Consider the following 57,671-nt stretch of genomic DNA (forward strand, 5'->3'; position numbering starts at 1 on the left):
CGGCGATCTGGTACCTCGGCCAGAAGTCGTGGTTCCACAACCCGGCGAGCGCCCCGACCGCGATCCCGTCGATGGGGCTCGTCGTCACCCCGAAGCCGGGCAAGGCGACCGTGCCGGTGTTCGGGCGGGCGTACCCGGAGCAGGAGGCGTATCCGGCCGGCATCCCGTACCAGGCGGTGACGCCGCTGCAGTACACGTTCTCGGCGGGCGAGAAGTACACCCTGGCCGGGCCGGCCGCCACCGAGTACTACCGGGCGGTCACGTTCAACCTGGAGGACCACACGGTGGTCAAGGGCAAGACGAAGTACCTGGAGATCCAGTTCGGGCACCGCGTGATGTACGTCAAGGCTGACGACGTGCAGGTGACGTTCTCCGGGTGAACTCCTTGACGGCGCGCCTGGTGCTCGCGAGCGCCTCCTGAGAGGAGTCGAACGTGCGCTGGGCGACGCCGACGAACACGCAGTCGACGACGAGGAGCTGGCTGATCCTGCTGGCCAGGGCGCCGGGACGGAACTCCGTCTCGCGCCCGGCCGAGATCAGCACGTGCTCGGCCAGCTCCGCGATCGTCGAGCGCGGGTTGTTGGTGACGGCCACCGTGGTGGCCCCCGCCTCGCCCGCCCGGCGCAGCGGCTCGATCACGTCGGGGGTCTCCCCCGAGGTGCTGATGCCGATCGCCACGTCGCCCGCCTTCAGCAGGACGGCGCTGGTCAGGGCCAGGTGGGCGTCCTGGAAGGCGTGGCTGGACAGGCCGATGCGCAGCAGCTTCTGGGCGACGTCCTCGGCGACTAATCCCGAGGCGCCCACGCCGTAGGCGTCGATGCGCCTGGCCCCCACGATCGCGTCGACGACCAGGCCCAGGCGCTCGCTGGTCAGCTGGGCGACGGTGTCGTTGATGGCCTCCGACTCGGCCCTGGCCACCTTCTGGATGACCTCCGACAGCGGGTCGTCGGGCGCCAGGTCGCCGGGCACGAGCCGGTCGGGCTGCGCGGCCGCCGCCGCCAGAGCCAGCCTGAGCTGGGGATATCCGGCGAAGCCGAGCAGCCGCGCGGTGCGCACGATGGTGGCCTCGCTGGTGCCGGAGGCGGCCGACAGCTCCGTGATGGTGCTGCGCGCGACCGTCGCCGGATCTTCCAGGATGAGCCGGGCGACGGTCTGCGCGGCAGGCGTCAGGGACGGCAGGACACCGCGGACCGTGGCCACCAGATTGTCGGCCCGCAGGCCGTTCCCGCTGTCGTCCACGGTCCTGATTATGCACCGCCCGACCACCGGCCCGACCTCGTCCGGATATATCAGCGCAAGGTACCGTTCGTCATTCCCACCGGCTCCTCAGGGATGGCGATCAGCCCCAATTCCGCCGGAGTGGCAGCGAACGGGTGATGCGGGACGACCCGGACGGTGTATCCGAAAGCCCCCGTACGGTCGAGCGGCACCCGGCCCGTGAAGTGGGCGTGGCCGTCGTCCTCCAGCGACTCCAGGGCCAGCCGCGCGTACCGCGGGCGGACCAGCTCGTCGTGCGGCCCGACCTTGCCGTACGCGGCCTCGACCAGCACGTCTCCCGGCTCCAGGTCGCCGAGCGCGATCGTGGCCCGCAGCTCGACCGCGGCGCCCACCTCGGGGGCGTCGCCCACGCCCGACGCCTCGACGTGCTCGACCCGCACGCCCGGCCAGGCCCGCGTGACGCGCACCCGCCAGGCCGCGAACGCCCTGGCCGCGGCGTAGGAGTCGGCCGACAGCGCGCGGGCCGACTTGGCGGCCGGGGTGTAGAGGTCGACGACGTAGTCGCGGAGCATGCGTCCGGCCAGCACCTTGGGCCCGAGCGAGGCCAGGGTGTGCTTGACCATCTCCATCCACCTGCGCGGCAGCTCGTCGAACGGCCGGTCGTAGAAGCGGTCGGACACCTCGTGCTCGATCAGGTCGTACAGGGCGCCGGCCTCCAGCTCGTCGCGCCGGTCGGGGTCGCTGACGCCGTCGGCGGTGGGGATGGCCCAGCCGTTGGTGCCGTCGTACCACTCGTCCCACCAGCCGTCGCGGATCGACAGGTTGAGCCCGCCGTTCAGCGCCGACTTCATGCCCGAGGTGCCGGACGCCTCCAGCGGCCGCAGCGGGTTGTTCAGCCACACGTCGCAGCCCTGGACCATGAGCTGGCCGAGCGTCATGTCGTAGTCGGGCAGGAAGACGATGCGGTGGCGCACGTTGTGCTGGTCGGCGAACTTGACGATCTGCTGGATCAGCTTCTTGCCGCCCTCGTCGGCCGGATGCGCCTTGCCGGCGATCACGATCTGCACCGGCTTGTCCGGGTCGAGCAGCAGCCGGGTCAGCCGCCTGGGGTCGCGCAGCATGAGCGTGAGCCGCTTGTACGACGGCACCCGCCGGGCGAAGCCGATCGTCAGCACGTCGGGGTCGAGCGCGTCGTCGATCCAGCCCAGCTCGGCGACCGAGGCGCCGCGTTCGCGCCACGACCTGCGCAGCCGCTCGCGCGCGCCCTCGACCAGCCGCCTGCGCAGCTTGCCGCGGATCTCCCAGATCTCCCGGTCGGAGATCTTCTGGATGCCCTCCCAGCCGCGGGCGCGCTCGATCAGCGAGGGCAGCTCGCGGCCCGCCAGCTCCATGAACTCGCGCCCGACCCACGTGGGTGCGTGCACGCCGTTGGTGATCGAGCCGATCGGCACCTCGTCGAGGTCGAAGCCGGGCCACAGGTCCTTGAACATCTCCCGGCTGACCGCGCCGTGCAGCTCGGAGACGCCGTTGACGCGCTGGGCCAGGCGCATGCCCATGACGGCCATGTTGAAGCGGCCGGGCTCGGCCTCGGCGCCCAGGGCCAGGATGCGCTCGACGGGCACGGTCGGCCAGGCGGAGTCGCCGCCGAAGTGGCGTTCGATCAGGTCGCAGGGGAAACGGTCGATGCCGGCGGGCACCGGCGTGTGCGTGGTGAACACCGTCCCCGCGCGGACGGCCTCCAGTGCCTCGTCGAACGACATGCGCGACTCGGTCAGCTCGCGGATGCGCTCCAGGCCGAGGAAGCCGGCGTGGCCCTCGTTGGTGTGGAAGACCTCGGGCTCGGCGTGGCCGGTGATGCGGCAGTAGGCCCTGATCGCGCGGACGCCGCCCACGCCCAGCAGCAGCTCCTGCATGAGCCGGTGGTCGGTGCCGCCGCCGTAGAGGCGGTCGGTGACGTCGCGGGCGGCGGTGTCGTTGTCGGCCACGTCGGAGTCGAGCAGCAGCAGCGGCACCCGGCCCACCTGCGCCACCCAGACCTGGGCGTGCAGGACGCGGCCCTCGGGCAGGCCGAGGCGGATCTTGACGGGTTCGTCGCCGTCCTTCAGCAGGGTCAGCGGCAGCCCGCCGGCGTCGAGCGCCGGGTAGTGCTCCAGCTGCCAGCCCTCCGGCGAAAGCGACTGGGTGAAGTAGCCGTGGCGATAGAGCAGGCCGACCGCGAGGATCGGCACGCCCAGGTCGCTGGCCGCCTTGAGGTGGTCGCCGGCGAGGATGCCGAGACCGCCTGAGTACTGGGGCATCGCGGCGGCGATGCCGTATTCGGGGGAGAAGTAGGCGATGGCGCGGGCGACGTCGGGCAGCGTCTGGTACCAGCGCGGCGACGTCATGTATTCGCGCAGGTCGTCAGCTGCGTCGGCGAGACGGCGGAGGAAACGGCGGTCGGCGGCCAGCTCGTTGAGCCGGGCCGGTGTGACGGCGCCGAGCAGGGCCACGGGATCGTGACCGACCTGTTCCCACAGGGCCGCGTCGACCTCGGCGAAGAGGTCCAGCGTCTCCGGATGCCAGGACCAGCGGAGATTGTGCACGAGCTCGCCCAGGGCGGCCATCTCCGCGGGCAGGACGGTGCGGACGGTAAACCGGCGGATAGCTCTCACGTTTCTGCACCCTACGGGCTAGGAGGGACCTCTCAGTCCTTCACCCCCAAGAAGCCCCTTCAAACCCCAGCCCGGAACAAGCATGAAGCCGGACGATTGGGGCAACTTTCCTCTTTGTTGGCTCTCCCGGGAACACACTCGGGAGGTCTATCCGCTGCTGTCCACTATTTACGTGCAAGGATCGTTACTGCCGGGGTAGGCCGTATCCAGCGGTCCCACGCGGTTGCGAAATCTTGCACATACGGAAAGCCTCCGGCGGCGCCGAGCGCGCCGTCGCAAACCCTGCGAATGCGATGATCGGACGAATTCCCATCACGGACATCTCCCCCGTCGTCGACTGCGGGCAGTGGCCCGCCAAGGCGGTCGCCGGCGAGACCTTCCAGGTCTCGGCGACCGTCTTCCGAGAGGGCCATGACGCCGTGGCCGCGGGCGTGGTGCTCACCTCGCCCGACGGACAGCGTGGCCGCCTGAAACCCATGCGCGAGCTCGCCCCCGGCACCGACCGCTGGGGCGTTGACGTGTGCCTGCCGGCCGAAGGCGACTGGATGTTCCGCGTGGAGGCGTGGAGCGATCCGATCAGGACGTGGCTGCACGACGCCGAGATCAAGATCCCGCGCGGCCTCGACACCGACCTGATGTGCGAGGAGGGGGCCCGCCTGTTCGAGCGGGCCGCCAAGGCCGTCCGTACGGCCGAGTGCCCCGCGCCCGGCGGCCAGGCGGGTCCCGGCAACGGGCACTCCAGGAACGGCATGGGCAACAGCAAGGGCAACGGCAACGGCGACAGCGCGTGCGGGCACCGGGCCGCGCTGCTGTCGGTGGCGGCCACGCTGCGGGACGAGGAGCTCGACCCGCGCGCCCGGCTGTCCATCGCCCAGCTCCCCGAGACGGCCGCGCTGCTGGCGGCGCATCCGTTCCGCGAGCTGGTGACCAGGGCGAAGCCGTACAAGGTCAGGGTCGACCGGCGCAGGGCGCTCTACGGCTCCTGGTACGAGTTCTTCCCCAGGTCCGAGGGCGCGGTCGTCACCGAGTCCGGCGTCTCGAGGTCGGGCACCTTCCAGACCGCGGCCAAGCGGCTGCCCGCCATCGCCAAGATGGGCTTCGACGTCGTCTACCTGCCGCCGATCCATCCCATCGGCCAGACCTTCCGCAAGGGCCGCAACAACACGCTCAGCCCCGAGCCCGACGAGCCCGGCTCGCCGTGGGCGATCGGCTCGGAGGACGGCGGCCACGACGCCGTCCATCCCGACCTGGGCACCCTTGAGGACTTCGACGAGTTCGTCAGCCGCACCCGCGCCCTGGGCATGGAGGTCGCGCTCGACTTCGCCCTGCAGTGCGCCCCTGATCACCCGTGGGTCAAGGAGCACCCGGAGTGGTTCACCATCCGGGCGGACGGGACGATCGCCTACGCCGAGAACCCGCCGAAGAAGTACCAGGACATCTACCCGATCAACTTCGACAGGGACCCCGAGGGCATCTTCGCCGAGGTCCGGCGGGTGCTGCGGCACTGGATGGACCACGGCGTGCGGATCTTCCGGGTGGACAACCCGCACACCAAGCCGGTGGCGTTCTGGGAGCGCCTGCTGGCCGACATCCACGCGACCGACCCGGACGTGGTGTTCCTGGCCGAGGCGTTCACCCGGCCCGCGATGCTCCAGACGCTCGCCAAGACCGGGTTCCACCAGTCGTACACGTATTACACGTGGAAGAACTCCAAGTTCGACGTGGAGACGTACCTCTCCGAGCTCTCGCACGAGACGTCCGCGTTCCTGCGGCCGAACCTGTTCGTCAACACCCCGGACATCCTGCACGAATACCTGCAGCACGGCGGCGTGCCGGCGTTCAGGATCAGGGCCGTGCTGGCCGCTCTCACGTCGCCGACCTGGGGGGTCTACTCCGGGTACGAGCTGGCCGAGAACGTTCCGGTGCGCCCGGGGAGTGAGGAATACCTAGATAGTGAGAAATATCAGTACAAGCCACGCGACTGGGCGGCCGCCGAACGCGACGGAAGGACCCTCGCCCCGCTCATCACCCATCTGAATTTGTTCCGAAGAGCGCATCCGGCGCTGCAGGAATTGCGTAACCTACGGTTCCACAGGGTCGACCATCCGGACATCGTCTGCTTCTCCAAACGGCTTCCGGGCGCCTATGACACGGCCACACGAAGGCACGGGCTGGGCGACGTCGTTCTGGCGGTTGTCAATCTGGATCCTCACCACACCCACGAGGCGACGGTAGATCTCGACCTGCCCGCCATCGGTCTCGACTGGAACGCCGAGTTCGTCGTGGACGACGAGCTGTCGGGCGAGTCCTACCGCTGGAGGCAGAGCAACTATGTGCGTCTCGACCCTCACATCCAGCCTGCCCACATTCTCACCGTACGAGCCGCGCCACGGTAGAACAGAATTCAGCGGGGAGTCTTCAACGTGTGTGAAAGCGCCCTCCTCATGAGCCCCCTCTGGGGGAGCCCATGAGCTCCACACCCATTCCCAACACCTTTGACGAGGAAAAGCCGCGCGATCCTTACTGGTACAAGCGCGCCGTCTTCTACGAGGTTCTGATCAGGGGATTCGCCGACTCCAACGGCGACGGGACCGGGGACATCAGAGGTCTGATCAGCAAGCTCGACTACCTGCAGTGGCTGGGCGTCGACTGCCTCTGGCTGCTGCCCCTGTACGAGTCGCCGCTGCGTGACGGCGGCTACGACATCGCCGACTTCATGAAGATCCTGCCCGAGTTCGGGGATCTGGGAGACTTCGTGAAGCTGGTCGACGAGGCGCACAAACGCGGCATGCGGGTGATCGCCGACCTCGTCATGAACCACACCAGCGACGCGCATCCCTGGTTCCAGGCCTCCAGGCACGACCCGGAAGGCCCGTTCGGCGACTTCTACGTCTGGTCGGACACCGATGAGAAGTACCAGGACGCCCGGATCATCTTCATCGACACCGAGACGTCCAACTGGACCTACGACCCGGTGCGCGGCCAGTACTACTGGCACCGCTTCTTCCACCACCAGCCCGACCTCAACTACGAGAACCCGGACGTGCAGGAGGCCATGCTGGAGGTGCTGCGGTTCTGGCTGGACCTCGGCATCGACGGCTTCCGCCTGGACGCGGTGCCCTACCTCTTCGAGGAGGAGGGGACCAACTGCGAGAACCTGCCCAGGACGCACGAATACCTCAAGAGCATCAGGCGTGAGGTCGACCGGCTCTTCCCGGACCGGGTGCTGCTCGCCGAGGCGAATCAGTGGCCTTCGGACGTGGTGGAATATTTCGGCGATCCGGTAGGCGGCGGGGACGAATGCCACATGGCCTTCCATTTCCCGCTCATGCCCCGCATTTTCATGGCGGTCCGCCGGGAGTCCCGTTACCCCATTTCCGAAATTTTGGCACAAACGCCGAAAATTCCGGAACATTGCCAGTGGGGGATTTTCCTGCGGAACCATGATGAGCTGACGCTCGAAATGGTGACCGACGAAGAACGCGACTACATGTACACGGAGTACGCCAAAGATCCGCGTATGCGGGCGAATGTCGGCATCCGCCGGCGGCTGGCTCCCCTGCTGGAGAACGACCGCAACCAGATCGAGCTGTTCACCGCGCTGCTCCTGTCGCTGCCGGGCTCTCCCGTGCTCTACTACGGCGACGAGATCGGCATGGGCGACAACATCTGGCTCGGCGACCGCGACGGCGTCCGTACCCCGATGCAGTGGGATCCCGACCGCAACGCCGGGTTCTCCGACTGCGACCCCGGACGGCTCTACCTGCCCGTGATCATGGACCCGATCTACGGCTACCAGGCGATCAACGTCGAGGCCCACCAGAAGAACGCGGGCTCGCTGCTCCACTGGACCAAGCGGATGATCGAGATCCGCAAACGTCACCCCGTCTTCGGGCTCGGCGAGTTCGCCGAACTCAACTCCTCCAACCCCAGCGTGCTCGCGTTCGTCCGTGAGCTGGGCGACGACCGGATGTTGTGCGTCAACAACCTGTCGCGCTTCCCGCAGCCGGTCGAGCTTGACCTGCGCAGATTCGTCGGCGTCTCCCCCGTGGAAACCATGGGAGGGGTCCCATTCCCGGCAATTGGCGAACTACCGTATCTTTTGACGCTTCCCGGGCATGGGTTCTATTGGTTCACACTCCCACCGGCACACACCCAGGAGGAGTAGGGCGTGAAAGAGGAGCTCCTTGCCGCATGGATCGGCCGCCAACGATGGTTCGGCGGCAAGGGGCGCCCGATCGACGATCTGTCGATCGAGTCGGACGTCGAGCTGACGCCAGGGCTCCGGCACCTGATCGTGGCCGTCTGGCAGGACGGCGCTCGTGACCGGTACCAGATCTTCCTGGGCGAGCGGCACGACCTGCCCGACCGGCTCAACCACGCCCTCATCGGCAGCCTCGGCGAGACCTACTTCTACGACGCCGTCCATGACGCCGACAGCATGAGCTGGCTGCTGGAGGGCATGGCGGGCGACGAGACCCGCAGCGGGCTGCGCATGCGGCACGCGCCCGGCGTCGTCATCGACACCTCCCAGCGCAGCCTGGTGCTGGGGGCCGAGCAGTCGAACACCTCGCTCGTGTACGGCGACTCCTACATCTGCAAGCTGTTCCGCCGGCTCATTCCGGGCGTCAATCCGGAGCTGGAGATCATCAGCGCCCTGGCCGCCCGGAGCGCGCCGAACATCGCCCAGCCGTACGGGTGGATCGAGGCCGACGTGGACGGCACGGACACCACGCTCGCCTTCATGCAGGAGTACCTGTCCAACGCCAACGACGGCTGGGACCTCGCGCTGGCCAGCGTCCGCGACCTGTACGCCTCGCTGCCGGGGGTCACCGCCGCCGAGGCGGGCGGCGACTTCGCCGCCGAGTCCGTACGGCTGGGCATCGCCACCGCCCGCGTCCACCACGAGCTGGCCGCGGCGTTCCCCACCGAGCTGGTCGAGATTCCCGAGGTCAAACGCATGGCCGAGGGCTTCCGGCGGCAGCTCGGGCGGGCCATGGCCGAGGTGCCCGAGCTGCGGCGGCACGTGACGGCCCTGGAGGACGCCTACCACCAGGTGGAACTGCTCACCAGGGAGGTGCCCGTGCAGCGCGTTCACGGGGATTATCATCTGGGCCAGGTGATGCGCACGCCCACCGACTGGGTGGTGCTCGACTTCGAGGGCGAGCCGGGGCAGCCGCTGGCCGAGCGCCGGGCGCTGTCGTCGCCGCTGCGGGACGTGGCCGGCATGCTGCGCTCGTTCGACTACGCGGCCAGGCACCTGCTGGCCGACCATCCGCAGGCCGCCGAACTCCAGCCCCGGGCCGAGGCCTGGGCCGACCGCAACCGCACCGCCTTCCTGGACGGCTACCGCGAGGGCGGCGGCATGATCACGGTCGGGGACGCGGCGCTCCTGCGGGCGTTCGAGCTGTCCAAGGCGGTGTACGAGGTGGTCTACGAGGCCCGCAACCGGCCGTCGTGGGTCTCCATCCCGTTGGCCGCCTTCCACCCCCGCCCCGCCTGACCGGCGGGGCGCCCCGAGGCGGCCCGGGGGTCAGCGCAGCTCTTCGACCAGGCCGGGCAGCCCCTCGGCGCCGTGGCCGCGGGCGGTGCGCTGGTCGACGATCGCCTTCAGCGGCAGCAGGAGGTCGGGCTTGACCTGCTGCTCCCTGAAGGCGCGCACCAGGTTCTCCAGGCCGGACCTGTTGATCTCCAGGTTCGACACCAGGGTCGTGTAGTCGCGCGACTCGACGGACTTGACCCACTCCGGTTGCGCGGCGGCCATCGCGTTGAGCCACGGGACCAGGAGGGTGCTGGTGAATTCGGTCAACGGATAGCCGGCCGAGTCGACGAGCGCGACCGCCTCCAGGAAGCCGGCGATCTGGCCGTACATGCCGGTGAGCATGGCCAGGTCGAGGAGCGGGGCCAGGCCGGGGTCCGTGCCGACGAAGCGCGGCTCGGCCATCGCGCGGAACGCCTCCTCGAAGCGGTCGAACGCCGCCTGGGAACCGCTGTAGAGCACGAGCGCGCCGGGCCGGCCGATCATCTGGGGCACGGCCATGATGCCGCCGTCCACGTAGTCGCCGCCGCGTGCGGCCACCCATTCGGCCGCCTGGCGGGCCTCGACGGGCCGGCCGGTGGTCAGGTTCGCCACGACCCGGCCCGTCAGCGGGGTGTCGGCCAGCAGCTCGTACACGGCCGGGTAGTCGAGCACGCAGACGATCACCAGCGGGCTCGCCGCGACCGCCTCCGCCACCGTCGCGGCGCGGGTGGCGCCCCTGGCGACCAGGGGCTCGGCCTTGTCCGCCGAACGGTTCCACACGGTGACGCGGTGTCCGGCGTCCAGCAGGCTGCCGGCGAGCGCCGCGCCCATGAGGCCGAGACCGATGATGGAAATTTCTTCTGACATTTCGGGATTCCTTAGGTTCTGACTGATGCGTTCACCCTGCCCGCAGGGGGTTATGGTCTGATTCGGAGTTGGTTATGGGGGGCAGAGTGCGGTTCGGGGTGCTGGGGGCGCTCGCCGTTTGGGGGCCCGGCGGCGAGCCTGTCCAGGTGCTGGAGGTCAAGGTCCGGGCGCTGCTGGCCGACCTGCTGATCCATGCCGGGCGGCCGGTCTCCGCCGACCGGCTGATCGAGGACCTGTGGGGCGGCAGGCCGCCGGCGAACGCCCTGGCCGCGCTCCGGGTGAAGGTGTCGCAGCTGCGCCGGGTGCTGGGCGACCGGGAGCTGGTGGCGTACCGGGCGCCGGGGTACGTGCTGCGGGTCGAGCCCGAGGACGTGGACGCCGGACGGTTCGCCGACCTCGTCGGGCAGGCGCAGCGCAGCGCCGACCCGCGGACCCGCGCCGGGCTGCTGCGGCAGGCCCTCGACCTGTGGCGGGGAGCCGCCTTCGCGGAGTTCGCCGACGAGGAGTTCGCCAGGGCCGCCGTGGCCCGGCTGGACGAGCAGCGGCTGGTGGCGCTGGAGGAGCTGGCCGAGGCACGGCTCGGGCTGGGCGAGCACGGGCTGCTGGCGGCCGAGCTGGCCGACCTGGTGGCCGAGCACCCGTTCCGCGAGCGGCTGCGGGCCGCGCACGTACGGGCCCTGTACCGGGCGGGACGGCAGGGCGAGGCGCTGGCCAGCTACGCCGACCTGCGGGCGCGGCTGGCCGACGAGCTCGGGCTCGACCCCGGTCCCGAGCTGGTCGCGCTGCACCAGGCGATCCTCGAGCAGGACCCGGCGCTCGACGGGCCGGGGCGGCGACGGACGAACCTGCCCGCGCCGCTCACCGGCCTCGTGGGCCGGGAGGAGGCGGTGGCGGAGGTGCGCGCCCTGCTGCGCGCGAACCGGCTGGTCACGCTGACGGGCCCCGGCGGGGTCGGCAAGACCCGCCTCGCGCTCGCCGCGGCGGACTCCCCCGGGCCGCCCGGCTTCGGCGGCGGGGTATGGCTGGTGGAGCTGGCGGGGCTGCGCGCCGGGGCGCCGGCGGTCGAGGTGACCGAGGCGGTCGCGGGGGTGCTCGGCCTGCGGGACGACGTGGGCGGCGCGGCGAAGGACCTGACCGCCCGGCTGGCCGGCGTGCTGGAGAGCACCCGGACGCTGCTCGTCCTGGACAACTGCGAACACGTCGTCGAGCAGGTCGCCGCGCTGGCCGGACGGCTGCTGCGGGCCGCTCCCGGGCTGCGCGTCCTGGCCACCAGCCAGGAGTCGCTGCGCATCGAGGGCGAGGCCCTGTGGAGCGTGCCGCCGCTGGGACGGGAGGCGGCGGCGGAGCTGTTCGCCGCGCGCGCGGGCATCGAGCCGGACGCCGACGTCGCCGAGATCTGCGCCCGGCTGGACGGCATCCCGCTGGCCCTGGAGCTGGCCGCGACCCGGATGCGCACGCTCACCCCGCGCCAGCTCGCCGAACGGCTGGACGACCGGTTCAGGATGCTCTCCTCCGGCCGGCGCGGCGCGCCCGCGCGGCAGCAGACGTTGCGCGCGATGATCGACTGGAGCTGGGAGCTGCTGGGCGAGGACGAGCGCGTCGTGCTGCGGCGGCTGGCCGTGCACGCCGACGGGTGCACGCTGGAGGCGGCCGAGGAGGTCTGCGCCGAGCCGGGCGTGGACGTCCTGGAGGCGGTGGCCAGGCTGGTGGACCGCTCGCTGGTGGTGCGGGCGTGGGGCGACGGGGAGCCGCGGTTCCGGCTGCTGGAGTCGGTGGCGGCGTACTGCCTGGAGCGGCTGGAGGCGGCCGGTGAGCCGGCGGAGATACGGCTCCGGCACGTGCGCCACTACACGGGCCTGGCCGAGCGGGTGGAGCCGTACCTGCGGGGGCACGGGCAGCGGCGCGCGCTCGCCCAGCTCGACGCCGAGGGCGGCAACCTGCGCGCGGCGCTGGAGACGGCGGTGCGGCTCGGCGCGGCGGCCGAGGCGCTGCGGCTGGTGAACGCCCTGGCCTGGTACTGGGTGCTGCGCGGCCGGCTGGGCGAGGGCGAGCGGGCGCTGGAGGCGGCGCTCGCGATCGCCGCGGACGACGATCCGGGCGCCCCGCAGGCCAGGGCATGGCTGGCGGGCATGCGGCTGCTGGTCGGGCAGCCGCCCGGCCCGGACGTGACGGAACTGTTCGCGGCCGTCCAGGACGCCCGGGAACGGGCAAGGGCGCGGTGGTTCGTCGGCTTCGCCCTGTTCGGGTACGACGATCTGTCGATCAGCGGCGGAATGATCGAGACGGCTTTGTCGGAGTTCGGCGAACTGGACGACGAGTGGGGCATGGCCGCCACCCTGACCGTCCGGGCCAGATGGGCCGGGATGCGCGGCGACCTGGAGGGCATGCGGCGCGACGGCGAGCGGGGCCTCGCGCTGTTCAGGCGGACCGGGGATCGCTGGGGCGAGCTGCGGGCGGCGGAATGCCTGGGCAGCCACGCCGAGATCATCGGCGACTACGACCGCGCCGCCGGACTGCGCGCGGAGGGCCTGCGCATGGCCGAGGAGCTGGGCCTGTGGAGCTCGGTCTCCGACGCGCTGTCCCGTCTGGGCCGGATCGCCATGCTGCGGGGCGACCACGCGGCGGCCGACGACCACCACGAGCGGGCCAGGCGGCTGGCGGTGTCGCAGTCGAACCGTCCGGCCGAGGAGTTCGCCGAGATCGGGCTGGCGCTCGGCGCGCGCCGCCAGGGACGGCTCGACGAGGCCGAACGGCTGCTGCTGTCCTGGCTGGACTGGGTGCTGGACGTCTCCGGCGAGCCGGGCGCGGCGCTGATCCTGGCGGAGCTGGGGTTCGTGGCCGAGCTGCGGGGGGACGCGGCGGGCGCGCTGGAGTTCCAGCTTCGCGGGCTGGCCGCCGCCCGCAACGTGGGCGACCCGCGCGCGACCGCACTCGGGCTGGAGGGGCTGGCGGGGGCGCGGGCCCTCGACGGCCGGTACGCGGAGGCGGCGCGGCTGCTCGGGAAGGCCGCCGCGCTCAGGGCGTCCGTCGGCGCGCCGCTGCCGGCGGGCGAGCGGGGGGACGTGGACCGGATCACGGCGGTCGTGACGGCGGGCCTGGGGGCGGCGGCGCTGGCGACCTGCCTGACCGAAGGGGCCGGGATGCCGGTGGACGACCTCCTGGAGGACACCTCGGGCGCCTGATCGCCTCACATGGGGCGTGTCCGGCCACGACACGGCCAAGGATCATCCATGACGATCCCGCATACTTCTGCGATCATCCCGGGATTTTGCACATTCGGTGATTGTCGCCGTGAAAGCGGGCAGTGCCTGAGATGGACGGTCATCATAAGGCAGGGTTGGGAGCATGCCCATGAGGACAGAGCTCGACCGCCTCGCTGGCGGGGCGCACCACGATCCGCACTCCGTGCTCGGAGCACACCCGGTCGCGGGCGGCGTGGTGTTCCGCGCGCTGCGCCCGCTGGCCGAGCGGGTGCAGGTGGTGCTCGACGACGGCACGGCCCACGACATGAGACACCAGGCCCACGGCGTGTTCGAGGCCACGGTCACCGGGCTGGACAAGGTGCCCGACTACACCCTGCGGGTCCGGTACGCCGGTGGCGAGCCGTACGAGGTCAGGGACCCGTACCGGCATTGGCCCACGCTGGGCGAGGTGGACCTGCACCTCATCGGCGAGGGGCGGCACGAGCGGCTGTGGGAGGTCCTGGGCGCCCGGGTGATGGAGCACCAGGACGTGCAGGGCACCGCGTTCGCCGTCTGGGCGCCGAACGCGCGCGGCATCAGGGTCGTCGGCGACTTCAACCACTGGGACGGCACCGCCTACCCGATGCGCTCGCTCGGCCGGTCGGGCGTGTGGGAGCTGTTCGTCCCCGGGCTGGCGGCCGGTGAGCGGTACAAGTTCCAGATCCTCGGCGCCGACGGGCTCTGGCGCGACAAGGCCGACCCCATGGCCCGGCGCACCGAGGTGCCCCCGATGACCGCCTCCGTGATCGACGAGTCCTCCTACACCTGGGCCGACGACGACTGGACGGCCGCGCGGCGCGACCGGCCGGCGCAGCTCGGGCCGATGAGCGTCTACGAGGTGCACCTCGGCTCGTGGCGGCCGGGGCTGTCCTACCTGGAGCTGGCCGACCAGCTCTCCGACTACGTGGCCGACATGGGGTTCACGCACGTCGAGCTGCTGCCGGTGGCCGAGCACCCGTTCGGCGGCTCGTGGGGCTACCAGGTGACGTCCTACTACGCGCCGACGGCCAGGTTCGGCACGCCCGACGAGTTCCGGCACTTCGTGGACCGCATGCACCAGCGCGGCATCGGCGTGCTGCTGGACTGGGTGCCGGCCCACTTCCCCATGGACGACTGGGCCCTGGCCCGCTTCGACGGCACCCCGCTGTACGAGCACGCCGACCCGGCCAGGGGCGAGCACCCCGACTGGGGCACCTACGTCTTCGACTTCGGCCGCAGGGAGGTCAAGAACTTCCTGGTCGCGAACGCGCTCTACTGGCTGAAGGAGTTCCACGTGGACGGCCTGCGGGTGGACGCGGTCGCCTCGATGCTCTACCTCGACTACTCGCGCCGCGAGGGCGAGTGGACCCCCAACGTCTACGGCGGCCGGGAGAACCTCGACGCGGTCGAGTTCCTCAAGGAGATGAACTCGGTCTGCTACCGGGAGGCTCCGGGCATCTCGACCGTCGCCGAGGAGTCGACGGCCTGGCCCGGCGTCTCGCGGCCGGTGCACCTGGGCGGGCTCGGCTTCGGGTTCAAGTGGAACATGGGCTGGATGCACGACACGCTCGAATACCTGCGCCGCGAGCCGATCTTCCGCCAGTACCACCACCACCAGATGACGTTCTCCCTCATCTACGCCTATTCCGAGAACTACGTGCTGCCGCTGTCCCATGACGAGGTGGTGCACGGCAAGGGCTCGCTGCTCGGCAAGATGCCGGGGGACGAATGGCAGCGTTTCGCCCAGCTCAGGGCGTTGCTGGCGTTCATGTGGGCGCATCCGGGCAAGCAGTTGTTGTTCATGGGCGGCGAGTTCGGCCAGGGCTCGGAGTGGTCGGAGGAGCGCGGGCTCGACTGGTGGGTGCTGGAGTTCGACGGGCACAAGGGCGTGCAGCGGCTCGTCCGCGACCTCAACAGGCTCTACAAGGAGACCCCGGCGCTGTGGGAGCAGGACGCCAGACCGGAGGGGTTCCGCTGGATCGACGCCGACGACGCGTCCGGGAACACGTTCTCGTTCGTCCGGTACGCGGCCGACGGGTCGGCGGCGGCCTGCGTGGTCAACTTCAGCGGCGGTGCGCACGAGAGCTACCGGCTCGGCCTCCCCTACGGCGGTCACTGGGCGGAGGTCGTCAACACCGACGCCTACGACTACTGGGGCAGCGGCGTGGGCAACATGGGAGGGGTCGAGGCCGAGGCCGAGCCGTGGCACGGGCTGCCGTTCTCCACGACGTTGCGGGTGCCGCCGCTGGGCGCGGTGTGGCTGACCAAGGAGGCGCCGCCGGAGCCGTCGGGGTCGGCGGAGTCCTCAGGGTCGGCGGGGTCGTTGAACGTTTGAGGTGCGTGCGCTGAAAGTTCGGTGAGAAACGGGGCCGGACTCTGTGCTGGCGGGATAAATCGCCCTAAACTCCGAGATCATCCCCTTCGGAGGACGCGTGCGATTTCGCCCCCTGATCGTGTGCTCGATCGTGCTGGCCCTGTTATCGGCCCCCGTCCCGGCGTTCGCCGACGACCCCGCGGCGACGCCGACGCCGGCGCCCTCCCAGAGCAAGCTGGAGGAGGGCCTCGCGCTCGACGGCGACACCACCCGCGCCATCGTGGAGCTGACCGACGCCGCGCAGCACGAGCCGGTGGCCGGCGCGGCGGCGGCCCAGAGCGTCGACGTGCTGCTGCAGCCGCCGAGTCAGTCGTTCATGGTGGTGGAGGGCACCGCCGAGGAGCTGGCGAAGCTGGCCGAGGACCCGCGCGTCACCTCCATCCACCGCGACCGGACGTACGCGCCGGCCGAGGTGGGGTCCAACATCACCCAGATCGGCGCGGACAAGGCCCACGAGAAGAACCTCACCGGCGCGGGCCAGAACATCGTCGTCCTGGACACCGGGATCGACCGCGACCACCCGTACTTCGGGGGCAGGCTCGCGGGTGAGGCGTGCTTCTCGGCCGTGGAGAGCGACGTGGAGTCGCTGTGCCCGAACGGGCAGCCCCAGCAGACCGGCGAGGGCGCGGCCGACGCCACCACCGCCAAGTGCCTGTCCGGCGGCGTGAACCTGTGCGAGCACGGCACGCACGTCGCCGGCATCGCGGCGGGCAGCGGCGGCGTGGCGCCGGGCGCCGGGATCATCGCGGTGCAGGTGTTCAGCCGGGTGAACGACGAGGACACCTGCATGGGCGAGTCGTCGTGCCTGCTGGCCTTCGAGTCGTCGCTGCGGCTGGCCATGGACTACGTGGCCACGCTCACCCAGCCGGTCGCGGCGGTGAACCTGAGCCTGGGCGGCGCGTTGTCGGAGACCGACTGCGACGCCACCGAGGAGGGCGCGGTCTTCAAGCCGAAGATCGACGCTCTGCTGGCCAAGGGCATCGCGACCGTGGTCGCCGCCGGGAACGAGTTCTTCGAGGGCGCCTCCTACCCCGCCTGCGTCTCCTCGGCGGTCGCGGTCGGCGCGAACGACGGCTCCGACGCCATCGCCGACTTCTCCAACCGGGGCTCGCTGGTCGACTTCTTCGCCCCGGGCGTGGACATCCAGTCCTCGGTGCCGGACAACCAGATGGCCACGCACAGCGGCACCTCGATGGCGACGCCGCACGTCGCCGGCGCGCTGGCGCTGATGAAGGCCGCCTCGCCGCAGACGCCCGTCGCCGACCTGATCAACACGCTGAAGACCACGGGCCGGCCCTACCAGTACGAGGCCAACGGCGCCCAGGTCACCACCCCCCGCCTGGACGTGGGCGCCGCCCTGGCCGGCACCGGCACCCAGCCGCCGATCACGCAGACGCCGACGACCGCCCCCACGGACGACCCCGAGCCCGACCCGACGGACGGCAGCGGCCCGACGCCCGAGCCCGACCCCACGGACGACGGGCAGCCGGCGCCGGCCCCGACGTCCTCGGTCACGCCGGTCCCGCTGCCCACCGTCACGGTGACGGTGACCGTCACGCCGACCCCCGCCCCGTCGGCCGCCGCCGTCTGCACCCGCGGCACGGCCGGCGCCAGGATGACGGCCGGCAAGTGGGCCGTGGAGATCCACCGCAGCAGCGGGACGATCCCCGACAACGCGCTGAACTGCTACCTGAAGCTGATCGGCAAGGCCAGCAAGGTGTTCCCCGAGCTGACCAAGGCGTCGTCGCTGGGCAAGGCGTATCGGGTGCTGAAGGGCACGAAGACGACCCGCGACAAGCTGGACAGCGCGCTGCTGACGGCCTGGCTCAACTGGGCGCACGGCAGGAACGGCACCACGGTGCTGACGGCCGCCGAGAAGGTGCGGCTGAGCGGCGCGGCGTCGAAGGCGGCGCTGAAGAAGGCGACGAAGAACGTGCTCAAGTCGCTCTGAGGCAGCTTCCTCAACGGAAGGGCCGACCGGCCCTTCCGTCTTCCCCGCCGCATGGCAAAAACCCGCTCAGCTTTCACTGCTTTCACTTACGTCACCGACATCACACATGTCACACCAGGGGATGGACACCTCACACCGGACGGTCTGACCCTCGGAGGACTAAGTGAGGCTACGGTCCCTGCTCGCCGGCGCTGCCGCGCTGGCCACGACATCCGCCGTGCTCTGCGCGGCGCCACCGCTGAGCGCCGACGCGCGCGACACCGGCGACCCGGTCATCAGCCCCGCCCTGGTCGCGGAGGTCAAGGCCAAGAGCAAGGTCCGGTCGATCATCCAGCTCAAGCCGGGGCAGAACGTGCAGGCCGTGGCCAAGGATCTCGAACAGGCCTCCGAGGGCAGCCGGGTGCTGGAGGCGGCCCAGTCGCCCCATTTCTTCGTCGCCGAGCTGGACGGCAAGACGCTGGCCCAGCTCAGGAAGGACGACCGCGTCCAGGCGGTCTACAAGGACGAGCTGCGCCCGGCCGTCCTGGACACGAGCACCCGGATCATCGGCTCCGACCGGGCCAACGCGGCCGGCTGGACGGGCAGGGGCTTCACGGTGGCCGTCCTCGACACGGGCATCGACCGCGACCACCCGTTCTTCGCCGGCCGGATCGTGGACGAGGCGTGCTTCTCCTCCTCCGACGCCAGTGACGGCTCGGTCTCGCTCTGCCCGAACAGCCAGCCGAGCCAGACCGGCCCGGGGTCCGCGGACGCCGAGACCGCCCAGTGCGTCGTGAACGGCGTCAACGCCTGCTCGCACGGCACGCACGTCGCGGGCATCGCCGCGGGCCGGATGACGACCGGCGCCCCCTCCAACGGCGTCGCGCCCGCCGCGGGCATCCTGCCGATCCAGGTGTTCAGCCGCATCGACAGCGCGATGACGTGCGCGGTCATCGGCACCCAGGCGCCCTGCTTCCTCAGCTACACCTCCGACCAGAAGCTGGCGCTGGAGTACGTCGCGCGGGTGGCCGCGGCCCAGCACGTCGCCGCGGCGAACCTGAGCCTGGGCGGCGGCGGGCCGTACCGCGAGAACTGCGACTCCGACCCGAGCGCGGCGGGCCTCAAGCCGGACTTCGACACGCTGATCTCCCTCGGGGTCGCGCCCGTGGTCGCGGCCGGCAACAACGGCTTCCCCGACGGCGTCTCGGCGCCGGCCTGCATCTCCTCCGCCGTCGCGGTGGGCGCCACCGACGACCGGGACGCGGTGGCCGACTTCTCCAACCGGGGCCCGCTGCTCGACCTGCTCGCGCCGGGCGTGGGCATCAGGTCGTCGGTGCCCGACGACACCTACGCCGACAAGAGCGGCACGTCGATGGCCACGCCGCACGTGGCGGGGGCGTTCGCGCTGATGCGGCAGGCGTACCCGAACTTCACGGTGGCGCAGAGCCTGCAGCGGTTGCAGGCCACGGGCCGGAGCATCGGCTACCCCGCCGGCGGCGCCCAGGCGCGCACCGCTCGGATCGACGTGTTCAGCGCCACGGCCCCGAGTGCTCCCAAAGCCTGAGACCAGCACGTACGAGAGGGCCGGACGGGACGATCCGGCCCTTTCGCGTACCAGAACAAGAAGCGGTAACAGAACACAAGTGCCTCTCTGACATCTCTTGTCCAATATCTACACTTCTTTACACAAACGCCCCCCGACCCCCGGAGGATCAGTTGAGACTCATGTCTCTGCTGGCCGGTGCGATCACCCTCGCCGCCACCGCTGCGACGATGGTCGCCACCCCCGCCCTGGCCGACCCCGAGTCCAAGATCGACCCGGCCGTGACCGCGGCCGGCGAGCACCGCGTCATCGTCCGCGTCCGCCAGCCCGCCCAGGTGCAGTCGGCCCTGGCCGGTGCGGAAGGGGTCAGGCAGGACAGGCGGAACGTCGTGGCCACGCCGCCCGCCGAGCTGGCCGGCAAGCTCGACTTCTTCGTCTACCGCGGCACCCGCGCCGAGCTGGAGAAGGTCGCCGAGCAGGCGGACGTCGTCTCGATCCGCAAGGACCGGCTCAACGAGCCCTCGCTGGCGCAGAGCGTCCCGCTGATCGGCGCCGACCGGGCACACCGGCAGGGCTTCACCGGCAAGGGCACCGCCGTCGCGATCATCGACTCCGGCATCGACAACGACCACCCGGCCTTCGGCCGCCGCATCGCGGCCCAGGCGTGCTTCTCCGCCACCGACCCGGCCGACGGCTCGACGCCGCTGTGCCCCAACGGCAGCCAGTTCCAGATCGGCGACGGCGCGGCCAGCTCCGAGACCGAGGCGTGCCTGCGCAACGCCCCCCGGCCCGAGTACGGCCTGTGCTACCACGGCACCCACGTCGCGGGCATCACCGCGGGCCAGGCGACCAAGGAGTTCCCCAACCCCGGCGTCGCCCCCAAGGCCAAGATCATCGCGATCCAGGTCTTCAGCCGCTTCGACAACTCCCCCTACTGCGGCGCCGCGGCGGCCTGCGTGCTCGCCTACGACTCCTCGGTCCTGACCGGCATGGCGTACGCGAACGTGCTGGCCGACCAGTACGACGTCGCCGCGGTCAACCTGAGCCTGGGCGGCGGCAAGTACGACACCTACTGCGACGAGGGCGACGGCGCCGACTTCAAGGCCGAGGTGGACCGTCTCCAGGCCAAGGGCGTCGCCACCGTCGTGGCCTCGGGCAACAACGGCTTCGACGCCTCCGTCTCCTGGCCCGCCTGCGTCTCCAACGTCGTGACCGTGGGGGCCACCGACAAGCAGGACGCCGTGGCCTCCTTCTCCAACCGGGGCACCATGCTCGACCTGTTCGCGCCCGGCGTCTCGATCACCGGCGCCATCAGCGGCAACGCCTACGCCACGCTGAACGGCACCTCGATGGCCGCCCCGCACGTCGCCGGCTCGTTCGCGCTGCTGCGGCAGAAGCGCGCGCACGCCACCTCCGACCAGCTCCTCGACGCGTTGAAGCGCACCGGCAAGCCCATCGCGTACGCCAGCGCGGGCACCCAGCTCACCACCCCCCGCATCAACGTCTACGCCGCCCTGCACAACCGCCACTGACCCGGCATCGGCGCAGGTTCCAGGCGGCCGCCCGCACCCGGGCGGCCGCCTGGACCTCTTCCGGGCCCGATGCAAAATGTGTCGCTTAGGGTGGCTATATGGACGCAGGCAGGGCGATCTTCGAAACCGTCGACAAGCTTCGCCAGCGGCGCACCGGCCCGCTGGTCCTGGAGCTCGATCTCACCGAGGGCCTCACGGAAGGACCGCCGTCCGACCCGGTCGCCGCGGTGTTGTCCATGCGCAAGACCCGTCTGTCGGACGTGCTGTCCGGCCTCCGGCGGGCCGGCCGGGACTCCAGGGTCAAGGCGCTGGTGGTCAAGCTCGGCGGCAACCCCATGGGCCTGGCCATGGTCCAGGAGCTGCGCGAGGCCGTCACCCGCTTCCGCGCCTCCGGCAAGCTGACCGTGGCCTACGCCGAGACGTTCGGGGAGTTCAGCGGCGGCACGGTGCCCTACTACCTGGCCACCGCGTTCGAGCGGGTCTACCTCCAGCCCAGCGGCGACGTCGGGCTCACGGGCGTGGCGATCGAGCAGCGTTTCCTTAAGGGCGCGCTGACCAAGCTGGGCGTGGAGGTCGAGGCCGGGCAGCGGCACGAGTACAAGACCGCGGTCAACACCTTCACCCAGGACCACATGACCGAGCCCCACCGCGAGTCGATGACCCGCATCGTGGAGTCGGTCGCCGAGCAGCTCGTCCGCGGCATCGCCGAGGGCCGCAGGCTCGACCCGGCCAAGGTGCGCGAGCTGGTCGACCGCGGCCCCTTCACCGCCTCCGAGGCTCGGGAGACCGGCCTGGTGGACGCCCTCGCCTACCGCGACGAGGTGTACGACGAGGTCAGGCGGGCCACGGGCGGCGAGGCCCACCTGCTGTTCGTCTCCCGGTACGCCAGGAGCGCGGCGGTGCGGAAGCTGCCGCACCCCATGGCCGACGGCATCGCGCTCGTGCACGGCAGCGGGCAGATCAGGAGCGGCCGCAGCGGACGCAGCCCGCTCGGCGGAGGCGGCGCGATGGGCTCCGACACGATCAGCGCGGCGCTGCGCGCGGCCCGCCGGGACGAGCACGTCAAGGCCGTGGTCTTCCGCGTGGACAGCCCCGGCGGCTCGTACGTGGCCTCCGACACGGTGTGGCGGGAGGTGACGCTGACCCGCCGGGTGAAGCCGGTGATCGTCTCCATGGGCGACCTGGCCGCGTCCGGCGGTTACTTCGTCTCCATGGGCGCCGACGTGATCGTGGCCCAGCCCGGCACCCTGACCGGCTCGATCGGCGTATATGGCGGCAAGCCCGTCATGACCGACTTGCTCCAAAAAATCGGGATAAATACTGAACTGGTCGCCGACGGGGTCAACGCCGGCATGTTCTCCACCGCCCGCGGCTTCTCCCCCGACCAGTGGGACCGGGTGAACGGCTGGCTCGACCGCATCTACGACGACTTCGTGGGCAAGGTCGCCCAGAGCCGCGACCTCACCCGCGAACGCGTCCACGAGCTGGCCAGAGGCCGGGTCTGGACCGGCGCGGACGCCCACGCCAACGGCCTGGTCGACGAGCTGGGCGGCCTTGAGCACGCCCTCGGCCTGGCCCGCGAGCGCGCCGGGCTCGCCGACGACGCCCCCGTGCGCGTCTACCCCAGGCTCAACCCGCTGGAGCGCCTGCGGGGCCCGGAGTCCAGCGAGGACAAGTCCGCCGCCCTGGCCAGGATGCGGCTCGACGCCTGGGGGCCGCTGGCCCGCCTGTCGGCCGAGCTGGGCCTGCCCGCCGCCGGTCCGCTCTCTTTGCCCGGTTGGTACGTCATCAGGTAATTCGATCTTGTATGCTCCCTGATCCACGGGGATCGGAGGAGCACACGTGATCGTCAACCTCGCCGTCGCGCTGGCCCTGGCCGCCGCGCCCGCGCCCGCGCAGCCGCCGGTCGGCGCGCTGCCGGGCAGCGGCGCGAGCGTGGTGGCCAAGCTGTCCGGCCGGCCGGTCCAGCTCAGCTCCTACGGCACGGCCGCCCCCGGCGGCCAGTGGGCGTGGAACCCGGCCAAGCGCGCCTGGACGCGGGTGGACGGCGCGGTCGGCGTCTCCCCGGACGAGCGCCGGCAGGTGAGGCTGGCCGACCGTGCGGGCGGCGCGCCGAAGGTGACCTTCCTGGACCGCCGGTCGGGCAAGGAGAGCGAGGTCGAGCTGCCCGTGCCGGAGGACCCCGAGCGGGAGGGCCAGTACCTGCGAACGCTCTGGCCCACCTGGTCGCCGGACGGCCGCCGCCTGCTGCTCAACGTGTTCGAGCCGGGCGGCGAGCCGCGTTCCGCGGGCATCGTGCTGATCGACGTGCCCTCGCTGGAGGCCCGGTTCGTCCGGATCGAGAAGGCGCTCATCACCGTGGGCGGCTTCCAGTGGACGCACGACGGCAAGGGCGTGGTCGTGCGCTGGGGCAAGAACGGCTCCTCCGCGGTCCGCCGCTACGACCTCACCGGCGCGGTCACCCGGACCTGGCACGTACGGGGACGCCCGGCCGCCTCCGGGCTCGGCGCGTTCAGCCCGTCGGGCCGCCGCTTCGTCACCGCCTGCACCTCGCTGGAGAAGGCCGCCTGCGTCTGGGACACCCGTACCGGCAAGGCCGTCACCCAGGTCAAGCTGGCCTTCAGCCCGGTGTGGGGCCCGACGCTCGGCTGGTACGACGAGCGGCACCTGCTCGCCCCGGTCAAGGACGGCGTGGGCGTCGTCGACCTCACGGGCCGGGTCGTCGAGACGCTGGTCAAGGCCGGTAAGAAGACGACCCTGTATCCGCACTTCGAGCGCCGGGGCTGAAGAAGGCCGCGGCCCGCTCCAGGGCGCCGGTGTCGCGCAGGATGTCGCCGGGGCGGTTGGCGTAGCCGATGAGCGCGCCGCCCCATGACCCGAAGTACTCGGCCGACAGGCGCAGCGTGCCGATCAGCGGATCGGCCACCGACTCGTCCTCCTCGCTGATCGTGGTGACCGCCCATACGGTCTTGCCCGCCATGCGCGCCTTGAAGTCGTAGCCCGGGACGCGCATCCAGGCCGACCAATAGTCCAGGTAGAGCTTGGTGGTGGCGGAGACGCTGTACCAGTAGAGCGGCGAGACGATCACCAGGTCGGTGGCGTCGAGCGTGGCCTCGACGAGCAGCTTCTCCGCGCCCTCGGGGACGGGGTAGACGCCGTCGCCGGAGTGGCGGATGTCCTGGAAGGGCGGCAGCGGGTGGTCGTCGAGGCGCAGCCAGCGTTGGCCGACGTCCGGCGGGAGCGCTGCGGCGGCATGCCTGGCCAGGGTCTCGGTGTTGCCGTCACGGCGGTTGCCGCCCAGGAGGAAGAGAAAACTGCGCATTCAGCATCCCATCGGCCGGTAGCGGGCGCGCAGCCGTACCAGCGGCTGGAGCGCGGGGGTGACATAGGGGACGGCGAGCACCTGGGCGACGAAGAGCGTGTGGTCGCCGGCCGGGACGACCTGGGTCGTCTCGGCCTCCAGGGCCGCCACACCGCCCTCGACCACCAGCGCCTCGGTGTGCGCCCCCCGATGGTGGGGGGTGCCCGCCAGCAGGAGGCGGGCGCTGGGACGGCCGGCGGTGGCGAAGCGGCTGGCGATCGCGGCCTGGCCGGAGGACAGCAGCGAGGCCGCCCACCGGTCCTGCCGGAGCAGCACCTCGCAGAGGTAGCCGCGGGAGGCCAGGCTGATCAGCACGAGCGGCGGCTCGGCCGAGACGGACATCAGCGCCGACACGGTCACGCCCAGGTCGTCACGCCCGTCCCGGACGGTGATCACCGCGACGCCCGCGGCCAGTTGGGCCATCGCCTCCGTGAACTCGCTCACAGCGGAGACCTCCGGCCGGAGGCCCCCGCCGCGGGCGTCAGGCGAGGCCGTTGGAGGTCAGCCATTCCTTGGCCACCGTGGCGGGCTCGTCCTTGTTGACGGAGATCTTCTGCATCATGTCGAGCAGGGACTGGGTGCTCAGCTTGGCCGAGATGCCGTTGAGCGTGGTGCGGATCGTGTCGTTCGCGCCGGACTTGAACAGCAGCGGCGTGACGTTCTGGGCGGGGAAGATGTTCTTGGTGTCCTGGAGCGGCACCAGGTTGTTGGCCAGCATCTTGGGGTCCGTGGTGAACACGTTGCCGACCTGGATCGAGCCGTCCTTCAGGGCGTCGGCCGTGGCCGGGCCCTTCGGCTCCCACTGCTTGAACTCCAGCCCGTAGACCTCCTTGAAGCGCGCCTCCCACCGCTTCTTGAACTCGGGCGGGCCGCCGACGACCATGTTCTTGGAGACCTTGGCCAGGTCCTCGATGGTGTTCAGCGACTGCTTGGTCTGGGTGTCCTTGGTGACCGAGAGGCTGTCCTTGTCCTCGGCCGGGGAGGAGTCGAGCACTTCGAGCTCGGCCGGGAGCTTCTCCTTCAGCGCCGCGTTGACCTCGTCGGTCGTCGAGGCGGTGTTCTTCAGGTCGACGAAGGCCAGCAGGTTGCCGTTGTACTCCGGAACGATGGTCAGGCCGCCGTTCTTGACCTGGTCGTAGACCGCCTCGCGGCTGCCGATGCGCGGCTTCTCCTCGACCTGCACGCCCTTGGCCTCAAGCGCCTGGGCGTAGATCGACGCGAGCAGCACGCTCTCGTCGAAGTCGAAGGAGCCGATGACGGCCTTGCCCCCGGCCGCCGCGGCCGACCCGCTGGGCGCCGCGCTCGTGGTGTCGAGCGGGTTGCCCCCACCGCCGCTCCCGCCACCGCAGGCGGCCAGCGCCAGCGTCGCCGACACGAGCACCGCCGCGGTGCCGATCATGCGTCTCATCTTGAATTTCCCTTCTAAAGCGGCAGGTAATACCGGAGACTATCGAACCTTCAGTCTCTGGCTCACCCCCGGCGAAACGGTCACCCTCTGGATGAGGGCGAACACGATCTGCACGACGAGCGCGAACAGCACAATCAGTACTGAACCCCCCACAACGCTCGCATAATCCTTGGTCGCGAAACCGTCGATCACGAACCGGCCGAGCCCGCCGAGCCCCGTGTACGCCGCGACCGTCGTGGTGGAGACCACCTGGATCGCCGACAGCCTGAGCCCGAGCAGGATCAGGGGAAGCGCCACCGGGACCAGCACCCGGCCGAGCACCTGCCCGCCGCGCAGCCCCATCCCGTACGCCGCGTCGCGCAGCTCCGGGTCGACGCCCTTGATCCCCTCGTAGGTGTTGACCAGGATCGGCGGCACCGACAGCAGCACCAGCGGGATGATCACCGGCCAGATCGAGGACGTGCCGAGCAGCAGCACGAACAGCACCAACAGGCCGAGCGTCGGCAGCGCCCTGGCCAGGTTCGCCGAGATGACGACCACGACCTCGCCCCGGCCGGTGTGGCCGATGGCCAGCCCCAGCGGCACCGCGATCAGCATCGCCAGCACCAGCGCCAGGGCCGAGAACTCCAGGTGCTCCAGCAGCCGCGCCGGGATGCCGTCGGGGCCGGCCCAGTTCGCCCCGGTGCCGAAGAAGTCGGCCAGCCAGCCGAAGAACGAGCCCAACCAGCTCACGACGTCCCCTTCCGCGCGCGCACCCAGGGGGTGAGCAGGCGCTGGGCCAGGACCAGCAGGCCGTCGGCGACCAGCGCCAGCGCGACGATCAGCACGATGCCGGTGACCACCGGCGGCATGAACGGGTTCTGGTAGGCCCGGGTGAACAGCCCGCCGAGCCCGCCCTGGCCGATCAGCGCGCCCACGCTGACCAGGCTGATGCTGGAGACAGCGACCACGCGCAGCCCGGCCAGCACCACCGGCGTGGCGATGGGCAGCTCGACCTGCAGCAGGCGGCGCATGGGCGTGAACCCCATCGCGACGGCCGACTGGCGCACGTGGTCGGGCACCGAGTTCAGCCCGTCGACCACGGCCGGGATGAGCACGGCCATGCCGTAGAAGGTCAGCGGGATGATCACGGTGGTCTGCGACAGCCCGGTCACCGAGATCAGCAACATGAACACCGGCAGCGACGGCAGCGCGTAGACGACGTTCATCAGGCCCGAGGTGGGCTGGTAGAGCCAGCGCCAGCGCACGCAGGCCAGCCCGAGCGGCAACGCCAGCACCAGCGCGGCCAGGATCGGCACCACGGACATGGTCAGGTGGTCGGTCAGCAGGTTCCTGATGCTGTCGGCGCGGCCGGTGTCCCAGTTGCGCGCGATCCACTCCCAGATGCTGGGCGGACCCTCACGCATCGGCGGCCTCCGCCAGCGCCTCGTCCAGGGCCTCCCTGGTGGCCACGCCGACGACCCTGCCGTCCTCGTCCACGGCTACCGAGCAGCCGGAGGGCGACAGCAGCGCCGCGTCCAGGGCCGAGCGCATCGAGTCGCGGCCGAGCACGAACGTCCCGTACGGCTCCAGCTCCTCGGGCCGCGACCCGGCGAACCAGCCCACGGGCCGGTCGTCGGGGGTCACGACCAGCAGCCACGGCTCGCCGCTCGCCGCCCGTTCGCGCACGGTCAGGTCGGTACGCAGCCGCAGCCCCTTCGTGGAGATGAACTGCAGCCGCCTGATCCCCCGGTCGTGGCCCAGGAACTCGCGGACGAAGTCGTCGGCCGGCTCCGACAGCAGCGTCTTGGGGTCGGCGAGCTGGGCCAGCCGCCCGCCCACGCGCAGCACGGCCACGCGGTCGCCAAGCTTGATCGCCTCGTCGATGTCGTGGGTGACGAACACGATGGTCTTGTTCAGCTCCGCCTGCAGCCGCAGCAGCTCGTCCTGGAGGCTGGTGCGGACGATCGGGTCGACCGCGCTGAACGGCTCGTCCATGAGCAGCACGGGCGGGTCGGCGGCCAGCGCCCTGGCCACGCCCACGCGCTGCTGCTGCCCGCCGGAGAGCTGGAAGGGATAGCGGCCGGCGAAGGCCGGGTCGAGGCCGACGCGTTCGAGCAGCTCCATGGCCCGCGCTCGGGCCTTCTTCTTGTCCCAGCCCAGCAGGTACGGGACCGTCGCGATGTTGTCGACGATCTTCCGGTGCGGGAAGAGGCCGGCCTGCTGGATGACGTACCCGATGCCGCGGCGCAGCGTGGGCGGGTCGATGCCGCTCACGGGCACCCCGTCGAGGAGGATCTGTCCCTCGGAAGCGTCGATCATGCGATTGATCATCCGGAGGGACGTCGTCTTCCCGCAGCCCGAAGGGCCCACCAGCACGGTGATCTCGCCGGTGGGCGCCTCAAGGGAAAGGGCGTCCACGGCGGTGGTGCCGTCTGGATAGCGTTTGGTGACAGCGTCGAATGTGATCACGCGTGACCTCTCGCTCGATGGCAGGGCCGTGGCCCCCCTGCCACGACCGCCGCATGATCTCGGTGGCCCACAAGACTACGGCGACCCGCATCCCTGTGTCCCCACGGGGGACGGCTTAAACGTTTCACTGACCAGGGAGATTTACCGGAATTTCCGATCAAGTGGTGCGCCGGGCCTGGGTGAGTTGGCATGATTACCTCCACAAACTCCAGACGCGTACCCCTCACCTCAGCGTCCGCACATTTAGCAAGAGGATCGGCCCCGTGTCCCAGCCGCTCACCGGTCAGCGCCCCCGCACAGAACTGATCGCAGAGCTCTACGACCGCCATGCCGCCGGGCTGTTCGCGTACTGCGCCGACCAGCTCGGCGATCCGGGCGCCGCGTCCGACGTCCTGGCGTCCGTGCTCGCCGGCGTCCCCGACGTCGCCCCGCCCCGTGCCGCCCTGTACGCCTACGCCCGTCGCCAGATCCACCGGCGGGACGTCGTCTACGCCCCGCCCGTCGTGGACCCGCTCATCGACCCGGCCTCGGCGCTGGTCGAGCGCGTGCTGCGCGAGCTTCGCCCGCAGCAGCGCGAGGTGCTGGTGCTGTGCGCGGTGTGCGGGCTGAGCCGGGCCGAGCTGGCCTGGGTGCTCGACGTCGCCCCCGACACCGCCGACGAGCTCGCCTTCGGGGCGGGCCACCGGTTCCGCGAGGTCCTGGACATGGCCCTGACCGCGCTGGCCGGCGGACGGATGCCGAAGCCGGTCGCCGACGTCTACGGCGCGCTCGCGGTCGCGCCGCTGCGCGACGTCCTGGGACGTCTGCCCTGGCCGGAGCCGCCCGCGATCCTGCGGGTGCACTTCGCGGGATCGGTGCCGGCCGAGCCGGGGCCGCTGTTCGTCAAGCCGCTTTGGCCCGCGCCGCCGCAGTGGCCGCTGCCGCTCGCCGAGGCCGACCCGGCCACCAGCACCGGGATCTTCCCGGCGGACCTGCTCGCGCCGCCGCCCGCCGGACGGCCGTCCGTGCACGAGGCGACGACCGCGCCGATGCCCAAGCTGCGCGACCCGCTCGGGGCGCTGGACTCGATGGGGCCGCTGCGGGACCCGGCCGCGCGGGCGGCGGCCGTACGGCCGTTCCTGACCAAGCCCCCGCAGCCCGCGCAGCCCCTGCCTGAGGTCGCGGCCCCGTCCGCCGGGCCGTTCAGCACGGGGGACTTCACCGCGCCACCCGCCGCTCCGGCCGAGGGCCGGGTGGCGGGCGCCGTCGTCCCCCCGCCCGGGGAGCGGCCCTTCTTCCTGGCCGCGCCCATACCCGCGGACGTGCTGGACGACGAGCCCATCACCCAGGAGATGCCCGCGATCAGGGACGTTCCGGCGGGTCAGGACCCGGCCCCCGCTCCCCGGCGTCCCCTGGCGGCGGAGCAGCCGGGCAAGGAGGCGGCGCCGCTGTTCACCCCGAGGTCCAGGGCCGCCGCCGAACCGGTCTACCGCATGCCCGCCCCCGAGTCACCCCACGCCCCGGCCCCATCCGCCCCGGCGCCGTCCCACCCGGCCCTGTCCGCCCCGGCCCTGTCCGACCCGGCCCTGTCCGAGGATGCGGCGCCGTCCGGGCGCAGCCGCGCGGCGGACTTCGCCTTCGAGCTCGCCCGCGAGCTCGAGGCCGACCGCGCGCGCTACCCGGACCCCGCGCGCGACCTCCAGAACCCGTCCCGCCGGAAACCCGGCGCCGAGCCGGCCCGCTCGCCGGGGAGAGGCGGCGCCAAGCCCGGCGCCCGCAAGCAGCCGGCAGGCAAGAAGAAGGCCGCGGCCAGGAAGAAGGCGCTCAAGCGGCGCAGGGAACGGCACTACGACTGGGCCTGGGAGTTGATCGGGTTCCTGATCTGCGTGGCCATCGCGATGATCGTGTTCTTCTCCGTGCCGATGTTCATGGGCCCGTGAGCGCCTACATGGTGTTGACGATCAGCCCGATGTGGGTGAAGTAGTTCAGCGCGCCGAACAGCAGGAACGCCGCCCCGGCGATCCCCCAGCACACCCCGGTGACGGTCGTCACCGGGCCGCCCCTGGCCCGCAGCGCGAACGGGAACAGCACCGCACCCACCCCGACCAGCACGTACAGGCCGGAGATGAAGGTGGCCTCCAGCAGCGGCAGGTCGGCGAAGGCCCCCGAGATCGGCTCCTGCGGGGGCGCGGCGAACAGCGTGTACGTCCACCCCGCCGCCGCGATGCCGAAGCAGGCCAGCCCCATGCCGAAGACGAACAGCGAGATCGGCCCGGCCGTGCGCGCCACCAGCTTGCGCCGGTCGGGCGCCACGGTGCTCAGGCCCCAGCGTTTCCACAAGTAGAGCGCGGCGGCCAGCAGCAGCACGCCGAACGCCAGCGAGGGCTCCCCGAAGATGATGTTGTCGAACGGGAAGCCCTGCCCGGCCAGCGGCCAGGTGAGCGTCATGTGCAGCCCGGTGACCGCCAGGACGGCCCCGACCGCGCCGAACGCCAGCGCCCAGCCGTCCACGTGCTCCAGCGGGTCGCCCCTGAGCAGCCGGCGGCCGAAGGAGACCACGAGCAGCAACCCGACGCCGGCGGCGACCGCCATGATCGTGTTGTAGGTGGGCATCCTGGCCCAGTCGATCTTCAACTCCGGCTGAGCCAGGACCTCCCAGAATCCACCCATACAGGGATGATTACCCTATGCGCCTTTCTCTTAACTGACCGTCACGACGCTGACAGGATCAGGCCGCTCGTCGGAACCCCGGTCCCCGCCGTGACCAGGACGTTCCGCGCCCCGGCCACCTGGTTGGCGGCCGTCCCCCTGATCTGCCGGACCGCCTCGGCGATGCCGTTCATGCCGTGGATGTACGCCTCGCCCAGCTGGCCGCCGTGCGGGTTGACGGGCAGGCGGCCGTCCAGCTCGATGCCGCCGTCCCGCAGGTAGTCGGGGGCCTCGCCGCGTCCGCAGAAGCCCAGCTCCTCCAGCTGGGCCAGGACGAACGGGGTGAAGTGGTCGTACAGGATGGCCGTCTGGATGTCCGCCGGGGACAGCCCGGACATCTTCCACAGTTGCCGGCCGACGACCGACATCTCCGGAAGGCCGCTCATGTCGTCCCGGTAGTAGCTCGTCATCATCATCTGGCCCGCGCCCGCGCCCTGCGCCGCCGCCGTGATCACCGCGGGCGACCTGCGCAGGTCGTGGGCGCGTTCGGCGGACGTCACGACCAGGGCCACCGCGCCGTCGCTCTCCTGGCAGCAGTCGAGCAGGTGCAGCGGCTCCACGATCCACCGGGACGCCTGGTGCTCCGCCAGCGTGATCGGCCGCCCGTGGAACCAGGCGGCCGGGTTGGTCGCGGCGTGCCGGCGCATGGCCACCGCCACCCGCCCGAAGTCCTCCGACGTCGCCCCGAACTCGTGCATGTACCGCCGCGCGAACATGGCGACCCACGCGGCCGGGGTCATCAGCCCGTACGGCACGTGCCAGCTCATCTCCAGGCCCTGGGAGGTGGGCTCCCCGGTCAGCCGGGCGTTCGGCTGGCCGAAGCGGCGGCCCGAGCGCTCGTTGAAGGCCCGGTAGCAGACCACTGTCCTGGCCATGCCGGTGGCCACGGCCATCGCCGCGTGCGCGACCGTGCCGCAGGCCGCGCCGCCGCCGTACTCGACGCGGGAGAAGAAGGTGAGGTCGCCGACGCCGGTCTCCCGGGCGACGGCGATCTCCTGGTTGGCATCCTGGGTGTAGGTCACCATGCCGTCCACGTCGGACGGCGGCACCCCGGCGTCGTCCAGGGCGGCGAGCACGGCCTCGGCCGCCAGCCGCAGCTCCGACCGGCCGGAGTCCTTGCTGAACTCGGTGGCCCCGATGCCCGCGATCGCGGCCCGTCCGCCCGGCATCACGCGCTCCCGGGCAGGACGAAGGTGACGGTGCCGGTGGCGTGGTCGCCCAGGCTCACCCTGCCGCGCACCTGCGCGGTGTACCGGTCGCCGTCGCGCTCGACGATCATGCCGCTGAAGCTCAGCCGGTCCCCCGCGTACGCCGGGACGCCCAGTTTGACGTTGATGCTGGTGATGACCGCCTCCGGGCCCGTCCAGTCGGTGACGTAGCGTTCCACCAGGCCCATGGTGGTGAGGATGTTGAGGAAGATGTCCTTCGAGCCCTGGGCGCGGGCCTTGGCGGTGTCGTGGTGCACGGGGGTGAAGTCCCTGGTGGCCAGGGCGGTGGCGATCACCGTCGTGGGGGTCAGGTCCACGGCCAGCTCGGGCAGGGCCGTTCCGGCGGCGGGGGTCACGGCTCCTCCGGCGTCCACATCGGCAGGACGAGCTCGTCGTCCATCGACCGGTACGTCACCCGCAGGGCCATCCCGACCTCCACCTTCTCGACCGGGCAGTCCACGACGTTGCCCACGATCCGTACTCCTTCCGGCAGTTCCACCACGCCCACCACGAACGGGACCTCGCGCCCCGGCACCGGCGGATGGTGGTGGACGACGTAGCTGTAGAGGGTGCCGCGGCCGCTCACGACGGCGTGCGACCGGTTCCCCGAGCGGCAGTTCGGGCACATCGGGCCGGGCGGATGGCGCAGCTCCCCGCAGTCCGCGCAGCTCTGGACGCGCAGCTCGCCGTGCCGCGCCCCCTCCCAGAAGAACGCGGTGTCCGCGTTGACCGCCGGCCGCAGCGGGTACGGCTCCCGCGCGCGCGGGGCGGGCGCCTTCGGGCGGAACTTCAGCACCCGGAAGAGCATCTCGGCGACCGGCTGGTCGCCGTCGCCGTACCAGGTGACGTTCCAGGTGGCGAAGTAGCCCTCGCCCAGGGCGGTGCGCTTCGGCCCGGCCAGCGACGTGAAGCGGGTGCCGGGGGTCAGCAGCTCGCCGATCCTGGCGTACCGGTGATAGGTCTGCTCGCAGTTGGTCGCCACGACCCCGGTGAAGCCCGCGGCGTCGAGCGCGGCCAGCAGGTCGTCCACCGGCGAGCGGTCGTTGGCCGGCGACCCCGGCCCCTGCATGGTCCACACCTGGGCCATCGCGGGCGGGGCCACGCCCTCCTCCAGGTAACGCGGGTTGGCGTCGCCCATGGCCGCCAGCCAGTGGCGGATCATGGGCGCGTTCACCGGGTCGGCGGCCGGGGTGCCGCGCAGCTCCCCCATCGCCATCTGCTTGCCGGCCAGCTCGTGCAGCTCCGCGTCGGTCATCGGGCCGGTCATCGGGCCGGTCGTCGCGGCGGTCGTCGGGTCGGTCATCGCGGCGGCCTCGGCAGGCTCAGGCCGAGCATCGCGATCAGCTCGCGCTGCACCTCGTTGACCCCGCCGCCGAACGTCAGCACCACCGCGCCCTTGACGGCGTGGTCCATGCGCTCGGCCAGCTCGGCCGTCTCCGGGTCCGACGGGTCGCCGTGTCTGGACACGACGTCGCAGACCAGGCGGCCGATCTCCTGCATGCGCTCGGAGCCGTAGATCTTGGTGGCCGAGGCGTCGGGCGCGCCCAGCCAGCCGAGGTCCATGTTCGCCGCGACCTGCCAGTTGAGCAGCTCGTTCGTACGGAAGGCGGCCCACACCCGGGCGAGGGCACGGCGTACGTCCGGATTGTCGGTCAGTCCGGCGTGCCTGGCCCAGGCGAGGAAGCGGTCGTAGGTCTGGCCGAGGTTGCCGGCCGGGCCGAGGGTGACCCGTTCGTGGTTGAGCTGGTTGACGATCAGGTCCCAGCCGCGGTCCACCTCGCCCACCACCATGTCCACCGGGACGCGCACGTCGGAGTAGTAGGTGGAGTTCGTGTGGTGGCGGCCGTCCATGGTGACGATCGGCGTCCAGGAGTAGCCGGGGTCGTCGGTGGCGGCGATCATCATCGTGATGCCCTTGTGCTTCTTCGCCTCGGGGTTCGTCCGGGCGGCCAGCCAGATGTACTGGGCGTAGTGCGCACCGCTGGTGAAGATCTTCTGGCCGTTGACGACGTAGTGGTCGCCGTCCAGCACCGCCGTGGTCCGCAGGGAGGCCAGGTCGGTGCCGGCCTCGGGCTCGCTGTAGCCGATCGCGAAGTGGCACTCGCCGGCCAGGATGCGCGGCAGGAACCGGTCCTTCTGCTCCCGGGTGCCGTACTGCATCAGCGTCGGCCCCACCGTCTGCACGGTGATGATCGGGTACGGCACCCCGGCGCGGGCGATCTCGTTGGCGAAGATCTGCTGCTCCAGGGGGCCGTACCCGCCCCCGCCGTACTCCTTGGGCCAGCCCAGCCCGAGCTTGCCGTCGCGGCCGAGCCGGCGGCAGTGCTCCATGTACGCCTCGCCGAACGGGTCATCGGCGATCTTCGCGCGGTCTTCGGCGGTCAGGCAGCCGCGGAAGTACTCGCGCAGCTCGTCGCGGAGCGCGCGCTGCTCCCGGGTCAGGTCGATCAGCATCAGACGAGGGCTCCGATCAGGTCGAGCTGGGCGTCGGCGCCGCCGAGCAGGTGGGACAGGTGCTTGGCCTGCGCGAAGTGGCGGTGCAGCGGGTAGGTGACGTCGAGCCCGAGGCCGCCGTGCAGGTGCTGGCAGGTGTAGAGCGCCTTGACGGCCTCGCAGACGTGGAACGCGGCCAGCGCCACGTCCTCGTCGGCGGGCAGGCCCTCGGCCAGCCGCCACGCCGCCGACCACATGGCCACGTCGAGGGCCCGTCCGGCGATGTAGACGTCGGCGATCTGCATGGTCACGGCCTGGAACTCGGCCAGTGCCCGGCCGAACTGCCGTCTCGTCCTGATGTAGGAGGTGGTCAGGTCGAGCGCCCCGGCCAGGACGCCGCTCGCCTGCGCGGCGACGGCCACGGTGAACAGGCGTCCGGCGTCGGCGGCGGCCTCGGGCCCGGCCACCGCCTCGGCGGGCGTGCCGTCCAGCAGGACCGTGGCGGCCGGTTCGCCGGTCGAGGTGAACTCGGGGCTCGCGGGCGGCGACGCCACCAGGAACAGCCCCTCGTCCGCGGTGACCAGGACGTCGTCCGCCGGGTACGGCACCGCGACCTTGCGCCCGGTCAGCGACCAGCCGTCGCCCTCGCGGCGGGCCGCCGTGGCGGGCGGATCGGCCGGGGCCCGGCCGGGCTCGCGCCGGGCCAGGGTGCCGCGCGTGACCCGCCCTCGCTGCTCAGGGCTGCCGTGCCGGGCCAGGGCCAGCGTGCTCACCAGGACGGGCAACGCCGGCACGGCCGCCGCCCGCGCACCCACCTCGCGCAGCACCACGGCCATCTCGACCGGGCCGAGCCCGGCGCCGCCCGCCTCCTCGGCCGCGCACACGCCCAGGAGCCCGGCCTGCCACAGCGCGTCCTCGGCCGCCGGACCGCCCTCCCCCTGCTTGGCCGCCGGGCCGCCCTCTCCTTGCTTGGCCAGCACTTCGGCGGTCAGCTTCTTCAGGTCCTGCTGGGTCTCGTCCAGGTTGAAATCCATCAGCTCTCCAAGAGGTGGTGCCTGCCGTGCTCGACGAACTCGTCCTCGATCGCCTTGACGTCCACGCCGGTCAGGGGGCGCAATCCGGCCGGGGAGCGCCACCAGACGGGGTCGCCGGTCCGCCACGCCTCCTTGGCCAGGATCCGCTTGATGACCTTGTGGGAGGGGGTCTGCGGAAGTTCACTACAAATCCGGATATAGCGGGGTAAGGACTTGGGGCCCAGGTCGGTGCGCCCGGCCAGGAACGCGGCGAACGCCTCGGCGTCGAAGGGGCCGTCCAGGACCAGCGCCGCCATCACCTGGTCGCCGGCCGCCGCGTCCGGCACCGGATAGACGGCCGCCTCCACCACGCCGCCGAACTCGCGCAGGGTTGCCTCCACGGGGGCGACGGCCAGGTTCTCGCCGTCCACGCGCAGGCGTTCGGTGCCGCGTCCGGCGAAGAAGACGTGGCCGGCGGGGTCGGCGTAGGCCAGGTCGCCGGACCAGAAGGCGCCGTTCCTGACGCGTTCGGCGTCCGCGTCCGGGTCGTTGTAGTAGCCCTCGAACAGGCCGGGGCCGGCGGTGTTGACCAGCTCGCCGACGGCCTCGTCCGGGTTGAGCAGGCGGCCGCCCTCGATGCGGGCCGGCGGGCACGGGCGTCCGGTGGCGGGGTCGAGGATCTCCACGCCCGCGCCCAGCCTGCCCAGGCTGCCGGGCGGGGCGCCGGGGTCGGGGGTGAAGGAGATGGCCGTCTCGGTGGAGCCGAAGGCGTCGATCACCCGGCAGCCGAACCGCTCGCCGAACCGCCTGGTCGCCACCGCGCTGCCCTCGTTGCCGAAGGCGATCCTGAGGGGGTTGTCGGCGTCGTCCTGGCGTTCGGGGGTGGCCAGGACGTAGGAGAGCGCCTTGCCGACGTAGTGCAGGTAGGTGCAGCCGTGCCGCCGTACGTCCGGCAGCAGGCCGGAGGCCGAGAACCGCCTGCGCACGGCCAGCGCCGCCCCCGAGGCCACGGCCGGGGCGTAGGCGGCCATCAGCGCTCCGGAGTGGAACAGCGGCATCGAGCAGTAGACGACGTCCTCGGGCGTGAGCAGCGCGGCCAGGCTCAGCCCCGGCAGTGCCAGCTTGCGCTGCGTGATCCGGACGGCCCTGGGCCGGCCGGAGGTCCCCGACGTGAAGATCAGCATCACCAGGTCGCCGGGAGCGGCCTCACCGGGCCGCCCGCCGCCCTCCCCCAGGGACGACACCAGGGACAGCGGCATGCTCTCCACGCCCAGCGCCTCGGCGACCGACGCGGCCGGGCCCGCGAAGGGGGCGTCCCAGAGCAGGAGGTCCACGTCGGTGGCACGGGCGTCGCGGACCAGTTCCTCGGCCGGGCGCGTCGGGTTCAGCGCGACCAGCACGTGCCCGTCGAGCGCCGCCCCGCCGAGCAGGAGGAGCAGCTCCGGGACGTTCTCCGCCAGCACGCCCACGTGCAGACCCGCGCCGCGCCCGCTCAGCCAGGCTCCCGCCGCCCGGCAGCGGGCGACGTGCTCGCGCCACGACCACACCGCGCCCTCGAACATCAGCCCAGGTCGGTCGTCTCGCGCCCGGTCGAGGAGCAGGGTCGCCAGCGTCTGCGCGATCATCGAGCCTCCAGCAAGCGCTAGGTAAGCCGAATGGCAAACTAGAACAGATTCTAATATCTGTCCAGTACCGGCCCTCTGCACAATGTTCCGACATAGTCCTGTAACGCCGTAGACATGGGCCAATACGGCCTGTTTGTGACTCGCGAGTAACAAGCCGCGTTGCCGAGAAATCAGATAACGTGTTCTTATGCGTACCTCGCCCGGGACATTCTCCGCGCCCCCCAGCGACACCGAGGGGGCCACCGAGGGCCGCGCCACGGCGGGCGGTCGCAGCGTCCGTACCCGCAGCCAGCACCAACGCCGCAAGCGCATCGTCCAGGCCGCCGCCGCGCTGGCCTCGCGCGGCGGCGTCGAGGCGATGCAGATGCGCACGGTCGCCGAGCGCGCCGGCGTGGCGCTGGGCACGCTCTACCGCTACTTCCCGTCCAAGATGGACCTGGTCGTGGCGGTCGTGGGCGAGGAGATCGACCTGCTGGAGAGCAGCATCGAGCGCCGCCCGCCCGGGGCCTCCACGCCCGCCAGCCGGGCCGTCGACGTGCTCATGCGGGCCACGCGGGGGCTGATGCGCGAGCCGGAGCTGGCCGACGCGCTGATCCGGTCGTTGATCATGGCCGAGGTCCAGACACCGTTCGGCGACCGCATGACGGGGCTGCTGCTGCGGGTGTCCGCCGACGGGCTGACGATCGACCAGGCCGGCGAGGAGCAGCTCGACCTCGCGGGCTCGCTGGCCAGCGTGTGGGTGCAGGAGCTGCTGGAGATGTTGCGGGGGCGGCGCACGTACGACCAGATCCAGCGGCGCATCGAGACCGCCGCGAACCGCCTGCTGGCCGGCATCTAACCCCTTCCGGACATCTCCGTCATGCCCTAATCGGCTTTTTGTCGGTGGCGGAAGCTATACAGGGGGCATGAGCGACAAGCCGACGAGCGAAGACTTCCTCCGGCTGGCCGATCCGATGCGGCGCGAGCTGTTCGCACACTGCTACCGCATGCTGGGGTCGGTGCACGACGCCGAGGATCTCGTACAGGAGACCTATCTGCGGGCCTGGCGGGGCTACGACGGGTTCGAGGGGCGGTCGTCGCTGCGCACGTGGCTCTATCGCATCGCCACCACCGCCTGCCTGACCGCGCTCGACAGCCGCGGCCGGCGGCCCCTGCCGACCGGCCTCGGCGCCCCGAGCACCGAGGCGGCCGCGCCGCTGGTCCAGGACGGCGAGGTGCCCTGGCTGGAGCCGGTGCCCGACACGCTGGCCGGGATCGAGGCGGCCGGCGACCCCGCCTCGATCGTGACCTCGCGCGAGAGCATCCGGCTCGCGCTCGTCGCCGCGCTCCAGCACCTGCCGCCCCGCCAGCGCGCCGTGCTGATCCTGCGCGACGTGCTCAGATGGCGGGCGGCCGAGGTCGCCGAGGCGGTCGGCCTGTCCACGGCGGCCGTCAACAGCATCCTGCAGCGGGCCCGCGCGCAGCTCAGCGAGGTCTCGCCGAGCCTCGACGACCAGGTCGAGCCGCTCTCCGCCGAGCAGCGCCACCTGCTCGACCGCTACGTCGCCGCCTTCGAGAACTACGACGTCGACGAGCTGGTCTCGCTGTTCACCAAAGACGCGATCTGGGAGATGCCCCCCTACGTGGGCTGGTACGAAGGCCCCGACGCGATCGGCGAGCTCGTCTCCACCCAGTGCCCCGCCAGCCGGCCGCACGACCTCAAACTGCTCCCCGTGGCCGCCAACGGCCAGCCCGCGTTCGCCGTCTACTTCCGCGAGGGCGACGTCTACCGCCGCTTCGCCATCATGGTGCTGGCGTTGCGCGAAGAAGGCATCAACCACGTCGCCATGTTCTTCGACCTGCGGCTTTTCGATACTTTCGGGCTGCGTGCCGAGCTCCCCGCCGGAAGCGAGGCTTCCACCGGAAAGTAGAACGCGTTACAGTCGCGGCCAGAGCAACGTTCTGGAGGCGACTGTGGGCACACCTGTGATCGTCGAGGCCGTTCGCACGCCCATCGGCAAGCGGGCGGGATGGTTGTCGGAGCTCAAGCCGCAGCAGGTGCTGGCCGCGGTGCTGAACGGCCTGGTCCAGCGCGCCGGCATCGATCCGGCCACGGTCGGCCAGATGTTCGCCGGCTGCGTCACGCAGGCCGGCGAGCAGGGCGGCCACGTCGGCCGCCACTCGTGGCTCTACGCCGGGCTCCCCTACCAGACGGGGGTCACCACGCTCGACGCCCAGTGCGGCTCCTCGCAGCAGGCCGTGCACCTGGCGGCGGCGATGATCAGGGCGGGCGTCATCGAGGCCGGCGTCGGATGCGGGGTCGAGATGATGAGCAGGGCGCCGCTCGGCAGCAACGTGCGCCCCGCGCGGCCGCGCCCCGACGACTGGAGCATCGACCTGCCCGACCAGTTCACCGCGGCCGAACGCATCGCCCGGCGGCGGGGGTTGACCAGGGAGCGGCTCGACTGGTTCGGCGCGCGGTCGCAGCGCCTGGCGGCCAAGGCGTGGGCCGACGGGCGGTTCGAGCGGGAGATCGTGCCCGTCGGATCCGTCCGCAGGGACCAGGGGTTACGCGAGACCACGGTCGAGAGCCTGGCCGGGCTCAAGCCGGTCGCCGAGGGCGCCCTGCACACCGCGGGCACGTCCTCGCAGATCTCCGACGGCGCGGCCGCCGTGCTGGTGACGAGCGAGCAGGAGGCCCGCCGGCAGGGGTTGCGGCCCAGGGCGCGCATCCTGGCGCAGGCGCTCGTCGGCGCCGAGCCCTACTATCATCTCGACGGTCCCGTGGAGGCGACCGCGAAGGTGCTGACGGCGGCCGGGATGACCATGGGCGACATCGACAGGTTCGAGGTGAACGAGGCGTTCGCGTCCGTGGTGCTCTCGTGGGCCGCGGTGCACGAGCCCGACCTCGACCGGGTCAACGTCAACGGCGGGGCCATCGCGCTCGGCCATCCCGTCGGGGCCACCGGCGCCCGGCTCATCACCACCGCCCTGCACGAGCTCGAACGCTCCGACACCACCACCGCGCTGGTCACGATGTGCGCGGGCGGTGCGCTGGCCACGGCGACGATCCTCGAACGCCTGGCCTGATCCGCCATTCAACGCACGTGCTCGATCGGGGGAACCGGTGGGGAAGACCAGGCGCAGGCCGTACTCGGAACAGCGGCCGCAGGAGCTCGGCGGCGGGGTCTGGAGCGTGCCGGTGCCCATCCCGGGCAACCCGCTCGGCTACACGCTCGTCTACGCCGTCGAGTCGCCGCGCGGGCCAGTGCTGGTGGACGCCGGATGGAACCATCCCGACGCCTGGGAGGCGCTCAGCGGCGGCCTGGCCGCGCTCGGGCTCGACGTCGCCGCCGTGAGCGGCGTGGTCGTCACCCACTTCCACCCCGACCACGCCGGGCTGGCCGGGCAGGTCAAGGAGGCGTCCGGGGCCTGGATCGCCATGCACGAGGAGGACGCCGCGCTGGTCCGGCTCATGCACCGGTTCGCCGCGGAGGAGCACGCGAGCTTCCAGTCCGACATGCTCAGGCGGGCCGGCGCCGACCCCGGCGAGGTGCGCGAGGCGATGGGCACCCGGCCGACGCCGCCCGCGCTGCCCGACCGCGAGCTGCGCGACGGCGACCTGGTGGAGCTGCCGGGCCGCAAGCTGCGCGCCGTGCACACCCCCGGCCACACGCCGGGCCACATCTGCCTGCATCTGGAGGACGCCGACCGGCTGTTCACCGGCGACCACGTCCTTCCCGACATCACCCCGCACATCGGGATCTATCCCTACGACCGGGACGACATCGATCCCCTGGGCGACTTCCTGGACTCGCTCGACCGGGTCGGCGAGCTGGGCCCCCTCGACGCCCTGCCAGCGCACGAGTGGATATTTCCCGATGTTGCCGCGCGCGCCGCCGAGATCCGTCACCATCACGAGGAGAAGCTGATCCGGTTGCGCACCCTCATGGCCGAGCGGTCGCGACCGCTGACCATCTGGGAGGTCGCCTCGATGATGACCTGGAATCGGCCCTGGGACGACCTGGCCCCCGTGCTGCGCAGCATGGCGGCCGGCGAGGCCGCGGCCCATCTGCGCACCCTGGAGACCCGGGGCCTGATCCGCCGCGTCCCGGACGTCGATCCCGTACGCTTCCAGGCTCTAGACTCCTAGACATCCGATGTCTAGGGAGAAGAGTGTGGCGGTCACCGACGCGGCCATCGACAAGATCAAGCAGATGATCCTCTCCGGGGAGCTGACCCCGGGCGACCGTCTGCCGAAGGAGGCCGACCTCGCCGAGCGGCTCGGCCTGTCGCGCAACTCGCTGCGCGAAGCCGTGCGCGCGCTCGCCCTGATCAACGTGCTCGACGTGCGCCAGGGCGACGGCACGTACGTCACCAGCCTGGAGCCGCACCTGCTGCTCGACACCATGTCGTTCGTGCTCGACCTGCACCGCGACGACACGGTGATCCAGTTCTTCGAGGTGCGGCGCATCCTCGAGCCGGCCGCGACGGCCCTCGCCACCGAGCTGATGCGCGACGAGGACATCGAGGAGCTGCGGCGCATCCTCGACTCGCTGCCCGCGCAGCCGACGGTCGAGGAGCTGGTCGCCAACGACCTGGAGTTCCATCAGCGCATCGCGCGCGGGTCGGGCAACAGCGTGCTCTGCTCGTTCATCGAGAGCCTGTCAGGTCCGACCACTCGGGCCCGGGTGTGGCGCGGCCTGACCCAGGAGGGCGCGATGGAGAAGACCCGCGAGCAGCACACCGCGATCTACGAGGCCATCGCCGCCCGTCAGCCGGACGTGGCGCGGTCGTGGGCCACCGTGCACGTGGCGGGCGTGGAGGCGTGGCTGCGCAAGGCCCTCGACTGATCGGCACCCGTTCCCCGGGTAGTAACCGTGTCGTGGCCGACAAACTGGAGCGATACCGCAGCAAACGCGACCCCAGCCGGACCCCCGAGCCCGTACCCGCCACCCCTCCCGAGGACGGTGGCGGCGCCGCGTTCGTCATCCAGGAGCACCACGCCCGGTCCCTGCACTGGGACCTGCGGCTGGAACGCGACGGAGTGCTGGCCTCCTGGGCGGTCCCCAAGGGCCTGCCCGCCGACCCCGGCACCAACCACCTGGCGGTGCACACCGAGGACCATCCGATGGAGTACCTCACCTTCCACGGCGAGATCCCCAAGGGCGAGTACGGCGGCGGCACCATGACCGTCTGGGACACCGGCACGTACGAGACCGAGAAGTGGTCTGAGCGCGAGGTCAAGTTCGTCCTGCACGGCCGGCGGGCCTCCGGGCGGTTCGTGCTGTTCCGGACGCGGGGCAAGAACTGGATGATCCACCGCATGGACGCCCCCGTCCGCGATCCGTTCCCCGACGTGGAGCCCATGCTGCCCACCGAGCGCGCCCGGCCGCCCAGGGACGCCGCCGCCTACGCCTTCGAGTTCGCCTGGGGCGGACGCCGGCTCCTGGTGCCCGTCGACGGCGGACGCACGACGGCCGCCCGCGAGCATCCCTGGCTGCGCCCGCTGGCCGCGTCGTTCGGCAGCCGGACGGCGGTGCTGGACGGCGAGGTGGTCACGCTGGCCGGAACCGAGATCCTGGTCGTGCACGACCTGCTGTACGACGAGGGCCGCTCCCTGGTGGACGAGCCGTTCGCCGCCCGGCGGGCCGCCCTGGAGTCGCTGGGGCTGGCCGGCCCCCGCTGGCAGACCGCGCCCTCGTGGCCCGGCGAGGCGGGCGCGGTCCGGCAGGCGGCGCGCGAGCAGGGCCTGCCCGGCGTGGTGGCCAAACGCCTGGACTCCCGCTACGAGCCCGGCACGTCCACGTCCTGGCTGTTCATCCCCTCCTGAGGCCCGCAAGCCCGCAGAGCACAGCGCGGAGCGGTACTTGGACGCGGAAGGCGTGCCGGATCGCCTGCTGTGATGGCCCCTCATCCAGACATGGGGGGATCCATGCAGAACATCCGCTTGCGCCGGACGGTGCTGATCTTGGCGTGCGCCGTCGTGCCCTTCCTGGGCACCGGAGCCGCCTCGGCGGTCACCGCCTCCGGCCCCGACCTCACCCGGCAGTCCGCCGACACCGGGGCCAAGCCGCCGGCCAGGGACTCGACCGGCCCGCGCGGCCAGGTCCCCGGCGGCTTCGCGAGCTGGGACGCGCTCTTCACCGAGCAGACCCGGCTGAACGCCGTCGCCGACCGCGTCACGGCCGTGGCCGAGACCTCCGACGGGTACGGCGGGGTGGTCGTCGCGCCCGAGAACCACGAGGTCCGCCTGTACTGGAAGGGCCAGGTGCCCGCGCCGGTGCGGGCCGTGGTCGACGAGGGCCGGCTGACCGCCCCGGTCTCCGTGCTCCCGTCCGCCTTCTCCTACGCCGACCTCCTCGCCGAGGCCGACAGGTGGAGCGAGTCCGGGCAGGTGACGGGCGCCGCCCCGGCGGCCGACGGGAGCGGCGTGCGGCTGTCGGTCCCGGACGAGGACACCGCCCCCGACCAGCTCCAGCGGCCCGGCGGCGCCACCGCGCCGATCACGCTGGAGCGCGGCGAGCGCTTCGACCCGGCCTACAGCAGGCAGGACGACGTCCCGAGCTACTACGCGGGCGGCCGGACCTGGAACGCCAGGACCGGCTCCGGCTGCACCTCGGGGTTCGCCGTCTACGACAAGAACGGCAATCCCGGCTTCCTGACCGCCGCCCACTGCGGGGAGTTCTGGGACTCCTTCTACGACGGCGGCGGCTCGGGCAGCCCGGCGAACCGCATGGGCGACCTGCAGTGGCGGCTGCCCAAGCGGGACGCCGCGATCGTCCTGGCCGACGCCACGGCCGACGTCTTCGACGGCGGTCCCGCCGCCTCCACCAGCAACCGGGTGGTCGCGTTGTGGAAGGCGTACGTCGGCAACTTCGTGTGCAACTCGGGGGCGTCGCTGGGCGAGTACTGCCTGATCAAGGTGACCGAGACCGGGTGGAGCGGCACGTACACGAACGGGCAGTACGTCAAGCACATGGTCAGGGCCAAGAGCGTCGTCGGCGGCTGCGCCGTGGCCCACGGCGACAGCGGCGGCCCGGTCTACTCCTACACCAACTGGTTCGACGACGTCGCGGCGCAGGGCATCACGTCGGCCATCAGCAAGCCGGTCGCCTGCGGCGGGCTGGACGGCGGCCGGGTGATCGTCTTCTCCCGGGTGTGGGACGTGGCGCTGGCCTTCGGCGCGTACGTACAGGTGCACTGAACGAGGACGGCGGCCGGGCGGGGGCCCGGCCGCGGTCAGCTCAGCAGGCCCTCGCCGGCCAGCTCCAGCCACAGGTCCTCGGGGACCGGGCGGGACCACAGCGCGGCGTTGGCCAGGACCTCCTCGGGCGCGCGGGCGCCCAGCACGATCGAGGCGACCGCCGGATGGCGCAGCGGGAAGGCCATGGCCGCCTGCGGCAGGGAGACGCCGTGGCGCTCGCAGACGGCGGCGATCCGGGCGGCCCGGTCCAGCAGCGGCGCCGGCGCGGGTGCGTAGTCGAAGGTGCCCGACGGGGCCGGCGTGGCCAGGAGGCCGCTGTTGAAGACCCCGGCGGCCAGCACCCGGACGCCGCGTTCGGCGCATTCGTCCAGCAGCGGCAGCCCCGACTGGTCGAGCAGCGTGTAGCGGCCGGCGAGCATGACGACGTCGACGCCGGTCTCCCGGACGAAGCGCAGCGGCGCCTGCCACTGGTTCATCCCGACGCCGATCGCCTTGACCACGCCCTGCTCCCGCAGCTCGGCCAGCGCCGGGTACGCCTCGGCCAGCGCCTGCTCCAGGTGGTCGTCGGGGTCGTGGATGAGCGCGATGTCGATCTCCGGCAGGCCGAGCCGGGCCAGGGAGTCCTCCAGGGAGTCGCGCACGCCGTCGGCCGAGAAGTCCCATTCGCGGCCCAGCCCGACCGGGACGTCGAACATCTCGTCGTCGTCGCGCACCCGCGAGGGCACCACCAGCCGGCCCACCTTCGTGGACAGGACGTAGCCCGACCGCTCCGCGAGCGCGGCGCCCAGGCGCCGCTCGGACAGCCCCAGCCCGTAGTGGGGCGCGGTGTCGAAGAGGCGCACGCCGCGGTCCCAGGCCGCGTCGACCGTGGCCCGCGCCTGCTCGCCGGAGACCGCCTGGTACAGGTTGCCGAGCGGGGCGCCGCCGAGGCCGACGCGGGGCAGGTCGATCACGTCAGCTCCCACACCTGTCGCAGGCCGCCCGCCGACTTGTCGAAGTCGCCGTCGAGCAGGCGGTTCATCTGGCTCTGCCAGGCCCGGTCGGCGGGGTCGTCCTTGAGCGCGGCCTGCAGCGCGGCGTAGTCCTCGACCTCCACGAAGTGGAACAGGTCCAGGCCGTCGCGCCAGATGCGCCACGAGATCACGCCGTTGGCGCGCATGACGGACTCCAGAGCGGCCGGGATCTCGGCGTGCTCCCGGTCGTAGGTCTCCTCGCACCCGGGCCGGAGCCTGGTGCGCAGGGCGAGGCGTTCCATCAGTCCTGCGCCTTTCCGCCGGCGATCCTGCTGATGATCAGTGCGATGAGAATGATGCCACCGTAGATGACCGGTTGCCAGAAACCGGAGACCCCGATGAGGGTGAGGATGTTCTGGACCAGGCCGATCACCAGCACGCCGGTCAGCGCGCCGAGGACGGTGCCCTTGCCGCCGTCCATGCTGACGCCGCCGATGACGGCCGCGGCGAAGACCATGAAGATCCAGCCGTCGCCCATCTCGTTGCCGATCGCGCCGAGGCGCCCGGTCTCCAGGATGCCGGCCGTGGCGGCCAGGATCCCGCCGAGGACGAACACGCCGAACAGCACGCGGTCCACCCTGACGCCGGCGGCGCGGGCGGCGTCGGCGTTGCCGCCGATGGCGTACAGGGAGCGGCCGAGCCTGAGGTAGGTCAGGCCGAAGACGCCGGCGGCGAACAGCAGTGCGGCGATCCAGATGGCGGCGGGCAGACCGAGCCAGGTGGCGCTGCCGAGGTAGAGCATCGAGTCAGGGAGCTGGAACAGCGTCTTGCCCTGGGTGAGCCCCTGCTGGAGGCCGTCCACGATGATCAGCATGGCCAGCGTGACGATGAACGCCGAGAGCTGGAACCTGATGATCAGGAACCCGTTGAACGCGCCGATGGCCGCGCCCACGAGCAGGGCCAGCGGGATCACCAGCCAGCCCGGCAGCCCGAGGCCGAACCCGCCCGCCGAGGCCGGGACGACCAGCATCACGGCGATGCCGGGCGCGGTGCCGACCGTCGACTCCAGCGACAGGTCGAACTTCCCGGCGATCAGGATCATCGCCTCGGCCAGCACGAGCAGCGAGATCGCCGCCTGCTGCTGCAGGACGTTCGTCAGGTTGCCCGCCGTCAGGAAGGTCGGGTCGAGGAACGCGCCCACGACGAGCAGGAGCAGGATCACCGGCACCAGGGTCAGGTCGCGGAACCTGGCCAGCCTCAGCCGGGGGGCCGGAGCAGTCAAAGTGGTCACTCTTGTATGCCTTCCATCACGGCCACGAGCTCGTGGTCGGTCCAGCCACGCGGCACGTCCTTGACGACCCTGCCGTGGAACATCACCAGCACCCGGTCGCAGATGCGCAGGTCGTCGAGCTCGTCGGAGACCACGACGGCCCCCGCGCCCCGGCCGACCGCGTCCTCGACCGCGCCGAGCAGGGCCTGCTTGGCCTTGACGTCGACGCCCGCGGTCGGGTTGATCACGACCAGCGCCCTCGGGTCGTCCACGAGCGCCCGCGCGAACACGACCTTCTGCGCGTTACCGCCGGACAGGTCGCCGACGGGCTGGTCGGGCCCCTCGGTCTTGATGTCCAGGCTCTCGATCATCTGGACGGCCCTGGCCCGGCGCCGCGCGGGCGAGACCATGCCGTAGGCGCCCAGCTTGTGGGCGATCGGCAGGGTCGCGTTCTCCCCCACCGACAACATCGGCACGAAACCCTCGTGGTGCCGGTCCTCGGGCACGAACCCGAGCCCGGCGCGCATGGCGGCGGGCACGTCGCCCGGCCTGACCCGGGTGCCGTCGATCGTGACCGCGCCCGTGTCCGGCTTGCGCAGCCCGACCAGGGTCTCGGCCAGGCCGACCTTGCCGCTGCTCGCCGAGCCTGCCAGGCCCACGACCTCGCCGGACCTGACCGAGATGTCCACGTCCTGGTAGCGGCCGGTCAGCGACAGGCCCGCGCCCGACAACACGACCGCCTCGCCCGGCACGCGCTGCCGGGCCTCGTAGGCGGCCGTGGCCTCGCCGGTCATCGCGTCCACCAGCTCGTCCTGGGGGAACCCGGCGACCGGCCGGGTCACGATGTGCCGGGCGTCGCGGAAGACCGTGACGCTCTGGCAGATCTCGTACACCTCGTCCAGGTGGTGGGAGATATACATCATCGTGACGCCCTGCTCGCGCAGCGAGCGCATGCGGGTGAACAGCCGCTCGATGGCCGGGCCGTCGAGCCTGGCGGTGGGCTCGTCGAGGATGATGAACCGGGCCCCGAACGACAGCGCCCGCGCGATCTCCACGAGCTGCCGCTGCTCGACGCCCAGCTCGCCGGCCAGCGCCTGCGGGTCGACGTCGACCTCGTAGGTGTCCAGCAGCTCGCGCGCCTTGGCCCGCAGCGCCCGCCAGTTGATCACCCGGCCGCGGGCGGTCTGGCGGTTGACGAACAGGTTCTCCGCGACCGTCAGCGCCGGGATGATCGTGGACTTCTGGTACACGCAGGCGACGCGCTGCCGCCAGGCGTCGCGGTCGGCCAGGGCGGGCGCCGCCTCTCCCGAGAACAGCACCTCGCCCTCGTCCGGCCGCTGGAGCCCGGTGAGGATCGACACGAGGGTGGACTTCCCCGCGCCGTTCCGGCCGACGAGAGCGTGGGTCTGGCCCTCGGCGATGGCGATCTCCGCGCCGTTCAGCGCGGTGGTCGGGCCGAAACGCTTGACGACATTTCGGGCTTCAACGTGATATTTCATCACTTGACCTGATTACCCCAGAGGTTCTGGTCGTCCACGTTGTCCTTCGTCACCAGCGGCGCCGGGAGCTGGTCCTCGAAGCCGTTGGGCAGCTGGATGATGTTGCTGCCGTGGTCGGTCGGGCCCGGCTGGAACGTCTTGCCGTCGACCGCCGCCTTGGCGTAGAAGATCGCGTACCGGGCGTAGAGGTCGGCCGGCTGCGACACCGTGGCGTCGATGTTGCCCTTGCGGATCTCCTCGAACTCCTGCGGGATGCCGTCGTTGGAGACCACGAAGACGTGCTTGGGGTCGGTCGGCGGGACCAGCAGGTTCTTCTGCTTGAGCACCTGCAACGTGGGGGCCAGGTGCACACCGCCGGCGTGCATGTATATGCCCTTGATGTCCGGGTTCTGCTCCAGGCGGGTCTGGAGCATGGACGCCGCCTTGCTGCCCTCCCACTCGGTCGGCTCGCTGAACACCGTGATGCCGGGGAACTTGCTCTTCATGCACTCGTTGAACGCCTCGGACCTGTCGCGGCCGTTGATCGAGCTGAGCGCGCCCTCGAGCTGCACGACCTTGCCCTTGCCGCCGAGCTTCTCGCCGAGGAACTCGCACGCCTTGGTGCCGTACGCGCGGTTGTCGGCGCGTACGACCATGTAGACCTTGCCCTTGTCGGGCCGGGTGTCCACGGTCACCACGGGGATCTTCTTGTTCTCCAGCTGCTGGAGCGTGTTGGCGATGGCGCCGGTGTCCTGGGGGGCCATGACGATCGCCTTGGCGCCCTGGCCGACCAGCGCCTGCACGTTGTTGACCAGCTTGGAGACGTCGTTCTGGGAGTTCGTGGCGGGCATCAGGTCGGCCTTGAGCTCGGTCGCCATCTGCGGGACGTACTTCATGTAGGAGTTCCAGAAGTCGGAGTCGGCGCGCGGGTGGTCGATGCCCACCTTGCCGCCGCCTCCCCCTTCCGCCGTGGAGCCGCTGGTGCCGTTCGTGCCGCTGGAGCCACAGGCGGCGACGACCGCCAGCAGGGCCGCGCCCGCGACAACCGGACCGATCTTCATGGGGGGGTTACCTTCCTTGGTTGGTTGGCCGGAGCCGCAGCCCCTGCATGCCGCCGTCGACCGCGAGCGCGGTGCCGGTGGTCGCGGCGGCCTCGGGACCTGCCAGATAGGCGATCGCGGCGGCGACCTCCTCGGCGCTGACCAGACGGCCCATGGGCTGCCTGGCGTTCAGCGCCGCTCGTTCGGCCTGCGGATCGTCGGCCGAGTCGAGCAGCCGCCCCACCCACGGGGTGTCGGCGGTGCCCGGGTTGACGCAGTTGACGCGGATGCCCTCGCGGACGTGGTCGGCGGCCATGGCGAGGGTCAGCGACAACACCGCGCCCTTGGTCGCGCTGTAGAGCGCCCGGTCCGGCAGCCCCGCGGTGGCCGCGATCGAGCAGGTGTTGACGATGGCCGGGTGCTCCGACCTGCGCAGGTACGGCAGCGCCGCCCGGCTCACCCGGACGATGCCGAACACGTTGACCTCGAAGACCTTCCGCCACTCCTCGTCCGGGTTGTCCTCGACCGTGCCCTGGGCGCCGACGCCCGCGTTGTTGATCACGATGTCGATGCCGCCGAGCCGTTCCGCGGCCTCGGCCACCGCCACCCGCACGGACGCGTCGTCGGCCACGTCCGCCTTGATCCCCACGAAGGGGTCGCCGGGCGGGGCGAGGTCGAGGCAGGCGACCTTCATGCCGCGCGCCGCGAGCAGGGTGGCGGTGGCCAGGCCGATGCCTGAACCGCCGCCGGTCACGATGGCCTTGAGCGTCATGACGTGGCCCTCCATACCTGGCCGTCGGGGAAGGAGTGGGCGGCGATCGACGCCGCGTGCATCTCGGCGCTGAAGCCGGGGGCCATGGGGGCGGTGTAGCGGCCGTTGTCGATGACGACCGGATCCACGAAGTGCTCGTGGAGGTGGTCGACGTACTCGATCACGCGGCCGTCCATCGTGCCGGTGATCGCCACGTAGTCGAACATCGACAGGTGCTGCACCAGCTCGCACAGCCCGACGCCGCCCGCGTGCGGGCAGACCGGCACGCCGAACTTGGCCGCGAGCAGCAGGATCGCCAGGTTCTCGTTGACCCCGCCGACCCGGGCCGCGTCGATCTGCAGGTAGGAGATCGCGCCGGCCTGGAGAAGCTGCTTGAAGACGATGCGGTTCTGGACGTGCTCGCCGGTGGCGACCGGGACCGGACTGATGCCCTCGGCGATGGCGGCGTGGCCGAGCACGTCGTCGGGGCTGGTCGGCTCCTCCACCCAGTGCGGCCGGTACGGGGTCAGCGCGCCGACCCACTCGATGGCCGAGGCGACGTCCCAGCGCTGGTTGGCGTCGATCGCGATCGGGTAGTCGGGGCCGCAGACCTCGCGGGCCACGCGGAAGCGGCGCAGGTCGTCGTCGAGGTCGGCGCCGACCTTGAGCTTGATCTGGCTGAAGCCCTGGTCGAGGGCCTCCTTGCAGAGGCGTCGCAGTTTGTCGTCGTCGTAGCCGAGCCAGCCGGGGGAGGTGGTGTAGGCGGGGTAGCCGGTCTCGATGAGCCGCTGGATCCGCTCTTCCTTTCCCTCTGCCGCATTTTTCAGGATCTGGAGGGCTTCGTCCTGGGTGAGCGCGTCGCTCAGGTAGCGGAAGTCGATCAGCCCGACGATCTCCTCGGGCGACATCTCCGCCAGCAGCCGCCACACCGGCTTGCCCGCCCGCCTGGCCTTCAGGTCCCACAGGGCGTTGACCACGGCGGAGATCGCCATGTGCATGACGCCCTTCTCCGGCCCCAGCCACCGCAGCTGCGAGTCGTTGACCAGCTCCTTGTACAGCGCGCCGAGGTCTTCGACGTCCCGGCCGAGCACGTACGGCTCAAGCGCCCGGATCGCTCCGGTCTGCACGTCGTTGCCGCGTCCGATGGTGAACGCGAACCCGTGCCCCTCGACCCCGTCGTCGGTCTTCAGCACCACGTAGGCGGCGGAGTAGTCGGGGTCCGGATTCATCGCGTCCGACCCGTCCAGCTCCCGCGACGTGGGGAAACGCACGTCGTGCGTCTCCAGCGCGACGATCCTGTACGCCATCAGGCCTGCCCCACCGTCTGCCGCTGGCGGCCGAGCCCGTCGATCTCCAGCTCCATCACGTCGCCCGCACGCAGGTACGGCTGGCCGGGCATGCCCATCGCGACCCCGGCCGGGGTGCCGGTGTTGATCACGTCACCGGGTTCGAGCACCATGAACCGGCTCAGGTACCGCACGATCTCGGCCACGTCGAAGATCATGTCCTTGGTGCCGCCGTCCTGGCGCGGCTCGCCGTTCACCCAGAGGCGCAGCCCCAGGCTCTGCGGGTCGCCGACCTCGTCCGCCGTCACCAGCCAGGGACCCAGCGGGTTGAACGTCTCGCACGACTTGCCCTTGTCCCACTGGCCGCCGCGTTCGAGCTGGAACTCGCGCTCGGAGACGTCGTTGGAGATCGCGTACCCGGCGATCGCGTCGAGGGCCTCGTCCCGGCTGTCGAGGTAGCGGGCCCGCCGGCCGATCACGACCGCCAGCTCCACCTCCCAGTCGGTCTTCACGCTGCCACGCGGCACCAGCACCTCGTCGTACGGGCCGATCACGATGTTGGCGGCCTTCATGAACACCACGGGCTCGGCGGGCGGCTCCGCGCCGGACTCGGCGGCATGGTCGCGGTAGTTCAGCCCGATGCAGACCACCTTGCCCGGCCGGGCGATCGGCGCGCCCACCCGCAGCCCGGCGGCATCGACGACGGGCAGGTCGCCGCGCTCCAGCGCGTCACGCACGCGCGCCACTCCCCCGGAGGCGAGGAAAGCCCCGTCGATCTCGGGCTCCCCGATGTCGCGCAGGGTGCCGGAGGCGTCCATCACCACCGGCCGCTCCTGTCCGACAGGTCCCACTCGCAGCAGCTTCACACCGCACCCTTCACTTATTCATCGGATGTCTGTGCCTCAGATGCTGCTGCGACATGGCGGCACGTGTCAAGGGCGTGCAGCCGGATACATCCGATCCGTAACCCAGAACGACACCTCGAACCCCAACCAACCACCTGCTTCAGCCCCCAGAGCTCCGAAGATTCCCCTCTTTTGTCGCTTACACCACCTTGAGAAACATCGGAGGTACCTCTCACTCCCCTCCCGACTCCGTGCCCGTGACCGCCCTACGCTCAGACACCTGGATCGGGGGCAACTCCAGTGCGGTGGCGCCGGCGGGAACGCCCACCAACGTCCGACCGGGTTTCGCCAGGAAACGCTGGTCGGCGTGCAGCACACATGACCCCTTAAGTCGGGAACTCCCGCGCGCACACCGCCACCGACAGCCCGCACGTTCCCCACCCCGAAGGCACCACCTCGCCCTCCACCAGGAGAACGACGACGGGCAAGAAGCCCCGAAGGAATCCGGAAAAGGCCGCTAAGGGGGTGGCACAGGGTTCCGAACCAGATCCCGAAGACGCCCCCGAACCATGGAACCTCAAGGTCTCGGGGTCTCTGGGTCTCGGACTTCGGGACCTCGGACTTCGGGACCTCGGACTTCGAGACTTCAGGGTCTCGGGACCTCCAGACCTCGGGACCTCCGGACCTCGGAACCTCCGGGCCTCGGAACCTCCGGGCCTCGGAACCTCCGGGCCTCGGAACCTTGAGGCCTTGGCCACGTGGCGTCGTGGCGTCGTGGCGTCGTGCGAGTCTCGGGGACCATTCGGATCAGAAGGCGTGCGGGCGGCATACCGGCATTGCGCCACACAGGCGGCGAGCTGCCGTGCGGGCCGGGGGCCGTGCAGGTGGTGGACCAGACGGTGGGGCCGTACGTGGGGCTGAAGACCGGTGAGGGCCGCCGTACCGAAACTGCAGGGCTATACGAGTGAGGGGCTGTACGGGCGAGGGGCCTTACAGGAGGGGACACCCCACACGGGTGAACGGCGGTACGGGTGAGGGGCTGTACCGAAGGGCGCAGGTCCGTACGAGTTAAGGCATGCCCAGGGCGCAGGCCTTTCGCGGATGAGGGGCCGTACCGGAGGGTGCAGGTCCCTACGGGTGAAGGCATGCCGGGGTGCGGACCCATGCGGGCAACGGACCGTCGTACCAGGGGTGCAGGTCCCATACGGGTGGAGGGCCATACCGTGGGTGCAGGCCCTACGCGGGCGAGGGGCCGGTACCGGGGGGCGCCGGTCCCATACGAGTGAGGGGCCATACCCAGGGTGCAGGCCCTACGCGGATGAGGGGCCGTACGGGCGACGGGCCGTACCGGAAGTGCAGACCCATGCGGGCATGCGAGCGCTGCCTGCCAGATGCGCCTTGTAGTTGCGGCGTGCTCCGGCTCGGACCCGCGCTCCGGCATGAGCCAACGCTCGGGAGCGGGCTCGGGAGCGGGCTCGGGAGCGGGGGCAGGGGCGGGCTGTGGGGCCGGGCTCTGGGGCGGGCTGTGCGGCGGGAGCGGGAGCAGGGGCAGGGTGGGGCAGTGCTGTGGTGCTTGGTTTGGGGGGGACGGGTGGGGAGGTGTCGAGGGTGAGGGGGTTGTCTGCGGCGGGGGTTATGGCGGGGGTGTCTGGATGGTGGGGATGGTGGCGGGGTGGGGCTACTTGACGGGCGTACAGTGGCGTAATAGAACACGTTTCAGTACGAATAAACCAAGCGCTTGATCAAGAGGTGACCGCGCGTGCATATCGACCTCGTCGACAGGGACCGTTACGCGACTTCCGGCCCACCCCACGAACAGCTCGCCTGGCTCCGGGCCAACTCCCCCGTCCACTGGCACGACGGCGAGCCCGGGTTCTGGGCGGTCACCCGCTACGAGGACGTCGTGCACGTCTCCCGCCACTCCGACCTGTTCTCCTCGGCCAAGAAGCTCGCCCTCTTCGACGAGATGCCCGAGGACCAGATCGCCCTCCAGCGGCTGATGATGCTCAACCAGGACCCGCCCGAGCACACCAGGCGGCGCTCCCTGGTCAACCGCGGCTTCACCCCCCGGACGATCGGCGCCCTCGAACAGCACATCCGCGATATCTGCGACGACCTGCTCGACAAGTGCTCCGGCGAGGTGGACTTCGTCACCGAGATCTCCGCCCCCCTCCCCCTGTACGTGATCTGCGAGCTGCTCGGCGCTCCCGCGACCGACCGCGACAAGTTGTTCTCCTGGTCGAACCGCATGATCGGCGCCCAGGACCCCGACTACGCGGCGACCCCCGAGGAGGGCTCCGGCGCCGCCATGGAGGTGTACGCCTACGCCAACGAGCTCGCGGCGCAGCGCAGAGCCGCCCCCAAGGACGACATCATCACCAAACTCCTCCAGCCCGACGACAAGGGCGAAACCCTCGGCGAGGACGAGTTCGACCTGTTCGTCCTGCTGCTGATCGTCGCGGGCAACGAGACCACCCGCAACGCGGCCTCCGGCGGCATGCTCGCCCTCTTCGACCACCCCGACCAGTGGGACCGCCTGGTGGCCGACCCCACGCTGGCCAGGACAGCGGCCGACGAGATCGTCCGGTGGGTCTCGCCGGTCAACCTGTTCCGGCGCACGTCGATGGCGGACCAGGTGCTGGGCGGGCAGCCCATCAAGGACGGCGACAAGGTCGTGGTCTTCTACTCCTCGGCCAACCGGGACGCCTCCGTCTTCCCGGACCCGGAGGTCTTCGACATCGGACGCACCCCCAACACGCACATCGGGTTCGGCGGCGGCGGCGCGCACTTCTGCCTCGGCAACCACCTCGCCAAGCTGGAACTGCGTGTCCTGTTCGAGCAGCTGGCCAGGCGCCGGCCGCGCATCCGCCAGGTCGGCCCGGCCCGCCGCCTGCGCTCGAACTTCATCAACGGCATCAAGGAGCTCCCGGTCACGATCGCCTGACCCCGCCGAAGCCCTCCTAGGCACCGGGGACGCCCTCACGAGAACCGCCGGTGCCGGGGATGGCGAGCGGTTCCGCGGCGGGCCGCGCGGATCTGGCGCAGGACGCGGACCGTGCCCTCCGGGCCGGGTTGCCAGCCGCGCTCGATCAACGCGTCGGCGACGTGCCGGAGGAGGCCGGCGATCTGGCCGGGGATGACGTCGCGGCGTACGGCGATCACGCGCCAGCCCAGCCGCCGCAGCTCCTCGCGGCGGACGGCGTCACGCTGCCGGTCCGCCGGCGAGGTGTGGTGCTCCTTGCCGTCGTACTCGACCCCCACCTGGTACGGCTCCCACCCCAGGTCGAGGTAGGCGCGCCGGCCGCCGCCCAGGGGCACGGCGAGCTGCGTGGTGGGCCTGGGAAGGCCGCCGTCGACGAGGACGACCCGCAGCCAGCTCTCCCGGGGCGAGGCGGCGCCCCCGTCGGCCAGGCTGAGCGTGTCGCGCAGCCGCCAGGAGTTGAGCGGACGACGCCACAACGCCTCCATGTCGACGCCCCGCCGCGCGAACTGGTCGAGCGCCGCCACCGCCTCCGGACGCGGCAACGACCGGGCGCAGTCGAGGGCCGTGCGCGCCATGGTGGTAAGCCGGACGCCCTGGTGGGCGGTGACGTCGTCGGCGGGCGGTTCGCCCACGTACGTGACGCAGCCGGGGATAGCCAGGTGAGCGGGGGCGATCACCTCCACCGGCCAGTCGGCCTCGGGGACGGAGAGCACGCTCAGGCCCCAGACGTGTGCGGCCGTCTGCCGGCAGACGACGGCCTGCCGGCAGGACCGGGTGATGCGCTCGGCGCGGCCGAGCAACGAGAGTGCGGCGATCACGGGGTCCAGGGTGACGGCCTCACCCCGGCCCCCGCGGAGCCGAACCCCGTTCTGTGGACAACCGTCCGGCAACTCACTCGGCGGTCCGCGTCATCGCGGTGGCTGGTCGGTCCAGCCGGCGGTCACCCATATGAAGCCTCTGCCCCACGACAGGCCCCCGTCGCCGCCGTAGAGGTAGTTCGTCCGGATCACCCGTGCGCTCTCGGGGTCGACCACCATCCTGATCTCCGGCCCGCCGTCGGGGTTGGGGAAGCGCAGCTCCTGCCCGTCCTCGACCTCGCCGTCGTTCTCGACCCCGGGTGTCGCGGCGAGCGCCCGGAACGCCGCGGACCGGACCTCCGGCGGCGCCGGCAGCTCCGAGATCAGCGCGACCAGGGAGAACAGCGGGTCGCCACGCTGCTCGGAGGAGGTCATGGCGCTGGCGAGCCCGGGAAGCGCGGCGATCCGGGACGTCAGCGCCGCAGGCTCCGCCGGCAGCCCTTCGAGCTCGTCGATGCTCACCTCGGCCCCCTTGAGCCTGAGGGGGTTCGGGTCGGGCACGACGACCCCCGCGGGGGCGTCCGGCCGGCCCCTGGACCAGCGCCGTCCGTCCCGCGTGGTCCAGCTCTCACGGGTGGGGATGTCGACGCCGCGGTACTCGCGGGTGACGTGCCAGTAGCGTCCGGCGCCCTCGGGCGTGCGCTCGGCGCTCGCCGCGGCCATGAGCAGCACCTCCTTGCCCGAGGCCGGAGTGCCGGCGGGCGCGATCGCGCCCGTCGCGAGCACGGTGACGACCGCCGCGGCGGCTGCGAGGGCGAGCGCGGGCGCGAGCCATCCGGGCGAGCGCCCTGGCCAGGTACGGCTGCATGCCCTGAGCCGTGACGGAGGCCACGACCCGGTTCTCATGGCCTTCCAGTACGGGTTCCGGGCCCAGCCGGGCCAGCGCCCGGTAGTGGCGGATCTCCTTGCGCCGGTGCCTGGCGATCAGGTTGGTGGCCAGGCCGAACAGCCAGGGCCGCAATCCGCCGCGCTCCGGGTCGAACCGGTCGCGGTGGTCGAAGGCCAGCAGGAACGTCTCGGCCGTGATGTCCTCGGCGATCTGCGTGTCCAGCCGGCCGGCCACGTACAGGTAGATGTCGCGGAAATGGCGGTCGTGCACGAGGGTGAACAGCTCGGGGTCCCGCCGGTACCGGGCGGCCAGCTCGGCGTCGGTCAGCTGTTCGCCCGCTTCGGCGATCACGTTCTCGTCTCCGTCATCAGGCTGCCTTCACGAAGTGGTGGACGGTCACCCATGCTTCGCCGCAGGCCCGGATCGCCTTCCCGGGAGGCCGCCGCCGGTCAGGAGGCCAGTGTGCGCAGGACGGGCAGGACGTCCTCGGCCAGGCGTTCGGCCTGGGCGCGCGGGTCGGGGCCGAGGGGCGTGAAGTTCATCGACGTGAACCCCAGGTCCACGAACGCCGCCAGGCGGTCGGTCACCTCAGCCGCCGAGCCGGCGACCACGCCGTCGCCCTCTGCGGGGGCGCCGATGCGGAAGGTGACGTTGTAGACGCACTCGACGGCGCGACCTGCCGACAGGATCCGGTCCCTCATGACCGCCGCCCGCTCCGGCGGCGCGAACCCCAGGGACGGGATCCAGCCGTCCGCCAGCCGGCCGGTGGCGTCGAGGGCGCGCGGCCCGTACGTGCCCAGCCAGATCGGGATGGGGCTGAGGGGCTTGGGCTCGATGGTGGCCCGATCGGTGCGGTAGCGGGAGCCTTCGTAGGTGAAGTCCGACTCGGCCCAGAGGCCGCGGATGACGTGCACGGCCTCGACCATGCCGTCCACCTTCTCGCGGGGCGTCGGCACCCCGAGCCCGAACGCGCGGAACTCATCGTCGGAGTAGCCGCCCCCGAGGCCGAGGATCAGCCGGCCGCCGGAGAGCCGGTGCAGCGTCTCGGCCATCTTGGCGACCATCGCGGGCGGCCGGTACGGCACCCCCAGCACCCGCGTCGCCACCCTGATCCGCGAGGTGGCGGCGGCCACCCAGGTCAGCATCGTC

General features: G+C 71.5%; 48 protein-coding genes (2 of these 48 only partly in view). 20 read left to right on the top strand and 28 right to left on the bottom strand.

Features of this window, described 5'->3' with window-relative positions:
- On the top strand, positions 1 to 380 hold the end of the coding sequence (locus ABZ459_RS22795) for a peptidoglycan recognition family protein (RefSeq protein ID WP_357973344.1). The gene continues 1,531 nt to the left of window position 1, outside the view; 380 of the gene's 1,911 nt are visible here — the last part of the coding sequence; the start codon falls outside the window, past its left edge; its stop codon occupies positions 378 to 380.
- Here the strand turns inward: ABZ459_RS22795 and ABZ459_RS22800 are convergent.
- Both ABZ459_RS22800 and glgP read right to left on the bottom strand, forming a co-directional pair.
- The gene (locus tag ABZ459_RS22800; protein ID WP_352322067.1) at positions 343 to 1,239 is read right to left on the bottom strand and encodes a MurR/RpiR family transcriptional regulator; all 897 of its coding nucleotides are present in this window, start codon (positions 1,237 to 1,239) and stop codon (positions 343 to 345) included. The two genes, ABZ459_RS22795 and ABZ459_RS22800, sit on opposite strands and share 38 nt — an antisense overlap.
- A gap of 50 nt (positions 1,240 to 1,289) precedes the next feature.
- Positions 1,290 to 3,869 (bottom strand): alpha-glucan family phosphorylase, encoded by a 2,580-nt coding sequence (gene glgP, locus ABZ459_RS22805; protein WP_357973348.1) that lies wholly within the window; start codon positions 3,867 to 3,869, stop codon positions 1,290 to 1,292.
- Between the two features lie 293 nt (positions 3,870 to 4,162).
- On the opposite strand from glgP, the gene ABZ459_RS22810 reads away from it, so the two are divergent.
- The 3 genes from ABZ459_RS22810 (at position 4,163) to ABZ459_RS22820 (ending at position 9,372) form a co-directional block, all read left to right on the top strand.
- Positions 4,163 to 6,265, top strand: coding sequence for an alpha-1,4-glucan--maltose-1-phosphate maltosyltransferase (locus ABZ459_RS22810; protein ID WP_357973351.1), 2,103 nt, complete (start codon positions 4,163 to 4,165; stop codon positions 6,263 to 6,265).
- A gap of 71 nt (positions 6,266 to 6,336) precedes the next feature.
- Positions 6,337 to 8,037: a maltose alpha-D-glucosyltransferase gene (gene treS, locus ABZ459_RS22815; RefSeq protein WP_352352254.1), complete on the top strand. Its 1,701-nt coding sequence runs from the start codon at positions 6,337 to 6,339 to the stop codon at positions 8,035 to 8,037.
- 3 nt (positions 8,038 to 8,040) lie between these two features.
- Entirely contained in the window at positions 8,041 to 9,372 is a 1,332-nt protein-coding gene (locus ABZ459_RS22820; RefSeq protein ID WP_357973356.1) for an aminoglycoside phosphotransferase, read from the top strand.
- 30 nt (positions 9,373 to 9,402) lie between these two features.
- Here the strand turns inward: ABZ459_RS22820 and ABZ459_RS22825 are convergent, their stop codons facing one another.
- Positions 9,403 to 10,257: an NAD(P)-binding domain-containing protein gene (locus ABZ459_RS22825; protein WP_357973359.1), complete on the bottom strand. Its 855-nt coding sequence runs from the start codon at positions 10,255 to 10,257 to the stop codon at positions 9,403 to 9,405.
- Positions 10,258 to 10,331: 74 nt separating this feature from the next.
- On the opposite strand from ABZ459_RS22825, the gene ABZ459_RS22830 reads away from it, so the two are divergent.
- The 7 genes from ABZ459_RS22830 (at position 10,332) to ABZ459_RS22860 (ending at position 23,644) form a co-directional block, all read left to right on the top strand.
- Entirely contained in the window at positions 10,332 to 13,439 is a 3,108-nt protein-coding gene (locus tag ABZ459_RS22830; RefSeq protein WP_357973362.1) for a BTAD domain-containing putative transcriptional regulator, read from the top strand.
- Between the two features lie 169 nt (positions 13,440 to 13,608).
- Positions 13,609 to 15,813 (top strand): 1,4-alpha-glucan branching protein GlgB, encoded by a 2,205-nt coding sequence (glgB, locus tag ABZ459_RS22835; protein WP_357973365.1) that lies wholly within the window; start codon positions 13,609 to 13,611, stop codon positions 15,811 to 15,813.
- 97 nt (positions 15,814 to 15,910) lie between these two features.
- Positions 15,911 to 17,803 carry a S8 family serine peptidase gene (locus tag ABZ459_RS22840; RefSeq protein ID WP_357973368.1) on the top strand — a complete coding sequence of 631 codons (1,893 nt, stop codon included), beginning with the start codon at positions 15,911 to 15,913 and terminating at the stop codon, positions 17,801 to 17,803.
- 163 nt (positions 17,804 to 17,966) lie between these two features.
- Positions 17,967 to 19,346, top strand: a complete 1,380-nt coding sequence (locus ABZ459_RS22845) for a S8 family serine peptidase (RefSeq protein ID WP_357973371.1) — start codon at positions 17,967 to 17,969, stop codon at positions 19,344 to 19,346.
- 161 nt (positions 19,347 to 19,507) lie between these two features.
- The gene (locus tag ABZ459_RS22850; RefSeq protein ID WP_357973520.1) at positions 19,508 to 20,857 is read left to right on the top strand and encodes a S8 family serine peptidase; all 1,350 of its coding nucleotides are present in this window, start codon (positions 19,508 to 19,510) and stop codon (positions 20,855 to 20,857) included.
- Between the two features lie 98 nt (positions 20,858 to 20,955).
- Positions 20,956 to 22,653: a signal peptide peptidase SppA gene (sppA, locus tag ABZ459_RS22855; RefSeq protein ID WP_357973374.1), complete on the top strand. Its 1,698-nt coding sequence runs from the start codon at positions 20,956 to 20,958 to the stop codon at positions 22,651 to 22,653.
- Positions 22,654 to 22,699: 46 nt separating this feature from the next.
- A complete protein-coding gene (locus ABZ459_RS22860) occupies positions 22,700 to 23,644 on the top strand; it encodes a hypothetical protein (protein ID WP_357973377.1) in 945 nt (314 codons plus the stop codon).
- On the opposite strand, the gene ABZ459_RS22865 is transcribed toward ABZ459_RS22860, so the two are convergent.
- The 6 genes from ABZ459_RS22865 to ABZ459_RS22890 are packed head-to-tail and all read right to left on the bottom strand — an operon-like array spanning position 23,592 to position 28,077.
- Positions 23,592 to 24,179 (bottom strand): NAD(P)H-dependent oxidoreductase, encoded by a 588-nt coding sequence (locus ABZ459_RS22865; protein ID WP_357973379.1) that lies wholly within the window; start codon positions 24,177 to 24,179, stop codon positions 23,592 to 23,594. The two genes, ABZ459_RS22860 and ABZ459_RS22865, sit on opposite strands and share 53 nt — an antisense overlap.
- A complete protein-coding gene (locus tag ABZ459_RS22870) occupies positions 24,180 to 24,662 on the bottom strand; it encodes a flavin reductase family protein (protein ID WP_352352263.1) in 483 nt (160 codons plus the stop codon).
- Between the two features lie 37 nt (positions 24,663 to 24,699).
- On the bottom strand, positions 24,700 to 25,626 hold the full coding sequence (locus ABZ459_RS22875; protein WP_357973381.1) for an ABC transporter substrate-binding protein: 927 nt from the start codon (positions 25,624 to 25,626) through the stop codon (positions 24,700 to 24,702).
- A gap of 39 nt (positions 25,627 to 25,665) precedes the next feature.
- Positions 25,666 to 26,358, bottom strand: coding sequence for an ABC transporter permease subunit (locus tag ABZ459_RS22880; protein ID WP_352352265.1), 693 nt, complete (start codon positions 26,356 to 26,358; stop codon positions 25,666 to 25,668).
- Positions 26,355 to 27,032 carry an ABC transporter permease subunit gene (locus ABZ459_RS22885; protein WP_357973384.1) on the bottom strand — a complete coding sequence of 226 codons (678 nt, stop codon included), beginning with the start codon at positions 27,030 to 27,032 and terminating at the stop codon, positions 26,355 to 26,357. Before ABZ459_RS22885 ends, ABZ459_RS22880 begins: the two co-directional genes overlap by 4 nt.
- On the bottom strand, positions 27,025 to 28,077 hold the full coding sequence (locus ABZ459_RS22890) for an ABC transporter ATP-binding protein (protein WP_357973387.1): 1,053 nt from the start codon (positions 28,075 to 28,077) through the stop codon (positions 27,025 to 27,027). Before ABZ459_RS22890 ends, ABZ459_RS22885 begins: the two co-directional genes overlap by 8 nt.
- A gap of 263 nt (positions 28,078 to 28,340) precedes the next feature.
- Here ABZ459_RS22890 and ABZ459_RS22895 point away from each other — a divergent pair, with 263 nt between their 5' ends.
- Positions 28,341 to 29,996: a sigma factor-like helix-turn-helix DNA-binding protein gene (locus tag ABZ459_RS22895; protein WP_357973390.1), complete on the top strand. Its 1,656-nt coding sequence runs from the start codon at positions 28,341 to 28,343 to the stop codon at positions 29,994 to 29,996.
- 4 nt (positions 29,997 to 30,000) lie between these two features.
- Here ABZ459_RS22895 and ABZ459_RS22900 read toward each other — a convergent pair whose 3' ends face one another.
- Genes ABZ459_RS22900 through ABZ459_RS22930 form a run of 7 tightly spaced genes read right to left on the bottom strand, consistent with a single transcriptional unit; the run spans position 30,001 to position 37,044 of the window.
- A complete protein-coding gene (locus tag ABZ459_RS22900; protein WP_357973393.1) occupies positions 30,001 to 30,726 on the bottom strand; it encodes a DUF981 family protein in 726 nt (241 codons plus the stop codon).
- A 41-nt stretch (positions 30,727 to 30,767) separates the two neighbouring features.
- Entirely contained in the window at positions 30,768 to 31,934 is a 1,167-nt protein-coding gene (locus ABZ459_RS22905) for a lipid-transfer protein (protein ID WP_357973396.1), read from the bottom strand.
- Positions 31,934 to 32,329: a MaoC/PaaZ C-terminal domain-containing protein gene (locus tag ABZ459_RS22910; protein ID WP_357973399.1), complete on the bottom strand. Its 396-nt coding sequence runs from the start codon at positions 32,327 to 32,329 to the stop codon at positions 31,934 to 31,936. Before ABZ459_RS22910 ends, ABZ459_RS22905 begins: the two co-directional genes overlap by 1 nt.
- Positions 32,326 to 33,276, bottom strand: a complete 951-nt coding sequence (locus ABZ459_RS22915; protein ID WP_357973402.1) for a Zn-ribbon domain-containing OB-fold protein — start codon at positions 33,274 to 33,276, stop codon at positions 32,326 to 32,328. The genes ABZ459_RS22910 and ABZ459_RS22915 overlap by 4 nt, the downstream gene beginning before the upstream one ends.
- Positions 33,273 to 34,427: an acyl-CoA dehydrogenase family protein gene (locus ABZ459_RS22920; protein WP_357973405.1), complete on the bottom strand. Its 1,155-nt coding sequence runs from the start codon at positions 34,425 to 34,427 to the stop codon at positions 33,273 to 33,275. The genes ABZ459_RS22915 and ABZ459_RS22920 overlap by 4 nt, the downstream gene beginning before the upstream one ends.
- Positions 34,427 to 35,440: an acyl-CoA dehydrogenase family protein gene (locus tag ABZ459_RS22925; RefSeq protein WP_357973408.1), complete on the bottom strand. Its 1,014-nt coding sequence runs from the start codon at positions 35,438 to 35,440 to the stop codon at positions 34,427 to 34,429. The genes ABZ459_RS22920 and ABZ459_RS22925 overlap by 1 nt, the downstream gene beginning before the upstream one ends.
- Positions 35,440 to 37,044, bottom strand: coding sequence for an AMP-binding protein (locus tag ABZ459_RS22930; RefSeq protein WP_357973411.1), 1,605 nt, complete (start codon positions 37,042 to 37,044; stop codon positions 35,440 to 35,442). The genes ABZ459_RS22925 and ABZ459_RS22930 overlap by 1 nt, the downstream gene beginning before the upstream one ends.
- 187 nt (positions 37,045 to 37,231) lie before the next feature.
- Here ABZ459_RS22930 and ABZ459_RS22935 point away from each other — a divergent pair, with 187 nt between their 5' ends.
- The 7 genes from ABZ459_RS22935 (at position 37,232) to ABZ459_RS22965 (ending at position 44,230) form a co-directional block, all read left to right on the top strand.
- Positions 37,232 to 37,882: a TetR family transcriptional regulator gene (locus tag ABZ459_RS22935; RefSeq protein ID WP_357973414.1), complete on the top strand. Its 651-nt coding sequence runs from the start codon at positions 37,232 to 37,234 to the stop codon at positions 37,880 to 37,882.
- A gap of 67 nt (positions 37,883 to 37,949) precedes the next feature.
- Positions 37,950 to 38,954 carry a sigma-70 family RNA polymerase sigma factor gene (locus ABZ459_RS22940; protein ID WP_357973417.1) on the top strand — a complete coding sequence of 335 codons (1,005 nt, stop codon included), beginning with the start codon at positions 37,950 to 37,952 and terminating at the stop codon, positions 38,952 to 38,954.
- 43 nt (positions 38,955 to 38,997) lie between these two features.
- Positions 38,998 to 40,113 carry a steroid 3-ketoacyl-CoA thiolase gene (locus tag ABZ459_RS22945; RefSeq protein WP_357973420.1) on the top strand — a complete coding sequence of 372 codons (1,116 nt, stop codon included), beginning with the start codon at positions 38,998 to 39,000 and terminating at the stop codon, positions 40,111 to 40,113.
- Positions 40,114 to 40,150: 37 nt separating this feature from the next.
- Entirely contained in the window at positions 40,151 to 41,176 is a 1,026-nt protein-coding gene (locus tag ABZ459_RS22950) for an MBL fold metallo-hydrolase (RefSeq protein WP_357973423.1), read from the top strand.
- A gap of 25 nt (positions 41,177 to 41,201) precedes the next feature.
- A complete protein-coding gene (locus tag ABZ459_RS22955) occupies positions 41,202 to 41,876 on the top strand; it encodes a FadR/GntR family transcriptional regulator (RefSeq protein WP_352322012.1) in 675 nt (224 codons plus the stop codon).
- A gap of 32 nt (positions 41,877 to 41,908) precedes the next feature.
- On the top strand, positions 41,909 to 42,856 hold the full coding sequence (locus ABZ459_RS22960; RefSeq protein ID WP_357973426.1) for a DNA polymerase ligase N-terminal domain-containing protein: 948 nt from the start codon (positions 41,909 to 41,911) through the stop codon (positions 42,854 to 42,856).
- 102 nt (positions 42,857 to 42,958) lie between these two features.
- The gene (locus tag ABZ459_RS22965; protein WP_357973429.1) at positions 42,959 to 44,230 is read left to right on the top strand and encodes a S1 family peptidase; all 1,272 of its coding nucleotides are present in this window, start codon (positions 42,959 to 42,961) and stop codon (positions 44,228 to 44,230) included.
- A 35-nt stretch (positions 44,231 to 44,265) separates the two neighbouring features.
- Here the strand turns inward: ABZ459_RS22965 and ABZ459_RS22970 are convergent, their stop codons facing one another.
- From ABZ459_RS22970 to ABZ459_RS23005, 8 genes are read right to left on the bottom strand one after another with little or no spacing between them, the layout of a single operon-like run.
- Positions 44,266 to 45,183, bottom strand: coding sequence for an aldo/keto reductase (locus ABZ459_RS22970; RefSeq protein ID WP_357973432.1), 918 nt, complete (start codon positions 45,181 to 45,183; stop codon positions 44,266 to 44,268).
- Positions 45,180 to 45,485 carry an L-rhamnose mutarotase gene (locus ABZ459_RS22975; RefSeq protein WP_357973435.1) on the bottom strand — a complete coding sequence of 102 codons (306 nt, stop codon included), beginning with the start codon at positions 45,483 to 45,485 and terminating at the stop codon, positions 45,180 to 45,182. Before ABZ459_RS22975 ends, ABZ459_RS22970 begins: the two co-directional genes overlap by 4 nt.
- Positions 45,485 to 46,474: an ABC transporter permease gene (locus tag ABZ459_RS22980; protein ID WP_357973438.1), complete on the bottom strand. Its 990-nt coding sequence runs from the start codon at positions 46,472 to 46,474 to the stop codon at positions 45,485 to 45,487. The genes ABZ459_RS22975 and ABZ459_RS22980 overlap by 1 nt, the downstream gene beginning before the upstream one ends.
- A complete protein-coding gene (locus tag ABZ459_RS22985; RefSeq protein ID WP_357973441.1) occupies positions 46,471 to 47,952 on the bottom strand; it encodes a sugar ABC transporter ATP-binding protein in 1,482 nt (493 codons plus the stop codon). Before ABZ459_RS22985 ends, ABZ459_RS22980 begins: the two co-directional genes overlap by 4 nt.
- Positions 47,952 to 48,992, bottom strand: a complete 1,041-nt coding sequence (locus ABZ459_RS22990) for a sugar ABC transporter substrate-binding protein (protein ID WP_357973443.1) — start codon at positions 48,990 to 48,992, stop codon at positions 47,952 to 47,954. The genes ABZ459_RS22985 and ABZ459_RS22990 overlap by 1 nt, the downstream gene beginning before the upstream one ends.
- A 7-nt stretch (positions 48,993 to 48,999) precedes the next feature.
- On the bottom strand, positions 49,000 to 49,743 hold the full coding sequence (locus tag ABZ459_RS22995) for an SDR family oxidoreductase (RefSeq protein ID WP_357973446.1): 744 nt from the start codon (positions 49,741 to 49,743) through the stop codon (positions 49,000 to 49,002).
- Positions 49,740 to 51,029 (bottom strand): L-fuconate dehydratase, encoded by a 1,290-nt coding sequence (locus tag ABZ459_RS23000; RefSeq protein WP_357973449.1) that lies wholly within the window; start codon positions 51,027 to 51,029, stop codon positions 49,740 to 49,742. The genes ABZ459_RS22995 and ABZ459_RS23000 overlap by 4 nt, the downstream gene beginning before the upstream one ends.
- Positions 51,029 to 51,874, bottom strand: coding sequence for a fumarylacetoacetate hydrolase family protein (locus ABZ459_RS23005; RefSeq protein WP_357973452.1), 846 nt, complete (start codon positions 51,872 to 51,874; stop codon positions 51,029 to 51,031). Before ABZ459_RS23005 ends, ABZ459_RS23000 begins: the two co-directional genes overlap by 1 nt.
- 1,738 nt (positions 51,875 to 53,612) lie before the next feature.
- On the opposite strand from ABZ459_RS23005, the gene ABZ459_RS23010 reads away from it, so the two are divergent.
- On the top strand, positions 53,613 to 54,797 hold the full coding sequence (locus tag ABZ459_RS23010; protein ID WP_357973455.1) for a cytochrome P450: 1,185 nt from the start codon (positions 53,613 to 53,615) through the stop codon (positions 54,795 to 54,797).
- Positions 54,798 to 54,832: 35 nt separating this feature from the next.
- Here ABZ459_RS23010 and ABZ459_RS23015 read toward each other — a convergent pair whose 3' ends face one another.
- The 4 genes from ABZ459_RS23015 to ABZ459_RS23030 all read right to left on the bottom strand — a co-directional run.
- Positions 54,833 to 55,654, bottom strand: a complete 822-nt coding sequence (locus ABZ459_RS23015; protein ID WP_357973458.1) for a hypothetical protein — start codon at positions 55,652 to 55,654, stop codon at positions 54,833 to 54,835.
- A 90-nt stretch (positions 55,655 to 55,744) separates the two neighbouring features.
- Positions 55,745 to 56,365: a hypothetical protein gene (locus tag ABZ459_RS23020; RefSeq protein ID WP_357973462.1), complete on the bottom strand. Its 621-nt coding sequence runs from the start codon at positions 56,363 to 56,365 to the stop codon at positions 55,745 to 55,747.
- The gene (locus ABZ459_RS23025; protein WP_357973465.1) at positions 56,262 to 56,873 is read right to left on the bottom strand and encodes a sigma factor; all 612 of its coding nucleotides are present in this window, start codon (positions 56,871 to 56,873) and stop codon (positions 56,262 to 56,264) included. The genes ABZ459_RS23020 and ABZ459_RS23025 overlap by 104 nt, the downstream gene beginning before the upstream one ends.
- Before the next feature lie 98 nt (positions 56,874 to 56,971).
- Positions 56,972 to 57,671: the 3' portion of an LLM class flavin-dependent oxidoreductase gene (locus tag ABZ459_RS23030; protein ID WP_357973468.1), read on the bottom strand. 140 nt of this gene lie beyond the right edge of the window; the window shows 700 of its 840 coding nt (coding positions 141-840); its start codon lies beyond the right edge, outside the window; the stop codon is at positions 56,972 to 56,974.

Source organism: Nonomuraea sp. NPDC005692 (genome assembly GCF_040631115.1).
Classification (GTDB): domain Bacteria; phylum Actinomycetota; class Actinomycetes; order Streptosporangiales; family Streptosporangiaceae; genus Nonomuraea.

Excerpts from the sequence above, each read along its gene's own strand:
- ABZ459_RS22825 (WP_357973359.1), bottom strand. The coding sequence starts at position 10,257 with ATGTCAGAAGAAATTTCCATCATCGGTCTCGGCCTCATGGGCGCGGCG.
- ABZ459_RS22865 (WP_357973379.1), bottom strand. The coding sequence starts at position 24,179 with ATGCGCAGTTTTCTCTTCCTCCTGGGCGGCAACCGCCGTGACGGCAAC.
- ABZ459_RS22900 (WP_357973393.1), bottom strand. The coding sequence starts at position 30,726 with ATGGGTGGATTCTGGGAGGTCCTGGCTCAGCCGGAGTTGAAGATCGAC.
- glgB (WP_357973365.1), top strand. The coding sequence starts at position 13,609 with ATGAGGACAGAGCTCGACCGCCTCGCTGGCGGGGCGCACCACGATCCG.
- ABZ459_RS22885 (WP_357973384.1), bottom strand. The coding sequence starts at position 27,032 with ATGCGTGAGGGTCCGCCCAGCATCTGGGAGTGGATCGCGCGCAACTGG.
- ABZ459_RS22925 (WP_357973408.1), bottom strand. The coding sequence starts at position 35,440 with ATGGATTTCAACCTGGACGAGACCCAGCAGGACCTGAAGAAGCTGACC.
- treS (WP_352352254.1), top strand. The coding sequence starts at position 6,337 with ATGAGCTCCACACCCATTCCCAACACCTTTGACGAGGAAAAGCCGCGC.
- ABZ459_RS22850 (WP_357973520.1), top strand. The coding sequence starts at position 19,508 with ATGTCTCTGCTGGCCGGTGCGATCACCCTCGCCGCCACCGCTGCGACG.
- ABZ459_RS22905 (WP_357973396.1), bottom strand. The coding sequence starts at position 31,934 with ATGCCGGGCGGACGGGCCGCGATCGCGGGCATCGGGGCCACCGAGTTC.
- ABZ459_RS22875 (WP_357973381.1), bottom strand. The coding sequence starts at position 25,626 with ATGAGACGCATGATCGGCACCGCGGCGGTGCTCGTGTCGGCGACGCTG.
- ABZ459_RS22975 (WP_357973435.1), bottom strand. The coding sequence starts at position 45,485 with ATGGAACGCCTCGCCCTGCGCACCAGGCTCCGGCCCGGGTGCGAGGAG.
- ABZ459_RS22935 (WP_357973414.1), top strand. The coding sequence starts at position 37,232 with ATGCGTACCTCGCCCGGGACATTCTCCGCGCCCCCCAGCGACACCGAG.
- ABZ459_RS23000 (WP_357973449.1), bottom strand. The coding sequence starts at position 51,029 with ATGGCGTACAGGATCGTCGCGCTGGAGACGCACGACGTGCGTTTCCCC.
- ABZ459_RS22810 (WP_357973351.1), top strand. The coding sequence starts at position 4,163 with ATGATCGGACGAATTCCCATCACGGACATCTCCCCCGTCGTCGACTGC.
- ABZ459_RS22985 (WP_357973441.1), bottom strand. The coding sequence starts at position 47,952 with ATGAAATATCACGTTGAAGCCCGAAATGTCGTCAAGCGTTTCGGCCCG.
- ABZ459_RS22930 (WP_357973411.1), bottom strand. The coding sequence starts at position 37,044 with ATGATCGCGCAGACGCTGGCGACCCTGCTCCTCGACCGGGCGCGAGAC.
- ABZ459_RS22830 (WP_357973362.1), top strand. The coding sequence starts at position 10,332 with ATGGGGGGCAGAGTGCGGTTCGGGGTGCTGGGGGCGCTCGCCGTTTGG.
- ABZ459_RS22915 (WP_357973402.1), bottom strand. The coding sequence starts at position 33,276 with ATGACCGACCCGACGACCGCCGCGACGACCGGCCCGATGACCGGCCCG.
- ABZ459_RS22965 (WP_357973429.1), top strand. The coding sequence starts at position 42,959 with ATGCAGAACATCCGCTTGCGCCGGACGGTGCTGATCTTGGCGTGCGCC.
- ABZ459_RS22990 (WP_357973443.1), bottom strand. The coding sequence starts at position 48,992 with ATGAAGATCGGTCCGGTTGTCGCGGGCGCGGCCCTGCTGGCGGTCGTC.
- ABZ459_RS22920 (WP_357973405.1), bottom strand. The coding sequence starts at position 34,427 with ATGCTGATCGACCTGACCCGGGAGCAGCGCGCGCTCCGCGACGAGCTG.
- ABZ459_RS22995 (WP_357973446.1), bottom strand. The coding sequence starts at position 49,743 with ATGACGCTCAAGGCCATCGTGACCGGCGGCGGTTCAGGCATCGGCCTG.
- ABZ459_RS22940 (WP_357973417.1), top strand. The coding sequence starts at position 37,950 with ATGAGCGACAAGCCGACGAGCGAAGACTTCCTCCGGCTGGCCGATCCG.
- sppA (WP_357973374.1), top strand. The coding sequence starts at position 20,956 with ATGGACGCAGGCAGGGCGATCTTCGAAACCGTCGACAAGCTTCGCCAG.